General features: G+C 57.8%; 46 protein-coding genes and 1 pseudogene. 31 read left to right on the forward strand and 16 right to left on the reverse strand.

Annotated features, from left to right (window positions below; genetic code table 11):
- Positions 1–216, reverse strand: a pseudogene (locus tag BJL95_RS09430) (hypothetical protein); the annotation flags it as partial.
- A 155-nt stretch (positions 217–371) separates the two neighbouring features.
- On the opposite strand from BJL95_RS09430, the gene rpmH reads away from it, so the two are divergent.
- The 15 genes from rpmH to BJL95_RS09490 all read left to right on the forward strand — a co-directional run bounded on the left by rpmH (position 372) and on the right by BJL95_RS09490 (position 12689).
- The gene (rpmH, locus tag BJL95_RS09435) at positions 372–506 is read left to right on the forward strand and encodes a 50S ribosomal protein L34 (RefSeq protein ID WP_064024743.1); all 135 of its coding nucleotides are present in this window, start codon (positions 372–374) and stop codon (positions 504–506) included.
- Positions 507–875 (forward strand): ribonuclease P protein component, encoded by a 369-nt coding sequence (rnpA, locus tag BJL95_RS23815; RefSeq protein WP_082885317.1) that lies wholly within the window; start codon positions 507–509, stop codon positions 873–875.
- Positions 857–1078, forward strand: coding sequence for a membrane protein insertion efficiency factor YidD (yidD, locus tag BJL95_RS23820; RefSeq protein WP_082885318.1), 222 nt, complete (start codon positions 857–859; stop codon positions 1076–1078). The genes rnpA and yidD overlap by 19 nt, the downstream gene beginning before the upstream one ends.
- 5 nt (positions 1079–1083) lie before the next feature.
- Positions 1084–2787 carry a membrane protein insertase YidC gene (gene yidC, locus BJL95_RS09440; RefSeq protein ID WP_071157424.1) on the forward strand — a complete coding sequence of 568 codons (1704 nt, stop codon included), beginning with the start codon at positions 1084–1086 and terminating at the stop codon, positions 2785–2787.
- 5 nt (positions 2788–2792) lie between these two features.
- Positions 2793–4133 (forward strand): tRNA uridine-5-carboxymethylaminomethyl(34) synthesis GTPase MnmE, encoded by a 1341-nt coding sequence (gene mnmE / locus BJL95_RS09445; RefSeq protein WP_083385855.1) that lies wholly within the window; start codon positions 2793–2795, stop codon positions 4131–4133.
- A gap of 119 nt (positions 4134–4252) precedes the next feature.
- Positions 4253–5995, forward strand: coding sequence for a class I SAM-dependent DNA methyltransferase (locus BJL95_RS09450; protein WP_071157428.1), 1743 nt, complete (start codon positions 4253–4255; stop codon positions 5993–5995).
- Positions 5996–6044: 49 nt separating this feature from the next.
- Positions 6045–6272, forward strand: coding sequence for an addiction module protein (locus BJL95_RS09455; protein WP_071157430.1), 228 nt, complete (start codon positions 6045–6047; stop codon positions 6270–6272).
- Between the two features lie 19 nt (positions 6273–6291).
- Complete coding sequence (locus BJL95_RS23825; RefSeq protein ID WP_083385857.1) at positions 6292–6837, forward strand: endonuclease domain-containing protein; 546 nt, start codon at positions 6292–6294, stop codon at positions 6835–6837.
- Entirely contained in the window at positions 6834–8105 is a 1272-nt protein-coding gene (locus BJL95_RS09460) for a restriction endonuclease subunit S (RefSeq protein WP_071157432.1), read from the forward strand. The genes BJL95_RS23825 and BJL95_RS09460 overlap by 4 nt, the downstream gene beginning before the upstream one ends.
- A complete protein-coding gene (locus BJL95_RS09465) occupies positions 8102–8722 on the forward strand; it encodes a hypothetical protein (RefSeq protein ID WP_071157434.1) in 621 nt (206 codons plus the stop codon). The genes BJL95_RS09460 and BJL95_RS09465 overlap by 4 nt, the downstream gene beginning before the upstream one ends.
- Before the next feature lie 261 nt (positions 8723–8983).
- On the forward strand, positions 8984–9220 hold the full coding sequence (locus BJL95_RS09470) for an AbrB family transcriptional regulator (RefSeq protein WP_071157436.1): 237 nt from the start codon (positions 8984–8986) through the stop codon (positions 9218–9220).
- The gene (locus tag BJL95_RS09475) at positions 9208–9522 is read left to right on the forward strand and encodes a type II toxin-antitoxin system PemK/MazF family toxin (RefSeq protein ID WP_071157438.1); all 315 of its coding nucleotides are present in this window, start codon (positions 9208–9210) and stop codon (positions 9520–9522) included. The genes BJL95_RS09470 and BJL95_RS09475 overlap by 13 nt, the downstream gene beginning before the upstream one ends.
- Before the next feature lie 279 nt (positions 9523–9801).
- Positions 9802–10065, forward strand: a complete 264-nt coding sequence (locus BJL95_RS09480; RefSeq protein WP_071157440.1) for a prevent-host-death protein — start codon at positions 9802–9804, stop codon at positions 10063–10065.
- Positions 10053–10325, forward strand: coding sequence for a plasmid stabilization protein (locus BJL95_RS09485; RefSeq protein ID WP_071157442.1), 273 nt, complete (start codon positions 10053–10055; stop codon positions 10323–10325). The genes BJL95_RS09480 and BJL95_RS09485 overlap by 13 nt, the downstream gene beginning before the upstream one ends.
- Positions 10326–10343: 18 nt before the next feature.
- Positions 10344–12689, forward strand: coding sequence for a type I restriction endonuclease subunit R (locus tag BJL95_RS09490; protein ID WP_217631674.1), 2346 nt, complete (start codon positions 10344–10346; stop codon positions 12687–12689).
- Here BJL95_RS09490 and BJL95_RS09495 read toward each other — a convergent pair.
- Complete coding sequence (locus tag BJL95_RS09495; RefSeq protein WP_064027414.1) at positions 12686–13639, reverse strand: IS1595 family transposase; 954 nt, start codon at positions 13637–13639, stop codon at positions 12686–12688. The genes BJL95_RS09490 and BJL95_RS09495 overlap by 4 nt on opposite strands.
- 28 nt (positions 13640–13667) lie before the next feature.
- Between BJL95_RS09495 and BJL95_RS09500 the strand changes: the two genes are divergently transcribed.
- From BJL95_RS09500 to BJL95_RS09535, 7 genes are all read left to right on the forward strand, one after another.
- The gene (locus BJL95_RS09500) at positions 13668–14666 is read left to right on the forward strand and encodes a hypothetical protein (RefSeq protein ID WP_175463682.1); all 999 of its coding nucleotides are present in this window, start codon (positions 13668–13670) and stop codon (positions 14664–14666) included.
- A 733-nt stretch (positions 14667–15399) separates the two neighbouring features.
- On the forward strand, positions 15400–15672 hold the full coding sequence (locus tag BJL95_RS09510; RefSeq protein ID WP_071157449.1) for a hypothetical protein: 273 nt from the start codon (positions 15400–15402) through the stop codon (positions 15670–15672).
- A gap of 177 nt (positions 15673–15849) precedes the next feature.
- Positions 15850–17220, forward strand: coding sequence for an ATP-binding protein (locus BJL95_RS09515; protein WP_064027755.1), 1371 nt, complete (start codon positions 15850–15852; stop codon positions 17218–17220).
- Complete coding sequence (locus BJL95_RS09520) at positions 17201–17749, forward strand: response regulator transcription factor (RefSeq protein ID WP_064027753.1); 549 nt, start codon at positions 17201–17203, stop codon at positions 17747–17749. Before BJL95_RS09515 ends, BJL95_RS09520 begins: the two co-directional genes overlap by 20 nt.
- 391 nt (positions 17750–18140) lie before the next feature.
- The gene (locus tag BJL95_RS09525) at positions 18141–19265 is read left to right on the forward strand and encodes a fatty acid desaturase (protein WP_071157496.1); all 1125 of its coding nucleotides are present in this window, start codon (positions 18141–18143) and stop codon (positions 19263–19265) included.
- 336 nt (positions 19266–19601) lie between these two features.
- A complete protein-coding gene (locus BJL95_RS09530; protein WP_071157451.1) occupies positions 19602–20618 on the forward strand; it encodes a hypothetical protein in 1017 nt (338 codons plus the stop codon).
- Positions 20619–21622: 1004 nt separating this feature from the next.
- Positions 21623–22399: a bifunctional 2-polyprenyl-6-hydroxyphenol methylase/3-demethylubiquinol 3-O-methyltransferase UbiG gene (locus tag BJL95_RS09535; protein ID WP_071157453.1), complete on the forward strand. Its 777-nt coding sequence runs from the start codon at positions 21623–21625 to the stop codon at positions 22397–22399.
- A 200-nt stretch (positions 22400–22599) separates the two neighbouring features.
- Here the strand turns inward: BJL95_RS09535 and BJL95_RS09540 are convergent, their stop codons facing one another.
- The 9 genes from BJL95_RS09540 to BJL95_RS09580 form a co-directional block, all read right to left on the reverse strand.
- Positions 22600–23400: a hypothetical protein gene (locus BJL95_RS09540; protein WP_071157455.1), complete on the reverse strand. Its 801-nt coding sequence runs from the start codon at positions 23398–23400 to the stop codon at positions 22600–22602.
- An 11-nt stretch (positions 23401–23411) separates the two neighbouring features.
- Positions 23412–24911, reverse strand: coding sequence for an NAD(P)/FAD-dependent oxidoreductase (locus BJL95_RS09545; RefSeq protein WP_071157457.1), 1500 nt, complete (start codon positions 24909–24911; stop codon positions 23412–23414).
- A gap of 2 nt (positions 24912–24913) precedes the next feature.
- The gene (locus BJL95_RS09550; RefSeq protein ID WP_071157459.1) at positions 24914–26515 is read right to left on the reverse strand and encodes an aldehyde dehydrogenase family protein; all 1602 of its coding nucleotides are present in this window, start codon (positions 26513–26515) and stop codon (positions 24914–24916) included.
- A gap of 98 nt (positions 26516–26613) precedes the next feature.
- Positions 26614–28134: an NAD(P)/FAD-dependent oxidoreductase gene (locus tag BJL95_RS09555; RefSeq protein ID WP_071157461.1), complete on the reverse strand. Its 1521-nt coding sequence runs from the start codon at positions 28132–28134 to the stop codon at positions 26614–26616.
- 121 nt (positions 28135–28255) lie between these two features.
- Complete coding sequence (locus BJL95_RS09560) at positions 28256–32515, reverse strand: PAS domain S-box protein (RefSeq protein ID WP_071157463.1); 4260 nt, start codon at positions 32513–32515, stop codon at positions 28256–28258.
- Positions 32515–34509, reverse strand: a complete 1995-nt coding sequence (locus tag BJL95_RS09565; protein WP_071157465.1) for a PAS domain S-box protein — start codon at positions 34507–34509, stop codon at positions 32515–32517. Before BJL95_RS09565 ends, BJL95_RS09560 begins: the two co-directional genes overlap by 1 nt.
- Positions 34506–35396, reverse strand: coding sequence for a transporter substrate-binding domain-containing protein (locus tag BJL95_RS09570; protein ID WP_175463683.1), 891 nt, complete (start codon positions 35394–35396; stop codon positions 34506–34508). The genes BJL95_RS09565 and BJL95_RS09570 overlap by 4 nt, the downstream gene beginning before the upstream one ends.
- A 54-nt stretch (positions 35397–35450) precedes the next feature.
- Positions 35451–36542, reverse strand: a complete 1092-nt coding sequence (locus BJL95_RS09575; RefSeq protein ID WP_064027733.1) for a two-component system response regulator — start codon at positions 36540–36542, stop codon at positions 35451–35453.
- Positions 36543–36750: 208 nt separating this feature from the next.
- Positions 36751–38166 carry a PLP-dependent aminotransferase family protein gene (locus tag BJL95_RS09580; RefSeq protein WP_071157469.1) on the reverse strand — a complete coding sequence of 472 codons (1416 nt, stop codon included), beginning with the start codon at positions 38164–38166 and terminating at the stop codon, positions 36751–36753.
- 198 nt (positions 38167–38364) lie between these two features.
- Between BJL95_RS09580 and BJL95_RS09585 the strand changes: the two genes are divergently transcribed.
- The 6 genes from BJL95_RS09585 (at position 38365) to BJL95_RS25110 (ending at position 44334) form a co-directional block, all read left to right on the forward strand.
- Complete coding sequence (locus BJL95_RS09585) at positions 38365–39294, forward strand: DMT family transporter (RefSeq protein WP_071157471.1); 930 nt, start codon at positions 38365–38367, stop codon at positions 39292–39294.
- Complete coding sequence (locus tag BJL95_RS09590) at positions 39291–39830, forward strand: peroxiredoxin (RefSeq protein WP_083385861.1); 540 nt, start codon at positions 39291–39293, stop codon at positions 39828–39830. The genes BJL95_RS09585 and BJL95_RS09590 overlap by 4 nt, the downstream gene beginning before the upstream one ends.
- Before the next feature lie 104 nt (positions 39831–39934).
- On the forward strand, positions 39935–40657 hold the full coding sequence (locus tag BJL95_RS09595; RefSeq protein WP_064027761.1) for a response regulator transcription factor: 723 nt from the start codon (positions 39935–39937) through the stop codon (positions 40655–40657).
- Positions 40654–42411, forward strand: coding sequence for an ATP-binding protein (locus BJL95_RS09600; RefSeq protein WP_071157473.1), 1758 nt, complete (start codon positions 40654–40656; stop codon positions 42409–42411). Before BJL95_RS09595 ends, BJL95_RS09600 begins: the two co-directional genes overlap by 4 nt.
- Positions 42412–42496: 85 nt before the next feature.
- Positions 42497–43717, forward strand: a complete 1221-nt coding sequence (locus BJL95_RS09605) for a hypothetical protein (RefSeq protein ID WP_139306199.1) — start codon at positions 42497–42499, stop codon at positions 43715–43717.
- Positions 43687–44334 (forward strand): hypothetical protein, encoded by a 648-nt coding sequence (locus tag BJL95_RS25110; RefSeq protein ID WP_071157478.1) that lies wholly within the window; start codon positions 43687–43689, stop codon positions 44332–44334. Before BJL95_RS09605 ends, BJL95_RS25110 begins: the two co-directional genes overlap by 31 nt.
- A gap of 213 nt (positions 44335–44547) precedes the next feature.
- On the opposite strand, the gene BJL95_RS09615 is transcribed toward BJL95_RS25110, so the two are convergent.
- From BJL95_RS09615 to BJL95_RS09625, 3 genes are all read right to left on the reverse strand, one after another.
- On the reverse strand, positions 44548–45375 hold the full coding sequence (locus BJL95_RS09615) for a spondin domain-containing protein (RefSeq protein WP_071157480.1): 828 nt from the start codon (positions 45373–45375) through the stop codon (positions 44548–44550).
- Positions 45376–45559: 184 nt separating this feature from the next.
- Positions 45560–45988: a type II toxin-antitoxin system VapC family toxin gene (locus BJL95_RS09620; RefSeq protein WP_175463684.1), complete on the reverse strand. Its 429-nt coding sequence runs from the start codon at positions 45986–45988 to the stop codon at positions 45560–45562.
- Complete coding sequence (locus tag BJL95_RS09625) at positions 45985–46239, reverse strand: type II toxin-antitoxin system Phd/YefM family antitoxin (protein WP_071157484.1); 255 nt, start codon at positions 46237–46239, stop codon at positions 45985–45987. Before BJL95_RS09625 ends, BJL95_RS09620 begins: the two co-directional genes overlap by 4 nt.
- Before the next feature lie 188 nt (positions 46240–46427).
- Between BJL95_RS09625 and BJL95_RS09630 the strand changes: the two genes are divergently transcribed.
- Both BJL95_RS09630 and BJL95_RS09635 read left to right on the forward strand, forming a co-directional pair.
- Positions 46428–46658 carry a DUF4160 domain-containing protein gene (locus tag BJL95_RS09630; RefSeq protein WP_071157486.1) on the forward strand — a complete coding sequence of 77 codons (231 nt, stop codon included), beginning with the start codon at positions 46428–46430 and terminating at the stop codon, positions 46656–46658.
- Positions 46655–47152 carry a DUF2442 domain-containing protein gene (locus tag BJL95_RS09635; RefSeq protein WP_071157488.1) on the forward strand — a complete coding sequence of 166 codons (498 nt, stop codon included), beginning with the start codon at positions 46655–46657 and terminating at the stop codon, positions 47150–47152. The genes BJL95_RS09630 and BJL95_RS09635 overlap by 4 nt, the downstream gene beginning before the upstream one ends.
- A 301-nt stretch (positions 47153–47453) precedes the next feature.
- Here BJL95_RS09635 and BJL95_RS09640 read toward each other — a convergent pair whose 3' ends face one another.
- The gene (locus BJL95_RS09640) at positions 47454–49571 is read right to left on the reverse strand and encodes a DUF4238 domain-containing protein (protein WP_071157490.1); all 2118 of its coding nucleotides are present in this window, start codon (positions 49569–49571) and stop codon (positions 47454–47456) included.
- A gap of 818 nt (positions 49572–50389) precedes the next feature.
- Entirely contained in the window at positions 50390–51289 is a 900-nt protein-coding gene (locus tag BJL95_RS09645) for a LysR family transcriptional regulator (protein WP_071157492.1), read from the reverse strand.
- A gap of 195 nt (positions 51290–51484) precedes the next feature.
- On the opposite strand from BJL95_RS09645, the gene BJL95_RS09650 reads away from it, so the two are divergent.
- A complete protein-coding gene (locus BJL95_RS09650) occupies positions 51485–52102 on the forward strand; it encodes a glutathione S-transferase family protein (protein ID WP_071157494.1) in 618 nt (205 codons plus the stop codon).
- The last annotated feature ends 254 nt before the right edge of the window (positions 52103–52356 follow it).

Below are 52356 nucleotides of genomic sequence, written 5' to 3' on the forward strand. Positions count from 1 at the left end.
GCCGAGTAAACCGCCCACGGCGACTCCGGTTGCGGTATCCTTTACCGCCGGGGACGATTGCGAAGCCAGTTGCTGGCACTCCTGCATGTCCTGGTTGAGCCGCGCGGCGTTGGGGTCGTTATAAGTATCCACGGTCGGCGTCCAGCCGGTCGCGGTGGCGCAAGCCGTCAATACAAACGCGGAAGCCGCGATTGCGGCGAACGATAAGTTTTTCATGATTTGGACTCCCTGAGTCGCTGATGGTGACAGACCAAAAAGAGCGTAGCCGATTTTGGATGGTTTGGGAATCCGACACGGCAAATTGACAGTGGTTCGTTTCATCACGTATGATTCGCAGCCTTTTTTATCCGTTTTATCCCGAGGCAATAACTATGAAAAGAACTTACCAACCCAGCAAAATCAAACGCGTCAGAACTCACGGTTTCCGCGCCAGAATGGCTACCGTCGGCGGCCGCAAAGTCTTGAATGCGCGCAGAGCGAAAGGCCGCGCATCGCTGACGGTTTAATTGTCGGCCCAAGAACACGGTTTTCCCGCTCGGTATCGGTTAGGGACGCCCGCCGAGTATAAAAATGTATTTAGCAATCCCGTAAAGTCGACCGATAAATACTTTACGGTATTGGCGACTTTCAACGGCTTGGCGCATGCGCGCCTGGGCTTGGCGATCGCAAAAAAAACAATAAAAACAGCAGTCGCGCGGAACCGCATCAAAAGGGCTGTCAGGGAAAGCTTTAGATTGCAGCGTCAACATATCGTCAGCATAGATATCGTTGTTTTGGCTCGGGGGGATGCAGCAAATGCAACCTCGCCGGTATTGAGGAAGTCCTTGGAAAGGCATTGGCTTAAATTGGTAAATCGATGCGATTCCTGCTCATAACCCTGATCAAGGTTTACAAGTACTTCATAAGCCCGTTACTGGGGCCCAGATGCCGTTTTTATCCCACCTGTTCAAGTTATGGCTTGGAGGCGATCCAGCGTCACGGCGCCGCCAAAGGCTCATATCTCACGCTTAGACGATTATTGAAATGCCACCCGTTCCATCCGGGTGGCATCGATCCTGTCCCAGAAAAATTTGAGTAATAACAATGGATAACATTAGATTTGTACTTGTCATGGCGATGTTGATGATCTCCTACATGCTGTGGGAGGCGTGGCAGATCGATTATGGCCCCAAGCCGCGGGCGATCGTTTCCGACAAGCCCATTGTTGCCGGCGACGCCGGGCTGAGCAACGTTCAGCAATCTCCGGATGCGGCGCAAACGCCGGCCGGCCAGCCGACCGCTCAAGCCGTCGCGGCGGACCGGGTCGTCAAAGTCAAAACCGATGTGTACGAGTTGGAAATCGACGTCGAGGGCGGTACGCTACGGAATCTGGATTTGCTGAATTACCCGCATGAGAAAACCAATACCGTCGTCCAAAAAGCGTGGGCTTTGATCGGCTTGCCCGCGCCCGAGAAAAATCTGGCCCCGATACGTCTGTTCGACAGCAATCCCGAAAACCTGTTCCTGGCCCAAACCGGTCTGGTCGCCAACCAGAACTCTTCCAGCGCGCCCGATCACCATGCGGTATTCAGCGCCGAGCGCACCGACTATACCTTGGCCGACGGTCAGGACCAATTGACCGTGCCGCTGACCTGGACCAACGAGCAAGGCCTGCGCGTCGTTAAAACCTTTACCTTCAGCCGCGGCAGTTACGCGGTCGACGTCGAACAAAAAATCGTCAATCAGTCCGCGACCGCGTGGTCCGGACGCCAATACGAGCAATTGTTGCGCGTCGAGCATAGCGATAAAAGCAACAACAATTTTATTCGTACCTACTCGGGCGGCGTGATTTATACCGACAAGGAGAAGTTCAAGAAGGTCAAGTACGAAGAAATGACCGAAGACAATTTGGCCGTGGCGGCGACCGGCGGTTGGAGCGGATTCATTCAGCATTACTTCGCGGCGGCCTGGATTCCGGCGGCGGATCAGGAAAACCATTACTACACCAAGGCGCTGAACGACGCGCGCTACGTGATCGGCTCCTACTCGCCGGATGTGAACGTTCAACCCAATAGCGAAGGCTCGTTCAAGACCAAGTTGTTCGTCGGTCCCAAGATCCAACCGGTCATGGAAGCCTTGGCGCCCGGCCTGGAGCTGACCGTCGATTACAGCTGGCTGACCGTCATCGCCAAGCCGATTTATTGGCTGCTCAACGAAATCCACGGCTACATTGGCAACTGGGGCCTGGCGATCATGGGCGTGACCCTGTTCATCAAACTGCTGTTCTTCAAGCTGTCGAAAGCCAGCTATCAATCGATGGCGAAAATGCGCAAGATTCAGCCGCGCCTGAAGGATTTGCAAGAGCGTTACGCCGACGACAGACAGCGCTTCAACACCGAAATGATGGCGATGTATAAGAAGGAGAAAGTCAATCCGCTCGGTGGTTGCTTGCCGATCATGGTACAGATTCCGGTGTTCATTTCGCTGTACTGGGTGCTGATCGAGACCGTCGAATTGCGCCAGGCCGACTTCGCGCTGTGGATACAAGACCTGTCCGCGCAAGACCCGTTTTACCTGCTGCCCATCGTCTACGGCATCACGATGAAGATTCAGCAAAGTCTGAATCCGGCGCCGATCGATCCGCTGCAGGCACAGGTGATGAAAATGTTCCCTATCGTGTTCACCGTGTTCTTCCTGTTCTTCCCGTCCGGCTTGGTGCTTTACTGGATTTGCAACAACAGTTTGTCGATCCTGCAACAGTGGTACATCACCAAGCACGTGCTTGAAGAAGACGCGCACGCCCATTGAGTCCGATGCGGGACGGCGACACGATAGCCGCCATCGCCACGCCGCCCGGTAACGGCGGCGTCGGCGTCATCCGCATCTCGGGTCCGGCGGCCGGCTCGGTCGCTGCCGAGCTGACCCGCAAATCCCTACCTGCTCCCCGTTACGCCCGTTACGCGCATTTCATCGCCGCCGACGGCACCGTCATCGACAGCGGCTTGCTGCTGTATTTTCCAGGGCCAAAATCCTTCACCGGCGAAGACATCGTCGAACTGCATGGCCACGGCGGTAGCGTGGTCTTGGACATGCTGTTGCGCCGCGTCCTAGCGCTGGGCGCCCGCTTGGCCGAGGCCGGCGAATTCAGCCGGCGCGCCTTTCTGAATAACAAAATCGATCTGGCTCAGGCCGAAGCCATCGCCGATTTAATCAGCAGCGGCACCGAGCAAGCCGCCAGGGCCGCCCAGCAATCGATGCAGGGCGAGTTTTCCCGCCAAGTCAACGAATTGATCGACGAACTGATCGAGCTACGCGTGTACATCGAAGCCGCGATAGACTTCGTCGACGAAGAAATCGACTTCCTCGGCGATGGCGTGGTCGCCCAACGCATCGCCCGATTACAGGACAAACTGGCCGCGATTGCGCGGAGCGCCCGGCAAGGCCGCTTGTTGCACGACGGCATGACCGTGGTGCTGGCCGGCAAACCCAATGCCGGCAAGTCCAGCTTGTTGAACGCACTGGCCGGCCATGAGGCCGCCATCGTCACCGAGATCGCCGGCACCACCCGCGACGTACTGCGCGAGCGCATCCAGATCGACGGCATGCCGCTGCACGTCATCGATACCGCCGGTCTGCGCGACAGCGACAATCCGGTCGAGCAGGAAGGCATTCGCCGCGCCCGCGCCGAAATCGCCAAGGCCGACCGAGTGTTATTGTTGATCGACAGCACCGATCCCGACGCCGAGCCGGCGCTTAGCGAGCTGCCGGCCCGCGCCAACGTGACCCGGCTTTACAACAAACTAGACTTGCTCGGCGGCGAGCCTAGCCTGGTCGAGACCGCCGCCGGTTGCGAAATCCGCTTGTCGATCAAGACCGGCGCCGGGTTGGACTTGCTGAAGACGCATTTAAAACACAGCATGGGCTTCGTCGAAGGCGGCGACGGCGCCTTCGCCGCCCGCACCCGCCATCTACGGGCCTTGCAACTTGCCGAGCAAGCCGTCGCCAACGCCGCCGCGCAGCTCCAGGCCACCGCCCACGAGTTGGTCGCCGAGGAACTCCGGCAAGCCCAAGCCAGCCTGTCCGCCATTACCGGCGAATTCACGTCCGACGACCTGTTGGGCGAAATCTTTTCGAGTTTCTGTATCGGAAAATAATGGTGCTCCGCGTCAGTCGGGGAGGCGGCGTTAAAATCGCCGCCTTGGGCCTTTGAATGATTATGGTCAGCGACCCGGTCGGAAACCGCTTTCGGAAATATCAATAAGGACAAGACCCGATGAACCACTCATCCCTTTCCGCCTTGCTCTGGTCGGTTGCCGATCTGCTGCGCGGCGACTATAAGCAATCCGATTACGGTAAGGTCATTTTGCCGTTTACGGTGCTACGCCGGTTGGACTGCGTGTTGGAAGCCACCAAAGACGCGGTATTGACCGAGTACGCGGATAAGCGCCAAGCCGGCATCAATCCGGAACCTTTCCTGCTGCGCAAGGCCGGCCAGAGTTTCTACAACACCTCGCCGCTGGACATGAAAAAGCTGATGGGCGATCAGGACCATCTTAAGGAAAACCTGATTTCCTATATCCATGGCTTTTCGGTGGAGGTCAGGGACATTTTCGAGCGCTTCGACTTTTATACCCAAGTGGACCGCCTCGCCAAATCCGGGCTGCTGTATCTGGTCACGGAACGCTTCGCCCATGTGGATTTGCACCCTGAAACCGTCAGCAATAGCCAAATGGGATTGGTGTTCGAGGAACTGATCCGCAAATTCGCCGAGATTTCCAACGAAACCGCCGGCGAGCATTTCACCCCGCGCGAAGTCATCAAGCTGATGGTTAGCCTGCTGTTCATCGAGGACGACGACATGCTGGCCAAACCCGGCGTGGTGCGCACCATTTACGACCCGACGGCCGGTACCGGCGGCATGTTGTCGGTCGCCGGCGAATATCTGGAAGAGCATAATCCGCAAGCACGTTTGACCATGTTCGGCCAGGAGCTCAATCCGGAATCCTATGCCATTTGCAAAGCGGACATGCTGATCAAGGGCCAGGATGTCGCCAATATCGTGTTCGGCAATACCTTTTCCGACGACGGCCATCTCCTGAAGAAATTCGACTATATGCTGTCCAATCCGCCGTTTGGGGTGGAATGGAAAAAGGTCGAAAAAGACATCCGCAACGAACACGAGAAACAAGGCTACAACGGCCGCTTTGGACCCGGTTTGCCGCGCGTATCGGACGGCTCCTTGTTATTCCTGCTGCATCTGATCAGCAAGATGCGCCAGGCGAAAGACGGCGGCAGCCGTTTCGGCATCGTTCTCAACGGCTCGCCCCTGTTCACCGGCGGTGCCGGTTCCGGCGAAAGCGAAATCCGCCGCTATGTGCTGGAAAACGATTTGGTCGAAGCCATCATCGGTTTGCCGACCGATATGTTCTACAACACCGGCATAAGCACCTATGTCTGGATACTCTCCAACCGCAAACCGGAACACCGCAAAGGCAAGCTGCAACTGATCGATGCCAGCGGTTTCTGGCAAAAGATGCGCAAAAGTCTCGGCTCCAAGCGCAAGGAATTGTCTGACGAGCATATCGCCGAAATCACCCGTTTATTCGGGCACTTCATCGAGGCCAGTGATGGCAAGAAGCCGATTTCCCTTATCTTCAAGAACAGCGATTTCGGCTATCGCACCATCACCGTCGAACGGCCGTTGCGCGATGAAAACGGCGACATCGTTATCGGCGCCAAGGGCAAGCTAAAAGGCAAGCCGCAACCGGACTCCAGCCTGCGCGACACCGAAAACGTGCCGCTCAATGAAGACGTGGAAAGCTACTTCCAGCGCGAAGTGCTGCCGCATGCGCCGGATGCGTGGATAGACCACGATAAAACCAAGATCGGCTACGAGATCCCCTTCAACCGGCATTTCTATGTGTTCGAGCCGCCGCGCGACTTGGCCGCGATTGATGCGGACCTCAAACAATGCACCGATAGAATATTAAAGATGATTGCCGGCTTGAGCGCGTAACGTTAACCTAGCACACGTAGCCTGAATAACTTGTTAGCAGAGGTTTTTTATGAATATCGACCAACTGGCCAGTGAAGTGTTAAAACTTAACTCGCACGATAGAGCCATACTGGCCCAAACCATTTGGGAGAGTCTTGATCCCCCTTATCTGGCAGAGGAGTTGTCAGATGATGAAGCTATCACCTTGGCAAAAAACCGCGATAGCGAAATGGAGAGTGGCGCGGTAACGCCGTTGTCGCATACTCAGCTGATGAGCAAGTTACGAAATACGCATTGAATGCCCGTTTAGGAATGAAATGAACCTTGAATATGCCCGCGAGCTACGCAAAAACGCCACCGATTGCGAACGCCTGTTGTGGCTGCACTTGCGGGCAGGGCGATTGCATGGATTCAAATTTAAACGGCAGCAACCACTTGGCAATTACATTGTCGATTTCGTTTGCTTTCAAACCCGCTTGATCGTGGAAGCCGACGGAGGGCAACATAAAGAGCAGATCGAATATGACACACACCGGGATAATTGGCTAAGGAGCCAAGGTTTTAACGTATTGCGATTTTGGAATAATGACATTTTGACTAATACCGAAGGGGTGTTGGCTGTCATTCTGGATGCTTGTAGTCAATATGTGGACACACCCTCTCCCCAACCCCTCTCCCGTGAAGGGAGAGGGGCTAAGGGCGCTGGTTATATTCAAGATCAAGGCCCGAATTCTGCGTTTACCGATCTGACATCGATAAAAAATAGCGTCGAGTGCAACCAATGCCCCATTAATGCGGAACAGCCTAACTCCCCTCTCCCCTTGCGGGAGAGGGGGTGGGGGAGAGGGGACGACGGCTTATGAGTTTTCCGCGTTACGAAAGCTACAAGGATAGCGGCGTGGAATGGTTGGGCGAGGTGCCGGAGCATTGGGAGCTTAGGCGACTAAAGCATAACCTTCGATTACTGACGGAAAAGACAGACCGCCGTGAAAACCCCGGCGCGCTAGAAAACATAGAAAGCTGGTCAGGTCGATTTATCCCTACAGAAACGACGTTCGGAGGTGAGGGGGTTGCCTTTGAAGGCGGCGATATATTATTTGGGAAATTACGGCCTTATCTTGCCAAAGCATACCTAGCCGAAGGATCTGGAGAAGCTGTAGGCGATTTTCATGTTCTTCGCCCCACAACGACGACCCAAAGCAGGTTTTCACAGTATCAAATACTAAATCGCGAGTTTATTGCAATTGTTGATGGCTCAACTTTCGGAGCAAAAATGCCTCGTGTTAGCTGGGATTTTCTCGGCAACATGGTTTTAAGTGCTCCGCCCGTTCCAGAACAACAAACCATCGCCACCTTCCTCGACCGCGAAACCGCCAAGATTGACGCGCTGATTGCCGAGCAGCAACGGCTGATCGAACTGCTGAAGGAAAAGCGGCAGGCGGTCATTTCCCACGCCGTCACCAAAGGCCTTAACCCCGATGCGCCGATGAAGGATTCCGGCATAGCATGGCTGGGTGAGGTGCCGGAGCATTGGGAATTTGGCCCACTCAAACGCTTTGCAGAAGTCATTGATTGTAAACACCATACGGTCGAGTTTCTCGATGAAGGTTTGCCAATTGTGAGCATCCGTGAAGTTCGCGATGACAAAATTGATCTTACCAATGCCAAGCTTACAACGCAGAGTGAATGGGATTTCCTCCGAGAGGGACGAACCCCAATACTTGGTGATTTAATATTTTGTCGCAATGCGAGTGTTGGCGCAGTGGGCTATGTCGATTTTGAAACGCCTTTCTGTATGGGACAGGACGTTTGTCTCATTAGACCTGATACGAAATCCAGATTTATCCATTACCAATTAACTTCGCCTCTAATCCGTAATCAAATCGAAGCATTGCTAGTTGGTGCAACAATCCGTCGTGCCAACGTTGAAGAAATTCGTAGCCTAACAATAGTCAATCCGCCAGAAGCGGAACAAAATTGTATCGCCTTGTTTCTTGATGGCGAAATCACCAAACTCGACACCCTCACCACCGAAGCCCAACGCGCCATAACCTTGCTGAAAGAACGCCGCACCGCGCTGATTTCGGCCGCCGTCACAGGCAAGATTGATGTCAGAGGATTTTGTGCATGATTGAACAGATTGATCCGCTAAATATAAAAGCTGACCGCACGAATAATCCATTAACTTTGATTTGGGCGGGACCTCAAAGTCCTGCACAACTGTACTCTTTTTCCCATTTCTCTGAATGGCAAGCGTTTATTTATAACCTGGGGTTAAACTGCCCTGTACCTTTAAACACAGTGAGGCCAAAGTTTGAACGGGCCCAAAGTCTGTATTTGCTGGGCTGGATTTGCCAAGATGTTATCAAGGCTGGTGAATTAGCCGCTTTATCTGCACTGGAACTGGCACTCAAGGATGTATATATGAGCGCCTATAAGAAAATAAATCCGAAAAATCCAATAAATTCGTTTTTAAAACCTGGCCTTAAATATATGGTTGAACATGATGGGCTTGTGGATGAAAAGCTTCCAATTGTTCAGAAATTTGGCGGTGCTGTTGTTTCAAATCTGTATCGCGAAAAGCCCAATGGTCAAAAAGGCAAGGTTGACCAGGATGGAACGCTTGTGGGTATTAGGAACTCATTGGCTCATGGTGATCCCTTCGACGCTATGCCTTGGGGGAGTTTACTCGAAGTCGTGCGGGATTTGATCGGCTATATGTATCGCAATTTCCCTGAATATCAGTGAGCCATGTCTGTTGTACGGCTCGGACTTCCGCCGCCGTGACCGGCAAGATTGATGTACGCGGTTTTTCGTAGGTCGGGTTAGGCGCAGCCGTAACCCGACAGTTTGGCGCGGCTTGTCGGGTTACGCTTTCGCTTTTATGCCCTTTAGGGTAAACCCGACCTACTTTCCGCCGCCGTCACCGGCAAGATTGACGTGCGCGGGCTTGTTTCTTCAGATCATTGGTAATAACATTGTTATAACTTTTTATTAGGGGCTGTAGTCATGCGCACACAGTTAAGAAAAGTGGGTAATTCGCGCGGGGTGATTATCCCGGTCGCCTTACTGGAAGCTTGTGGTCTGGGCGAAGAAGTGGACTTGCGCTTGGAAGGCAAAACGCTGGTGATCGAAGCGTTAAAAGCGCCGCGCAGCGGCTGGTTTGACGGTTATCAGCCGGAAGGGGACAGCGATGTGCTGGCCGCGTTGCCGGTCGACGAGACAGACGGGGAATGGGAGTGGTAAAGCGAGGCGACGTGTATTGGGTCAATCTTGATCCGACGGTCGGTACGGAAATCCAGAAAACCCGACCGGCGTTGGTAGTCTCGCCGGACGATATGAATACAGCGTTGCCACGGGTGATCATTGCGCCGTTAACCAGTAAAGGGCAAGCGTTGGGCTGTCGGCCGGAAGTGATTTTTGACGGTCGTCCCGCACGCATCTTGCTGGATCAAATCCGTTGCGTGGATAAACGACGCTTGCTCGGCAAAATGGGCGAGATCGAGCCGGCAGCGTGGCATCCAGTGTTGATGGAAATGTTGGCCTAAGCCGATCTGCTTTCCACCGCCGACACCGGCGAAATTGATGTGGGTACTTACTTTTATCTTGTCAGATTCTCGGTAGTGCTCGTCATTTCGGCAGGGATTGCCGAAATCCAGGCCCCACGGACGGGTCGAAGCTTGCCATCCATGGCACTGGATGCCCGTATCCCGGCGGGCATGACGGCGTCGCTTAAATCTGACAAAGTAGAATTACCGATAACTTGTTTTATCGCGTGATGAAGCGCATTATTTAGCGCTGTTTTGCAGGCTGTTTCAGGAGGATTGATGTCGCACATCAGCGCCAATGATTTAAAAACCAAAGGCATTGCTGCCATCGAGGCGGCATTGAGTGAGTCTCCCGAGGCTATTGTTTCGGTGCGGGGCAAGGATAAATTCGTGGTGATGGAGATTGCTCATTATCACTATCTGCGCGAATGCGAATTAGATGCCGCGATTGCCGAGACCAAAGCGGATTTAGCGGCGGGCCGCTTTACTGCGGAATCGGTTGAAGAGCATTTGGCATGGCTTGACCACGCATGTTCCAGCTGATTTTTACCGATCAGTTCAAACGCAAGGAAGTCAGGTTTTTAAAGCAGCATCCCGAGCTTAGGCAACAATACGCCAAAACCTTGATGTTGCTTGCCGCCAACCCCCATCATCCTTCTTTACGCTTACACCCATTGCAAGGAAAACTGGCAGGCTTGCATTCGGTGTCTATCAATCTTTCTTATCGCATTACGTTGGAGTTGCTGATTCAGGATGGGCAAATCATCCCGGTGAATGTCGGCGATCACGATGCGGTTTACTAATACCTAGCGAGTCTGACTATGCCCGATCTACACAAGGAAGTGAATTTCGAAACCGAAATCTGCGAACACCTCGCCGCCTATGGCTGGCTATATGCGCTAGGCGACGCGGCAAGCTATGACCGGACGCGGGCGCTGTTTTCGGAGGATGTGCTGGCATGGGTCAAAGACACCCAGCCGCGGGCATGGCAAGCACTGGAAAAGAACCACGGCGCACAAGCCGGCGACGTGTTGCTCGGCCGGCTGCGGGATTCCATCAATCAACGCGGCACGCTGGATGTTTTACGCCACGGCATTGAACTGATCGGCTTGCGGCAACCCCTGACGCTAGCCCAATTCAAACCCGCTTTAGCCATCAATCCGGATATTCTGAGCCGCTACGCGGCCAATCGGCTGCGCGTGGTGCGGCAATTGCGCTACTCGCTGCATAACGAAAACGCTATCGATATTGGCCTGTTTCTGAACGGCATTCCGGTGGCGACGGCGGAACTGAAAACCGACTTCACCCAATCCGTGGAGGACGCGATCGACCAATATCGCTTCGATCGCGAGCCTCGGCCGAAAGGTCAAGGCACCCCGGAACCCTTGCTGTCCTTCCCCAATGGGGCTTTGGTGCATTTCGCGGTCAGCAATAGCGAAGTCTATATGACGACGCAACTGGCAGGCGCGGCCACCCGTTTTCTGCCGTTTAATCGGGGCAATCATGGCGGGGCCGGCAATCCAGCCTATTCACCCTCACCCCGGCCCTCTCCTGTCGAGGGAGAGGGTGCTACTCCCCGCGCCCCAAGCGGGGCCGGGGGAGAGGGGGAGCAATACGGCCATCGCACCGCCTATCTCTGGGAAGACATTTGGGCGCGGGACAGCTGGCTGGAGATTTTGGGGCGTTATCTGGTCGCGCAAAAAGACCGGAAAAACCAAATTAAGAACATCATCTTCCCGCGTTTCCATCAGTTGGACGGTACTCGCAAGCTGCTGGCCGCGGTGTTGCAGGAGGGGGCGGGCGGCAAATACCTGATCCAGCATTCGGCCGGCTCCGGCAAAACCAATTCCATCGCTTGGTCGGCGCATTTTCTGGCCGATTTGCACTCGGCAACTGCTCCATGCGTTGCCCTACCTTCCGCATCCATGCAGTCGAATGCCGCTCATGAAAAACTGTTCGATACCGTGCTGGTCGTCTCCGACCGCAACGTGTTGGATAGCCAGTTGCAGGAAGCGATTTTCGATTTCGAGCGCACGGCCGGCGTGGTTGCCACCATTAAAGGCGAATCCGCCAGTAAAAGCGGGGAACTGGCGGCGGCGTTGTCGGGCGGCAAGAAAATCGTGGTTTGCACCATCCAGACTTTCCCGTTTGCGTTGAAAGCGGTGCAGGAGCTTGCAGCGACGCAAGGCAAACGCTTTGCCGTGATTGCCGACGAAGCGCACTCGTCGCAAACCGGCGAGGCGGCCGCCAAGCTGAAAGCGGTGTTGTCGGCGGAAGAGTTGCAGGAATTAAGCGACGGCGGCGAAATCGGCACCGAAGACCTGCTGGCCGCGCAAATGGCCAACCGTTCGGCCGAGAGCGGCATCACCTATGTGGCCTTCACCGCCACGCCCAAGGCCAAGACCCTGGAGTTGTTCGGTCGTCGCCCGAATCCGGACTTGCCGGCCGGTGCTGACAATCTGCCTGCTCCGTTTCATGTCTATTCGATGCGTCAAGCCATCGAGGAAGGCTTCATCCTCGATGTGTTGAAGAACTACACACCTTATAAGCTCGCCTTCAAACTGGCGCATGACGGCAAAGAACTGGATGACAAGGAAGTCGAGCGCGGCGAAGCCCTGAAGGGCATCATGCGCTGGGTCAGGCTGCATCCCTACAATATCAGCCAAAAAGTGCAGGTCGTCGTCGAGCATTTCCGCGAGAACGTCGCCCCGTTGTTGAATGGCAAAGGCAAGGCCATGGTGGTGGTCGGCAGTCGCTTGGAAGCCGTGCGCTGGCGCTTGGCGATCGATAAATACATTCAAGAAAACGGCTACAAAATCGGCACGCTGGTGGCGTTTTCCGGCGAAGTGACCGACCCGCAATCCGGCGCGGACCCGTTCAGCGAAACCAGTCGCGCGATGAATCCCAGCCTGAAAGGGCGGGACATTCGCGAGGCGTTCAACACCGACGACTATCAAATCCTGTTGGTCGCCAATAAGTTTCAGACCGGTTTCGACCAGCCCTTGCTGTGCGGCATGTATGTGGACAAACGGCTGGCCGGCATTGCCGCCGTGCAGACGCTGTCCCGCCTCAATCGTGCTTATCAGGGCAAAGACACCACCTATGTCGTGGACTTCGTCAACGATCCGGAAGACATTCTCGCCGCCTTCAAAACTTATCCTGATTAGAAAGCTTCTTCAGCTTGACGAAGCCAAGTTGCCGGACGCGGGCTGATGTTGACCGCAGCAAGGAGTAGTCGCATGGGCAAAGTCTCCAGATTGAAACGTCGGTTAAAGCGGTAAACAAAGGCCGCCAAGTAGCGGATACCATACTTGGCAAAGTCGAAAGCGTGATAAGCACCGCCGAAACTGGTCTTGAGATTGCCCAAAACGGTGTTGATCCAATTGAACTCGGGCAACTCTTTGGGTTTACGGCCGCCCACGACGACAGGCTGGTGCAAACACCCTGCGGCCGTGACGCCCGCAAAGCAGGCTAAGCCATCGGACCTGACGACACATCCCGGGCTGAGGTCGCGTTGGGCCCAGTCGGTAATTGCTTTGAGCGTAAACCCCGGAACAGGTGCCATTTTGATGTACTGCGGGTGCCCCGCCTGATCCAGCGACACCGCCGCCACGAAGGGCACTTTATTCTCTGAGCCGCGACCGACCTTGCCGCCTGCCAGCTCGCCACCGAGGTAGGCGTCGTCAATCTGGACCTGTCCTTCCAGGGTATAAAGCGCGTCACGTTCCGCCATGGTTTGCATCAATTTCTGCTGCATCAACCAGGCAGTGGGGTAACTGACACCCAACAGGCGCTTCAAAGCTAAAGCGGACAGGTTGGTTTTGGCCTGGCTGATCAGGTAAATGCCCAGATACCAGGTCGTTAACGGCAGCTGGGTGCTCTGAAAGAGCGTACCGGCGATCAGGGATGTTTGTAATCGACAAGATCGACATTGGTACGCGGGATGACCGCCGCCGCTAAGCAAGTAATACGGCGCTTGCCCGCAACGCGGACAACGAAACCCGTCGGGCCAACGGGCTTTTTCCAGCGCGGCCTCGCAGTGAGCCTCCGTGCCAAACTGTTCTAGAAAATCAGGCAGTGACAAACCCTTTTGAAACTGGATGCGGTTCATGCTCATGACAATCTCCTGGAAATTTGAAACCAGTATGCGCTTTCTAATTGGGAATAACCTGGATTACGCTGGGTGGCTGAAGGAGCTTGCTAATCAGGAAACTTATTATGAAACCGCAGAACTCTCGAACGTCACCGACCCGCATCGGGTGTTCGATTTACGCACGAAACTGGATGCGGCCGGTTTTTATGACGAGTTTGAAGTTAACAGGGTGGTGGAGGTCGAGTTTAATCTCCATGCTAAACAAAGCGAATTGGCCGGCGCACTGGAGCCGGTCGTGTCGCGGCTGTTGCTGCGTTACAAAGCGGCACAGGACAAGCTGAAGAGTGCCAAGGCCAACGAAGACGGCAAAGCGGCGGCGGACGCGCAAAACGAACTGGACGCGCTGATACTGTTCAAGCATGACATGACCGCCTTCCAGCGGATGTATGCTTTCCTGTCGCAAATCTTCGATTACGGCAATACCGCCATCGAAAAGCGCTTTATCTTCTACCGGCGCTTACTGCCGCTGCTGGCGTTTGGTCGGGAGCGCGAAGGGATCGATTTATCCAAACTTGTGTTGACGCATCACCATCTAAAGCGCGCCGGCCGGCGCGATTTGGCGCTGGCCGGCGGCGCCTATCCGAAGTTGGTTCCGATCAGCGGCAGTGGCGGCGGATCGATTCAGGAAAAGGAAAAAGCCTATCTGGTCGAGATTATCGCCAAGGTCAACGAATTGTTCGAAGGCGATTTGACCGACGAAGACCGGCTGGTTTACGTCAATAGCGTCATTAAGGGCAAATTGCTGGAATCGACCATTCTGGTGACGCAAGCGGCCAACAACACCAAGGAGCAGTTTGCCAATTCGCCGGATTTCTCCAGCGAGTTGCTGAACCCCATTATCGATGCCTTCGCGGCGCACAATACCATGAGCAAGCAGGCCTTGGATTCGGCGCGGGTGCGCGGCGGTTTACGCGAGATTCTGCTGGGGCCGGCTCAGCTTTACGAGGCTTTGCGCGAACGAGCCGGCGCCGGTGTTGCCGGGCGGGATTAGTCGGCCCGAAACGGTCGGATGGGTTTGGCGGACCGGTGCCGGTAATCGTCGGCGTCAGGCGGGTTTGGGAGCACGTCTCGCCGATATTGCGTGCATTCCGCCGCATGGCGAAGCCCGGAACCCACCCCGGTCTCCCGTTAAAATGTCGCGCTTCAGGTGATGGGTAGGGCTCGAAGGTCTTTCTCTATTGAACGCAACGCAAAAAGCGATACTCGCAAGGCTCCGAGAGTCGCGCGTGATGCTAATAGCCTTGCGCGTGATGCTAAAAGCCTTGCGCGCAACGCAAAAAGCGATACTCGCAAGGCTCCGAGGGTTGCGCGTAATACTAAAAGCCTTGCGCGCAATGCAAAAAGCGATACTCGCAAGGCTTCGAGAGTTGCGTGTGATGCTAAAAGCCTTGCGGGCTAGGCAAAAAGCAATAGTCGCAAGGCTCCGAGAGTTGCACGTAATGCTAAAAGCCTTGCGGCTTAGGCTGTTCGCTTCGGACGAGGGAAACTTGGGTGGAGCGGCTGGGTGAATCGCGATCGGCGTTGCGAACCAATGCCGGAACGAGGGCTTGGCTAGTGCTTGGCTGCCCGGATTTGCCGCGGCGAAATCGCTTCGAATCGCTTCGGCCGCGGTCCGCAAAAACGGCGGCGGATCGAGGACAGGAAAAGCTTTTCTTTCGGTCGATTTACTGGTAGTTTGTTGCGCCGCCATACCAGCAACTCATAGAATAATTCAAGGAAAAGCCATGCAACAACCGCGAAAAACCCCGATTTGGGTCTTTTTGGCCCTGTCCAGCATCCAAACCCGCAAGGGCGCGCTGATTTTAATCTGGAGCAGTCTGCTGTTCAGTCTTTACTGCATCCCCTGGGTGAATTATTTCGCCGATGCCTGGATCGCCAGCGTGTTTTTGATCGACGACTGGAGCTGGTTTGCGATGATGTTGCCGATGACCGCTTGGTATTGGCTGAGCATGAAATGGATGGACAGCAACGGCGGTTGGCGATTTGAAAATGCCTGATGTGATACCGGTATAGGGGGCGAGCGGCCGCCTCCGACAGCGGCGCTACCGTTTTCGGCAGCCGGCTCGCCGGCCCAAGCTTCGCTCCATTCCATCCCCGTTATCCGCGCCGTTGGTTCGTTAGATGAGCCGGAGGCGGTTAGCGGCCCGCCCGATCGTCTCAGTCCAACGTTCACCATGCTGTCACATATACTCCCGAAAGCCGAGATTTCGATACGCGAGAATCTCCGCTGGCTTTACATACTCAGAAATTTGATGCTGTTCGCGGTGACCGTGGCGGTGTTTATCGCCGTGAACGGCTTGGGCATCAGTTTGCCGCAAAACCAGCTGTGGCTGGCAATTTTCGCGATTTCCATCCTGAATCTCTATACCTGGCTGCGCTTGCGGACCGCCGAGGAAGTCACCGAGTACGAGATTTTTTCGCAAATCTGCATGGACGTGCTGGCGCTGGCCTATTTGTTGTATCTGACCGGCGGCGCGTCCAATCCGATCATCTGGGTGTTTTTGTTGCCGCTGATCATCACCGCGATCATGCTGCCGCAGGCCTATGCCTGGAACATGGTCATCATCACCTCCTGCGTATATACGGTGTTGATCGCCTATAACGTGCCTTTGCCGGCGATAGAGCCGCATCTCAATCACCAAGCGATGCAGGAAATGACGCCGGAAATGAGCTTGCAGATGCATTTGATGAACGACCGCCGCTATTTCAACCTGCACGTGTTCGGGATGTGGTTCGGTTTCGTGTTCAGCGCCGGATTGGTGGCGTTTTTCGTCGTCGAACTGTCGAAAACCCTGAAGGAACGCGAACGCAATCTGGCCGACGCGCGCGAGAGTGCGCTACGCGACGAGCGAGTGGTGTCACTGGGCACGCTGGCGGCCAGCGCCGCGCACGACATGGGCACGCCGCTGGGTACCATCGCGATCTTGACGCACGAGATGCTGGAGGAAACCCCGGAGCATCGAAACCCGGATCTGTACCAAAAACTGATGATCGTCCAGCAGCAGATCGACCGCTGCAAGCAAGCCTTGTCGGTGATGTCGGCGTCCGCCGGCGAGATGCGCGCCGAGTCCGGCAAGGTCATGCTGGTCAGCGAGTACATCGACGAAGTGCTTAACCAATGGCGCGCCCACAAGCCGGCCACCAAACTGAAATTGTTCGTATCGACTACCGTCGATATGGACGCCCGGATCATCGCCGAACGCACGGTGACGCATTCGGTCATCAATATTCTGAACAACGCCGCCGAGGCCTCTCCGGCCGACGCCGGCATCGAATTTCACGTAGAATGGGACGATCGGTCGCTGAGCTTGAAAATTCGCGACTTTGGACCAGGATTACCGCGCGAGTTATTGCAATTCGCCGGCCGGAAACCGGTAAAAAGCAACAAGCAGGGCATGGGCGTCGGCTTGTTTTTAACCTACACGACGATCAAGCGCCTGGGCGGCACCATCGTGTTCGACAATCCGGAAGCCGGCGGCGCCTGCGTCGAAATCAGCTTGCCATTACTAACTAAGGAGAGTACGGATGACAGATCTTACGGCTGACATACCCAATTTGCTACTGGTGGACGATGACGTCACTTTTTGTTCGGTGCTCAAGCCGGCACTGGAAAAACGCAATTTTCAGGTGACGGTGGCCAACGACGTCCAGACCGCGATGACGCTGGCCGAACAAACCGAACCGGAATACGCCGTCATCGATTTGCGGATCGGCCACGACTCCGGCTTGGAAATGGTCAAGAAGCTGATTTCGCTGGACGACAATACCCAGATCGTCATGTTGACCGGTTTTGCCAGTATTGCTACCGCCGTCGAGGCCATCAAGCTTGGCGCCATTCATTACTTGACCAAGCCGGCCAATGCCGACGAGATCGTCAATGCCCTGTACAAGGACAAAGGCGACGCCTCGGTGGCGATCAGCGACAATCCGCTGTCGATCAAGCGTCTGGAATGGGAGCACTTGCAAAAGGTGTTGATGCAGCACGACGGCAATATTTCCGCCGCCGCCAGAGCCTTGAACATGCACCGCCGTACCTTGCAACGCAAGCTGGAGAAAAAGCCGGTCAAGGAGTAGCCGGAAACGCCGGGGTTTCTTGGCTTTTGGCGGCGAAGACTGTAGACTAGTCAGAGTCCTTGAACGGTGAAACGTCTAAAGTGACGGTCAAACGGGTGCCGCGACGGCGGCGCTCCGAAAGTGACGGTCGCTTGGTCGGCGGTTCGAGCCCGTCCAGGGAAACAATGAATCAGGGCTTTGCAGCGATGCAAAGCCTTTTTTTTGGCTGGTGTTCGGTCGGCACGCGATCGGACATCATTGCAGTTCCGCCGGTTTTTCTGCTTTAGTGTTTTACCCGACTCTGAAAGACGCCGCCGCCGCGTTCGGCCGGTCCGCCGGCCATGGGATGGTAACCAACGAATCAGGAGCGCTAGGTTCGTCGCTTACCATTGCATTTTCAAGAGGTTGTGTTTTGAGTTTATCCAGTTACCAGTCCGTCGATCGCGAGCAGTTAGCGAAAGATATATCCGAGCTCCATCGACAAGCCCTGGCCGACATCGGCCCGGAAGATTACCGGCATATGAAGCGCATGGAGCGCTGGGGCCAACTGAGTTCGTTGGCCGGTTACGCCACGGCCTGGCTGGCGCCGAATCCGGTATCGGCCTTGTTGATCAGCCAGGGCAGTTTCACGCGTTGGACCCAAGTGGCTCATCCGATTCAGCATCGCGGCTACGATAAAGTGGATGCCGCCCCCAAGCACTATAAGAGCCGGCATTTCGCCCAGGGCTGGCGGCGGTTTGTGGATTGGCCGGATTGGATGACGCCGGCGGGCTGGCACCACGAACACGACGTGTTGCACCACTATCGGCTGGGCGAAACCGCCGATCCCAACAACGCCGAGCACAATATGCAATGGCTCAGGCAGTCCAAGCTGCCGATGTGGCTGCGATACGCGATCGTCGCGGTATTTTCCGGCATCTGGAAGCTGAGTTATTACACGCCGCGTACCCATAAGGAATTGCGCTTGCTGGCCGCCCGCCAGCAAGATCGGCCGGCCCCGCCGATGACCCGCCTCGGCGCCTGGAGCTGGTTTACGCCGCAAGGCCGGGCGCTGTGGTCGGAAAGCATTCTGCCCTACGTCGCTTACCGTTTCGTGCTGTTGCCGGCCTTGTTCCTGCCGCTGGGCGGTTTTGCCGCGACCAGCGTGTTGTTGAATTCCTTGCTGGCCGAAATCTTCACCAATATGCACACCTTTCTGGTGATGATCCCCAACCACGCCGGCGACGACGTGATGGGCTTCGACGATAAGGCCAAGGGCAAGGGCGAATTTTATTTGCGGCAGATTCTGGGCTCGGTCAATTATCCGACCGGCTCCAACTTCAACGACTTTTTCTACGGTTGGTTGAATTACCAGATCGAGCATCATCTATGGCCGGACCTGCCGCTCAGTCAGTACCAAAAACTCCAGCCCAAGGTCAAGGCGGTTTGCGACAAGCACGGCATTCCGTATTGTCAGGACTCGGTGTTCAAGCGCTTGTTGAAGGCGGTGGACATCATGGTCGGTAAAACCTCGATGCTGAAACCGGCGGCGGCGTGAGACCGACCGGTCGGTCCTGAGTCATGCGCTTGACACGAAGCCGTGCTGTAATCCTACCCGAAGGCGTTTTCGGGTATTCTTGGGATAGAAGGTTGAACCCCGACCGTTCGTTAGGGTTTCAGCGGATGGTTAGGATTCCGCCGACAATCACGCCCTTGTCAGATTTCCGGTAGCGCTCGTCATTTCGGCGGGGATTGCCGAAATCCAGACTTCACGGACGGATCGAAGCTTGCCATCCATGGCACTGGATGCCCGCATCCCGGCGGGCATGATGGCGTCGCTTAAATCTGACAACGTAGAATGAGCCGTTTGCAATTCACTAAAAGGAGATCGTCCGTGCATCACTCAAAAATCATGGTCTTGCTGGGCCTGTTGTTCACGCTCGATTCCGTCGATGCCTCGACGTTCGCGACGGCGACCGCCGGCGCCAGTTCGTCCGGCAACCAAGCCTGCAGCTTGGGCGAGGAATGCAGCGAGGCGCACGCGGTGGGCGGGCCGTATGCCTCGGCCGATGCGTTGGCGTGGTCCGGGCCCGGCAGCGCGAGAGCGGTCGCGACCGCGACTTCGATCAATTTGGGCATGCAGACCGCGACAGCATCGGCCAATACCGTCGTCGACGGCGGCGCCGTCTTGGTCAGGGGCGGAGGCGGCATCGGCGACGTCGTGACGCTACGCGGCCGCTTGGTTATCGAGTCGGATTTGGACTACGGACTTTCCGGTATCGCCGGCACCGGCGGCAGCTGTTGTTCGATCAGTTCGATCTTGGCGCTGAATGTCACGGTCGAGCGCAAGGACCCCGTGCATGGTTACGTCGGCGAGTCCGATTTCGAATTCGACATTACCGATCAATTCGAGTCGGTGGCGCCGCCGATCGACCGGCCGTTTTCCAATACTCAATCGATTGCAATACTGGAAAACGGGAGCGGCGTGCTCAGCCCGCTCGCCGAGAGTGCGTATTTAAACGGCGATCCGATCAGTTTTGCCTTCCAGATGGGCTACGCGGACGAGTTTCGGGTGCGCTTGAATTTGGAGGTCAGCGTCAAGGCCGACGCCAGCACCAATCCGGGTTGCGTGATGTTCAATCCCGACGGCGGCTGCGTCGTGGATTCGACGCTCGACGACAATATTGCATGGATTTCGCTGGATGCCGGTCACTCGCTGTATTGGGCCGGCTTGGAAGCCAGCGACGCAGTGGGAAATCCGGTGCAAATATTGTCGACTAGCGGTTTCGATCTTTCACAAAATTACTTCCCGCTGGTCAGCGTCCCGGTGCCGGCTTCGGTGTTTCTGTTCCCGAGCGGCCTAGCAGGGCTTTTAGCCCTGATCCGGCGCGATAGGCTCGCGCGGCTGTAGCTTGGAGCGAGGCACGAACCTCAACGTTTACCGGTTTGACCGTTGCCTATGAATAACTGTTTTGTGGTCCCGTTGTTCCGCTGGGTTGGTGTCTGAACGCTGGTCTTGTTCGGCTTCGTGCCTCATCAACCTATGGCTTTGTCGGCATATTGGGGAGACGCCGGGCATTTTTTTCACAGGTTTCCCGATTAGCCTGATTTGCGCGGAGCGAAACCCTGGGGCGGTCGCTAAATTCCGTGGGCTACATAGCGCCTCATCGAAACTAAACTCTGGGTAGGGAATTCCGCTAGTCGTTAGCTCTATAGCGTTTGCGCTATTCGGTCTCAAGTCCTCCAATGTGCCAAGATCCCAACAACTTAGGTGTGTTCGACAGTCAGCTATAGGGCGGAATTTCCGGGATCAAGCTTGACAACCCTAGTATCTATGATAGTCTTCAGCCCGGTTTGGGTGCATCTGCTGCAAAATACGAATAAATTGCTTTAAATCGTGAATAACTCTTCAATGATTAACTCTCGCTGCAATATTGTTTCAACATTGCGCCATGCTCGTTTTGTGTCGATGCGATAGCGGTAAATCGAAGAACAACTGTGCCGAAGCTTGGTTCAGATAACACCCGGCGGAACTGGCAAAGAACTGATGTTTTCCGTTCGAATAGTACAATACATAATCTTAAGGTTGAGATAATGGTATATCAAGAAGATGGAACGGTAGTGCCTTCATTAAATCATGCTTATTTGAATTTTCAGAACTCTAGTACGGTGGTTGGAGCGGGTGCTAGTGTTTATCTAAAAATAGATACTACCGGTTGGCGTTATGGTTATGTGCCTTAGAGTGGAAAACCTCCGCATGGATCAATATGCCGTGGAATTGGTTGGCGTTAGGTAAAGACAGTAAGCCTCTTTTTGGCAATACTATATACCCATCAATAAAGGCACGAGACTCTAAAGAGTCCCGGCTGCATCGGCATTGAAAAATATTAACCTCAAAAGTAAGAATATCTACTTATGACACCGCGCGAAATCAAAGAACATGTTGACCGCTTAGCCCGCGACGCAAGTTGGCCGGATTGCCCGAACGGAGGATGGCAATATCCCTTTGATTTCGGCTTTGGCATCGAAGCGCCAACGTACACGCCAACCCAGCGCGAACTTCATCCTTGGCGCCGGGCGGTTACGCTTTCGGCATTGGATCGATATTTCGAAGGCCGCTACGATCGAATTTCGGTTCTCGATCTTGGCGCCGGGGAGTGTGCGTTTGCCGCCGGGCTCTGGGAGAAAGGCGTACGCGATATTACCTGCGTCGAAGCACGCGATATTAATATCGAAAAGGCTTTATTCGTGCAAAATGTATTAGGCTGCGAATTTAAGATAGTCAAGGAAGATGTCAATAAGTTCTTGGAAAATGACGAGCGTACTTACGATCTCGTGCTGTTCATGGGCTTGTTATATCACCTGCAAGATCCTTTTAACGTGACGAAGAAAATAGCCGAAAAGACCAAGGAAATTAGCGTTATAGAGACCGTCTTGGCTTGTCCGTCCGAGGTTGTTTTTTCAAATAACTCGGATTATCGCCCGAAATCCGCTGCCTATTATATACGGATAGAAAATAAAGACGGTCCGACGGCCGGTTTGTCCGATATTGAGTTATGGCCTACTCAATCGGCGCTGGACTATACCTTATATAATGCCGGTTTCAAACGGCTTGAAGATATTGTTCCCGAAGACGCGAACATCAATTTTTATTCGACCAAACAACGGACCTTATTATTAGCCCACAAATAATGCCGGATGAATTCGCCACATTCCAAAACGGTTAAATTCGCGAATGACGATGCCGTAGCCGGATTAGCTGATTTGTTAGCCGGCGTCCGGCCTAAACCCACAGAAATGGAATCCGGGATGAGGCCGAAAAAACCGCATTTCGCTCTGCCTCATCCAGGTTTCACCGCCTCATTGAACTCAAGCTGCGGCTAATCTTCCGGCTAAAACTCCCAAACCTCGACGTTCAGACTATCCGAGCCGCCGCCGGCCGGTTCGCCGGGCGGGGAGATGAACCATTCCCACTGGGCCGCCAAGCTTGCCGTGGCCGGTAACCGAGCCAGCAAGGGCCGGTAGTCGTTGCCGGATAGGCGTTGGCCGGCGGCGTCGTAGGTCGTGTCGCAGACTTCGGTGATCAGACAACACGGTACTTGCCAGGCAGTCAGCCAGTCCAAATGCGCTTCGACCAAGCGCTGGCCGAAGGCTTCCAGGTGCTGTTCCGCAGCGCCGCTAGCGGCCAGCCAGGCGATCGGCATCAGCGGCAATTGCATCAGGCAATTGACCGAAGCTACCCACGCCGGTTTGGCGGATAGCTCGGGGTGGGAGGGACGGGAAACCAGCACGTCGGGCGGAATACGGCGCCGTTCGGCCAACCATTCCACCGTGCCGGTCACATCCCAATAGCAACAACCGACGCGACCCGGCCAGCGCCGAGCCAAACGGCGAGTGGCTCGGCTGAACACAATGTCTAGCAACACCACCTGTTGAAACCGGGTCAGCAAATCCGCCAGCGGCAAGTCGCGGGCGATGCCGCCGCCGACGATCAACGCGGTTCCGCCCGCCGTTTCCAGGCGACCAGCGGAGGTCAGCAACGCGGCGCGGGTGGCCTGAATATGCGGCTGCCAGGCGTCACGGCAGCGCCGATGCCGGGTTTCCAGCGCGGCGGCTTCGCGGACGTATCCCAGGCGACGGGCGGCCGGACTGGCGGCGCGCGTTCCCAGATAGTGCCAGGCTTCCTCCAGCATGGCCGGCGGGTTTACTGGCCGGACAGGTCGGCAAGTATCTTGTCTCTGACCAATTGCCCCGACAACGTCACCATCGGCATGCCGCCGCCGGGATTGACGCTGCCGCCGACGAAATACAGATTACGCAATTCGCCGCTACGTTGCGGGGCCTTGAAGCCCAGGTTCAGATTGCGGTCGGCCACCACGCCGTAGATGGAACCCCGGTTGGAATAGTAGCGGGCTTCGATGTCGGGCGGCGTCCAGTATTCCTCGCAGACGATGTGGCGGCGCAGATCGGTCAAACCCATCCGTTCCAATTTGCTCAACACCCGCTCGCGCAAGGCCCAATAATCGTCGGCGCTCAGCGGTTTTTCCGGATCGATGTGCGGGATATGCGGCAGAATCTTGATGATTTCGCAGTCGGCCGGTGCCTGGGCCGGATCGGTCTTGCACGGCGCCACCAGATAAATGGTCGGGTCTTCGGACAAGCGGTGACTTTTAAACACCGCATCGAAATGCTCGCGCGGGTGATCGGAATAAAAAAAGTTGTGATGCGCCAGTTGCGGATAAAGCCGGTCCACGCCCAGGTGCAGCACCAGGCCGGAGCAACTCGGTTGGAAGCGCTGGACTTTTTTCAGCGCCGGGGCCGGGCTGTTCAGCAGTTTTTCCAGGCACGGAATCACTTCCATGTTGGATACCACCAGATCGGCGGCCAGCCGTTCGCCGCTTTGCAGGCGGATGCCGGTGGCGCGGCCGGCTTGGTGCTCGATGGCGGCGACTTCGGCATTCAGCCGAATCGTCACGCCCAATTCCAGCGCCAGTTTTTCCAGGGCCTGAGCCATTCCGTACATGCCGCCCTTGACGTACCACAGACCGTATTGGTATTGGATGTAGGGCAGCAGATTCATCAAGGCCGGTGCGTCATAGGGCGAGGAACCGACGTATTTGATGAAGTAATTCAGAATGTCCACCAGTTTCGGATCGGAGACGAAGCGGCGCACGCCTTGATCCATCGTGCGAAATACGTCGAATTTCAAACTGCGCAGCGGACCGTAGAATTTCAACAAATCCCAAAAGCCGTCCAGGCCCTTGGCAAAGTAACCGGTTTCGGTTTCCCGGCCCAATTCGCCGGCATAGGCCTTGAAGCGTTGGAATTCGTCGTACACCTGGGGACCGAGCTTTTCCAACTCGCGACGCTGGTTTTCCGGGTCGGCGCATAAATCGACGACGGTGCCGTCCTCGAAAAAATTCCGCCAATGGGTTTCGACCGCCTCGATCGCCACGTAATCGGCCATGCGTTTGCCGACCCTGGTAAACAAGGCTTCGAAGATGTGCGGCATGGTCAGGATGGAGGGGCCCAGATCGAAGGTGAAACCGTCTTTTTCCAGAATGTTCAGCTTGCCGCCGACCTTGTCGTTTTTTTCGACCAATTCGACTTGGAAGCCTTCGGAGGCCAGCGAAATCGCCGCCGATAGGCCGCCCAAGCCGGCGCCGATCACGACGACATTGCGGTGCTTAGTGTATTGCTGCATGGTTAGCCTCGTTTGCCTGTCAACAGTAATTTAAGATTGTGCCAGCGCTGGGTCAGGTCGAAAGCCGAATACTCCCGAAACGCCTGCAAAGCCGGCCAGTTGCGTTGGATGCGTTGTTTCAGCGTGCCGGCGCCGTGCACGAAGTCGATATAACCTTTTAAGTTTTGATAGTGCTGTTCGGAATAGGGAAACCAGTTCGGTTCCTTGGGCAAGCGGCTGCGGCTGGTCAGTCCGGCTACCGGATAGCTAAAGCTCAGCAAGCCCTCGGCGCCGTGATAGCGGCCGAAGCCGCTGCGCTTGACGCCGCCGAACGGCAGGCCGGGATGGCCGATGTTTTTGATGACGTCGTTGACCGCCCAGTTGCCGACCTGCAATTGCCCGGCCACCTGTTCTGCCTTGGCGATGTCGCTACTCCAGATACTCGCGTTCAAGCCGAATTCGCCGGCGTTGGCCGCCGCGACCGCGTCGGTTTCGCCGTCGAAAGCCTGGATAGGCAATAACGGGCCGAAGGTTTCCTCGCGCATCACCCGCATATCGGGTGTGACGTTCCACAACAGCGCCGGCGACAGGAAGCGGCCGTCGCGTTGCAACGCGCCCGAGGCTTGGGCGCCTTGGGCCAACGCGTCGTCGTAATGGGCTTGGACGATGTCGATTTGCCGGTCCGAGGTCATGGCCCCCAAATCGGCGTCCGCGCCGGTGCCGACTCCCAGCTTGGCGACGCCGTCCAGCAACAAGGCCAGGAATCGGTCGTGGCACTCGCGTTGCACGTATAAGCGTTCGATCGACACGCACACCTGGCCGCTGTTGCTGAACGCGCCGTACAACGCGGCGTTGGCGGCGCGCGGCAAATCGGCATCGGCGAACACGATCATCGCGTCCTTGCCGCCCAGTTCCAGCAGCACCGGGATCGGATGTTGGGCGGCGCGGCGCATCGCGGCGCGGCCGGACTGCAAGCCGCCGGTGAAGAACAGCAGGTCGGGGCCGGCGTCGATCAAGGCTTCGCCGACCGCGCCGCCGCCGATCGCCCATTGCAGCAGGCCTTCCGGCAAATCCAAGCCGGCGAATAGTTCGATGATCAGTTGGCCGACCGGCAGACTCAACTCGGACGGCTTGATGATCGCGGCATTACCGGCGATCAAAGCGGTCAGTAGCGGTGCCACGGTCAGTTGCAGCGGATAATTCCACGGCGAAATAATCGCGGCGACGCCGTAAGGGCGGCGTTGGATTTGGGCGGTGGCGCCCGGAAACGCGAACGGCGAGGTCGGCACCCCGCGGCCGGCCAGAATCCCGGCGGCGTGTTTGCGGTAATAGCCCAGCAAATCCAACAACGGATAGATTTCGCCGAGCAGGGCTTCGGTGCGCACCTTGCCGGTGGTCAGGCGCAGGCAATCGACGATGGCGTCGCTGTCCGCCAGCAGCCGTTCGGTCAGCGGCGCCAGTTTCGCCAGCCGTTGTTCGACGGACAGGCTGGCCCAGGCCGCGCCGGCGGTGCGGGCGGCGGCCATTTGTTCGGCCAGCGCGGCGGCGGTCGTGGGCCGGTATTCGCCCAACAGGCGGCCGTCCAGCGGTGAAACGGCGCGAATCGGCGAGGGTTCTATAGACATGGGTTGGCTGGACTCAGGGTCGGCAAGCAGTTAGGGCGAAGGCTGTCGGCCGAAACCGCGCTGGCGCGGCAAGTGGCCTTGGCTGTCACCGGTTCGGGCTAGTTTTTTAACCAGCGGCTTTGATCGATGTCCCGAAACGCCACGCCGTGTTTTCGCGAAATCAGCCGCGCCGAAATCCGCGCCGATTCGTAAATCGTCGGCAGGCCGCTGCCGGGATGGGTGCCGCCGCCGACCAGATAGCAGTTGTCCAGCTCCTCGAAGCGGTTGTGCGGCCGCCAGTACAGCATCTGGCCGAAGTGGTGGGCCAGGCTGAAGGTCGCGCCCTTGTAGACGTATTCGTCGCTTTCCCAACTGCCCGGCGTGATGATTTTTTCGCATTCGATATGCTCGCGCAGATCGGTCAAGCCCATGCGTTCGGCCAAGGTATCCAAGACTTGCTCGCGCACGGTTTGGCAATGTGCCTGCCAATCCACGCCGCTGTCGTTGTTCGGCATCGGCACCAGCACGTACAGCGCCGATTTGCCGGCCGGCGCCAGCGTGGCGTCGCTGGCGGACGCGTTTTGCACGTAGAACGAAAAATCCCGGCTCAGGGTTTTGTCGGCGAAGATATTGCGGATGTTGGTGCGATAGTCCTTGGCAAAGGCGATGGTGTGGTGGGGCAGGTCGTAGACCTTGTCCAAACCCAGATACAGCATGTAGGTCGAGCACGAGTAATCGAGTTTTTTCAGTTTTTCCGGCGCGTACTTTTTCAGTTGGCCGGGTTGCAGCAAATGGCTCATCGCGTGGGCGAAATCGGCGTTGACGATCACTTCGTCGCCGCGCACTTCCTCGCCGTTGTCCAGCTTGACGCCGTTGACCGCGCCGTTTTCGACGATGAGCGATGCAACCCCGCTATTCAGGCGAATCTCGCCGCCGCATTCGCCGACGACCTTAGCCATCGCCTCGGCGATTTGATTCAAACCGCCCTTGACGTGGTAGATGCCGTATTCGTGTTCCAGATAGGGCAGCATCGTGAACAAGGCCGGACATTCCCACGGCGACATGCCCAGATATTTGGATTGAAAGCAAAACGCCAACCGCATTTTTTCCTGATTGAAGTAGCGGCCGAGATTGGCGAATACGCTTTTCGGATAGGCTAGCCAGGGCAGGGCCTTGATCAAATCCCAGGACAAGAACGAGGCCAGGTCGGAATAGTCGCGGGTGATGCAGGGATATAGGGCTTTAAAGCGTTTGCGTTCGTTGACGATGAAGTCGTCGTAGCCGGCGGTGCCTTCGTCGAACACCCGGTTCAGTTCGGCCCGCATGTTCTCGCGGTCGGAATACACCGAAATGTCGCAGTCGGCGTATTGCAGCCGGTACATCGGCGCCAGCGGCAGGAATTCCAGGTAGTCCGCGCTTTTCCGGCCGCACAATTCGAACATTTCGTCCAACACGCCCTTCATCAGCAAAAACGTCGGTCCGGTGTCGAAGGTAAAGCCGTTCATCCGAATCGCCCGGTTGCGGCCCCCGACTTCCGGGTGTTTGTCGAATATCGTAACCTTGAAACCGCGCTGGCCGAGCAGCATGCCGGCGCACAGGCCGCCCGGGCCGGCGCCGACGATGATGATGTGTTTGGGCATGAGTGACTGAGGGGGAGCGTTGAAAAAAGCCGGTAATGTAACAGTATTTTTCGGCTTTGACCCAAGCGATGATGTCGGCCGCCGCCGCCGCTGTTCGGCCGGCGATGCGCCGGCTGGTCCGCTAGGCGCCGCCGGAGGCGGGTTCGATGCCGATTCGGCTCAGTAAGGCTAGGGCTGCGTCGTAATCGTAACCGGCTACCGCTCGTTGAAAATCGGCGTGCGATTCGCCGAGCGCGGCTTGTAAAGCCGCGTCCAGCTCGCGCGCCGAGCGATTGGCCAAGGCGTTGTTTTCGGCGAGCAAATCCGCCAATTCGCTCAGGCGCCGCCGCGCTTCGGTTGGGTCGATGGCGGCGGCGACCGAAGCGACGAACGGCATGTCGCCGATGTCTTGCAACAAGGGTTGCAATTCGGCCGCGCAGGCCTCGATCAGCGGCAGGCAGAGGTCGGCGCTCAGCCGGTCTCGAAGCGCGCGATCCAGCGGGGCTATCCGCTCGGCCAGCGCGACCGCGCCCAAGGTTGCCGCGACGCCTTTCAGGGTATGGCTCAGCGCCCTGGCCGATTTGTAGTCGCCGCGCGTCAGCAGTTGGGCAATGTCGGTCGGATCGTCGCGGTTATGCTCGGCGAATTGGCGCAGCAGCTGCAGATATTTGACCGGATCGCCGCGCAGCATCGCCAAGCCCCGCTCCGCGTCGAGGCCGCGAATTCCGCGTAGGCGCTCCAGGAGCTGACTCGTGTCGTCGCCAGCACCGGCGGACTCGGCAATCGGCTGCGGCGATGCCGGTTCCGGCGTCGGTGTCAACCAGTGCAGCAATGTCGCATACAGTGCCGTCGGGTTGACCGGTTTGGCGACAAAGTCGTTCATGCCGGCTTGCAGGCAGGCGGCGCGGTCTTCGTCGAAGGCGTTGGCGGTCATCGCCAGGATAGGCAACGCCGCGAACTCCGGCAGTTCCCGAATCGCTCGAACGGCTTCCAGGCCGTCCATTTCCGGCATCTGCATGTCCATCAGGACCAAATCGTAATGACGGCTCAGAATTTTCTCGACTGCCAGCTTGCCGTTTTCGGCGGTATCGACGATCAGGCCGACACCGTGCAACAGTTCCAACGCGACTTCGCGATTGATCGGGTTATCCTCGGCCAGCAGCAATCGGGCACCGGCATGGTTGCGGCGTAGCCGATTTTCGTGGTCGGTCGTCGGCGGCGGTAACGGACCCGCCGCCACGCCGTGACCGCGTTGCAAGCGGGCGGTAAACCAGAACCGGCTGCCGGCGCCGAGTCGGCTTTCGACGCCGGCATCGCCGCCCATCATTTGCGCCAGCTTTTTGGTGATGGCCAAGCCCAGACCGGTGCCGCCGTATTTACGGGTGGTGGAGGCATCGGCCTGGGCAAAGTATTCGAACAAGGTCGGCAATTGCTCGGCGGCGATGCCGATGCCGGTGTCGCTGACCTCGAAGCGGACCAGCAATCCGTCGTGTCGGTCTTCCAATAAACGCGCCACCAGTCGCACCGTGCCGGTTTCGGTAAATTTGATGGCGTTACCGGTGTAGTTGAGCATGGCTTGGCGCAGGCGGGTGGGGTCGCCGCGCAACCAGGTCGGTACGCCGGCGTTTTCGACCTCCACCCGCAAGCCTTTATGCTTGGCTTGGTCGGCGGTGAGCGAGCGAATGTGGTCCAGAACCGCTTCCAGCGCGAAATCGGTTTGTTCCAGTTCCAGCCGGCCGGCTTCGATTTTGGACAGGTCCAGAATATCGTTAATGATGGCCAGCAAGTGTTGGGCGGCGGCGTCGATCTTGTCCAGCCTTTCGCGTTGTTCCGGCGTGGGCAGACTTTGCCGCAAGATATAGGTCAGGCCGATGATGGCGTTCATCGGCGTGCGGATCTCGTGGCTCATATTGGCCAGAAAAGCGCTTTTGGCCTGGTTGGCGGCGTCGGCTTGCGCGCGCGCCGCAGCCAATTCGGCGGTGCGACTGGCCACCAGTTCCTCGAGGTGGTGGCGATAGCGGTCCAGTTCGGCGCCGATGCGTTTTTTCTCGGTGATGTCCTCCTGGACCGATACGTAGTGGCTGACGCCGCCGTCGCTACCGCGCACCGGAATCACGATGGCGAACTCGACGTATTCGCCGCCGTCCTTGCGCCGATTGACGAATTCGCCCTTCCAGGTTTCGCCGCGCGCCAAGGCCGCGTTAAGCGCTTGGTAGGTGGTCGCCGGAGTTTTGCCGGATTTTAGCAGTCCGGGCGTACGGCCAATGACCTCGTTCCGGCCGTAACCGCTACGTTCGACGAAGGCTTGATTGACGTATTCGATGTTGCGGTCAAGGTCCGTGATCAAAATCGCGTCGGGGCTTTGTTCGACGGTTTGCGCCAGTTTGTGCAGTTGTTCGTCGGCGCGTTTGCGTTCGGTAATGTCCAGATTGATGCCGGCCAAGCGGGCCGGCTGGCCGGCGGCGTCCAATCGGGCCTGGCCCTTGCTCGCCAGCCAGCGGATTTCGCCGTTATCGAGCCTTAGGCGGAATTCGACATCGAACGGTTCTCCGATTAAAACTCGGGACTCCCATTGCCGGTCGATTTCCGCCAAATCGTTCGGATGAATCAGATTGCGCCATTCCCGGTAGCTGACTTCGGTTCGGCCCGGCATCCCGTAAAGCCGGGCGCATTCCGGAGACCAGTAGCAGCGACCGCTGGTAATGTCCAATTCCCAGATACCGACGTGAGCGCCTTCCTGGGCCATCAGCAGACGCTGTTCGCTGGCCAGCAAGGCCGCCGCCGCGGCCTCGGCGCGCTGTTGGGCGGCCAGCGCGTCCTCCATCAGATTCAGCGCGGCCTGACGGGCTTGTTGCTGCTCGAGTAATGCTTGCTCTTGGTTTTCCAACAGGCGCGCTTCCGCCTGTTTTCTTTCGGTGACGTCGAAAAACGCCATCAATAAGTCGCCGCCCATCACAATGCCGGATACCACCGCGATGCGTTGACTGCCATCCTTGCAGCCGATGCGGTATTCCAACGCTTCGATGTCGCCGCCGCCGACGGTGGCTCCCAACACGGCGTCGCTCCAAGTGTTCATGGCCCAGGTGCGGTAGTGTGGGTCGGGAAAGGCCAGCATCCACCACAGATCGATGTGAAGGATGTCGGCGCGGGCATAGCCGAACGTGGTTTCGAAGCGGAGATTGGCGTCTAACAGCGTGCCGTCGCCGCCGACCAGACACAGCGGTAGCGGCGCATTGCGGAACAGGCTGCGGAAACGTTGTTCGCTGGTGCTGACCGCCGCCTGGGCGAGTTTGTGTTCGCTAATGTCCTCGACGCTGCCGCTCAAGCCCAGCAAGCCGCCGTCGGCGTCCAACTTCGGCACGCCTCTGGAGACGATCCAGCGGCGTTCGCCGTCGGGACGGACGATTTCGGCTTCGCATTGGTAAGGTTGATGCGAGGCCAACGCTTGCGCGATCGCCGCTTCCAGCCGGCGCCAACTGGCGGGTTCGAAGCGGCCGGCGATTTCGGCGAATTTCAGCGGCGCTAGGTCTGGCGGGTGGCCGAAGATGCGATACATTTCGGCCGACCAGACCGCTTGGTCGGTATGCGGGTCCCATTGCCAGCTGCCGACTTTCGCCAGGTGTTGGGCTTCTTGCAACGAGGTTTCGCTGTCCCTTAACGCAGCCTCGATGCGTTTGCGTTCCGTGATGTCTTCCACGACGCTCACGAAACAGCCCGCGCGATGTTCGGCGGCGGCGATCGAGCCGACCGTCAGGTTGACCCAGACCGGGGTGCCGTCCTTGCGCAAATAGCGTTTTTCCAGATTGTAGCGCTCGATGTCGCCGGCCAGCATGCGTTCGATTTGCGCCATGTCGTCGCGTAAATCGTCGGGGTGGGTGATGTCTTGAAACGACATGCGCGTCAGTTCGTCCGCCGAATAGCCGACGATTTCGCACAAGCGGCGATTCACGTACAACCATTGGCCGTTCGGCGCGACCAGGGCCATGCCCGAGGCGGCGTGTTCCAACACCAGGTGCCAGTGCGACTCGGCGGCGTTCAATTGACGGGCGCGTTCGGTTTCTCCGGCGCGGGAGCGCTGCAGTTTTTCGCTCAGGCCGCTGACCAGAACGCCGTTGACGATCAACAAGGTCCATTGCATGGCTTGGTGAGGGGTGCCGAATGCAAAGGTGCCGAGCGGCGGTATCAGGTAATACGCAGTGAACAGGCCGGCCGAAGCAGTGGCCAGCACGCCGGGGCCGAAACCGCCGAGCAAGGCGCTGAGCGCGATCGGCAGCATGAATAGAATCAAGGTCGGAGCGTCGCCGAACTCCGCGGCCAGCGATAAACGCACCGCGATCGCCAAACCGGTCAGCCATGCCGCAATCCCGTAGGCGCGTAAACGGCGGTAGCGATTCTCGGGCATTAAGCGTCTCCGCTCGCGCCGCCAACCGCACCGCCGCGGTGGATAAAGTCGGTGCGGTAGGGCGGCGCTTCGCCCAGTCGCGCGCTTAACTCGTTGACTTCTTGCTTCAGTCGGATCATTTCCAGTTCCCGGCCGACCATGGCCCGATTAAAGCGTTCCAGTTCGGCGTTGCGTCGCGCCAATTCGCCGGTTTGGCGGAGCAGCAGTGCTTCGGCATCCTTTTGGGTACTGACGTCGGACATGACGCCCACCATCCGCAGGGGCTTGCCGTCGATCGTACGTTCGACGACTCGGCCCTTGACTCGCAGCCATTGCGTCGGGCCGGCCGAGTTCGCCAAGCGATAGTCGATATCCACATCCTGAGTTTCGCCGGCGAAGTGGGCGTTGAACGCGGCTTGAACTCGTTCCCGATCTTCGGCCAACACGCCTTGCAGGAAAAAATCGAAATAGGGCATTGTCGAATCGGACCGGTAACCGGTCATTTCTCGATAGCGATGGGTCACGTAGGCGCCGCCTTCGACGATGTCCCAGTCCCAAAGCCCGTCTTCGCTGGCCAACAGAGCCAATTGCAAGCGTTCCTGGTTGACCAGTAAATGCCGCTCGGCCTGCCTTTTTTCGGTAATGTCGCGGGTCAGGCCGCGATAACCCAGTACAGAGCCGTCGTCCCCGCGAATCGGAACGCCATTGGCCAGGACTTGCCGGTGTTGGTCTTGGCGGTTGCGGATGGTGTATTCCAGGTCTCGAAACGGCAGACCGTGTTCGGCGATTTCGGCGAGCGTTTCGCGCGGGCCGGCGGCGTCGCCGGCCAACAGATCGAAGAAACTGGCGCCCAGCATCTCGTCGGCGCGATAGTCCAGCTGGTCTTGGATACTGTCGGACACGTAGCGGAAACGCCAGTCCGCGTCCACTTCCCAGATCCAGTCGGCGGAAGCCTTGGCAATGTCTTGAAAGCGCGCTTCGCTAAGCCGCAAGGCGCGCTCCGCCGCCTTGCGCTCGCTGATGTTCAGCGCGTAAGTCACGCGCCGGAGCGGTTTGCCGTCGGCGTCCTTGGTGACGGTGATGTCGATCATGACCGGGAAACGCCGGCCGTCTCGGTCGATGTGCTCGGTCTCGAACATGCCGTGACCGTTGCGATCCAGTTGCGGAAGCAAACGCTGGATTTGCGGCCAGACTTCGGGCGAATAGACCTTGGCGATGGGCTGGCCGATCAAATCCTCCGGTGCGTAACCGCGTTCGGCCGCGAATTTCGGGTTGACGGCCAGGAAGCTATCGTCGGTGGCATCGGCGATCGCCAGCCCGAAATCGGCTTGGTCGAAGGCACGCGCCCACAGGCGCAGACCGGCTTCGACGCGGTCCCGGCCGCGTTTGGCGCGATAGGCGACCCAGCCGATGCCGAGCAGGGCGCAAGCCATCGTGCCCAATAGCCAACCGTAGTAACGGCCGAATGTCCGCATCCTCTCACCGAGGTTGGCGGCGATCAGATTGTCCAGCGCTTGGGCTTGACGCTCCAGCTCGAAAAAACGGATGCGTAACTCGGTTTGCAAGCGGGGATTGCCGGCGATACCGTCGCCGACACCGGCCAGCGTCTCTCGAAATTGGCGCATGGTTTCGGTGTAGGCAGTCAACTTTTGGGCGGCCGGATCGGCCTCGGCGGGCTTGCCGGCCGGCGATGCCGGCGCTTCCGCCAACGCGGCGGCCAGCGCCCGACTGGCTTGGTCCAATAGCGCCAAACCTTCGCGGCGGTCGAACGGCGATTCCGGCGTCGCCGACAAAAACACATGTAGATAGCCCTTGGCCAAGTCGACTCTGGCATTGCGTAGCCAGGCTTGCTGACTGCCTACACGATCCAGCAGGGTTTGTTGTTCGGTCTGTATCCAGCCGAAGGCCATCGAGAACAAGGCCAACGCGAACAGCACCGGACCGGGCCAGGCCAACCGGTCGGCGCGCCGGTCCGCGAGGGCCGGCCAGTCGCGCTGGATCTCGGTCGGTTTCATCGCGCCATCCGGCCAAGTATTTCGGCGGTGGTGGTCGAACCGGGTAGGGCGTCGGCGCCGAAACCGAATGCTATCAGCAGTTCGCGGTGGGTCGCGCCGCCGACGAAGCCGGCTAGTTGCCGATTCCAACGCGCCAGCAGTTCGCGGTCGCCCGGCCGAAATGCCATGGCGCCAAAACCGATGTAACCCAGGCCGTTGTGGCGCGGCGCTTGAAACGGCGCGGCAATTTCCAATTTGCCCAGACGTTGATCGGCGACCATCCGGTTGACACTGGGTTGCGACAAGGCCAGCGCGGCGGTCAGACCGGTTTCGACCGCGACTCGGCCGGTCAACGCGTCCGGGACCACGATGATTTGCCGGTCTGCGACGCCGCAGGCACGCAGCAGTTCTGCTTCGACGGCACCGTGCAGGACCGCGACCTTCAGCTCGGCTTGAGCGGCGAGGTCGGCATAGCTGTTCAAACGATGAGGATTGCCGATGCCAACCAGTAAGGTTGGACCGACGTGGAAAGTGGGTTCGGAAAATGCCAATAGCGCGGCCCGTTGGGGCGTCACGAACAAGCCCGCGGCGATCATGTCGAAGCGGCCGGCCAGCAGATCGGGGATTAGCGAATCGAAGGCGGTTTGTTGCCAGTCGATTCGGGTAATGCCTAGTTCCGCAGCGATGTGTTCGACGGTTTCCACTTCCAGGCCGGTCAGACGGCCGGCGTCGTCGAGATAGACGTAGGGTGCCTCCAAGGCCGTACCGACCCGCAGCGTGACGTCGCGGCTGATGCGCGCCCAGCTGGTGTCGTCGGAGTTGGCGGTTGAGGCGAGCCACCAAGGCGCCACGAGTGCCGGGATCAGCACTAACAGCGCTATCAATCGGATGGCGTGGGGCTTATGCACGCCGGGCTCCCGGATTGATGCCGCCAAGCGAGAAGCGCGGCGGCGGAGAGTGGTTTAAGGGTTGGCATCGTCGCGGTAGGTGTCGGCGATCGCGCGGAACGCGTCGAAATCGCCGAAAAACGCCTCGACCAGATCGGGGTCGAAATGCCGGCCCTTGCCTTCTTCGATAATGCGCCGGACCTCGGTAAGGGCTAGCGCTTCCTTGTAAACCCGCCGGGAAATCAGCGCGTCGAATACGTCGGCCAAGGCCATGATCCGCGCCGACAACGGAATGGCGTCGCCGCTCAAGCCGTCAGGATAGCCGCTGCCGTCCCATTTTTCGTGGTGCCAATGCGCGATTTCCTTGGCCAGATTCAAAAAGGCCACCGGACCGGCGCCTTCGCGTTCGGCCAATTCGATCGCGTCGCTGCCCAGTTTGGCGTGGGTTTTCATGATGCGCCATTCCTGAGCGTCCAACGGACCGGGCTTGCGTAAGATCGCGTCGGGAATGCCGACCTTACCGATATCGTGCAACGGCGCGGACTGGGCCAATAGTTTGATGTAGTCGTCGGTCAACAGCGCGGAGAAGCGGGGATTGGCCGTCAGCTTTTCGGCCAGTGTCCGCACATAGCATTGAGTGCGCAGGATGTGGTTGCCGGTCTCGGTGTCGCGGATTTCGGCCAATCGGGCCAGTGCCCGGATGCTGACGTCTTGAATGGCTTCGTTTTCGCTCATGCGTCTGGCGATTTCCGACTCCAGCCGATTGTTGCGGATGCGCAGCCAATCGCGGGACTGTTTCAGTTCGAGTTGGTTGCGTACTCTGGCCAGCAAGATAGGCGCGGTGATCGGTTTGGTGATGTAATCGACCGCGCCCGCGTCCAGGCCTTGCAATTCGGCTTCGGCACTATCCATCGCGGTGACGAAAATGACCGGAATGTCGGCGGTTTGCGGTTGTCCGCGTAGTTGTTCGAAGACTTGGTAACCGTCCATGTCCGGCATCATCACATCCAGCAGCACCAAATCGGGACGAGGCCGGGTGCCGGCGATGGAAAGAGCCTTTCGGCCGGAATTGGCGACGAGTACCCGGTACAACGGCGCCAGCAATTCGCTAAGGACCGTTAGGTTTTCGGGCGCGTCGTCGACGATCAATACTGTTTTTCTGAGCATCGGTTGCGGATACTCCTTAATTTTTAATGTTTGCAATCGACAATGCGTTGCGCCGTCGGTGAATCACGCTGGGAACTCTATCACGATTTTTCCGAGCCGGTCCCGGCAAAACTGTGAGCGCAATCAAACTCCTGGGCTAGGTCGCCGAATACTGGAAACCGCTTAGGTCGGCCGGGCTCGACCGCTTCGATCGCGGGATTGGATAGGCTCAGGCGGCGGCGACCAAGCGCCCCAATTTCTCGACCGCGCGTTCGATGTTCCGATCCCAGTCGCAGGCACAGTTAATTCGGATGAAGTTGCGGTACTTACCGGTCGCCGAAAACACCGGACCGGGAGCGATACTGATGCCCTCGGTCAAGGCCCGCCGCGCCAACAGTAATGCGTCGACCGCGTCGGGCAATTCCAGCCACAGGACGAAGCCGCCGGCCGGTTGAGTCAGTTTGGTGGCGGCCGGAAAATATCGGACGATGGCGGCGGTCATTCTCGCGACCGCCTCGGCATAGCGGCGCCGGGATTGGCGCAGGCCGCGTTCGAAACCGCCGTCGGCCAGCAATTCGGCGACCGCCAATTGCGTCAACGACGGCGTTGCCAGATTGGCGGTGTATTTCAGGTATTCGACTGACTTTAAATAGCGTCCCGGCGCGATCCAACCAATCCTCAGGCCGGGCGACAAGGATTTGGAAAACGACGAACAATGCAGCACCCGGCCGTCGTCGTCCCAGGCCTTGATGACCGGCGGCCGCTTCGCGCCATGACCTAAATCGCCGTAGACATCGTCTTCTATCAGCGCGAACCGATGCCGCTCGGCCAGACCCAACAGTTCGCGCTTACGCGATTCGCTCATTAAAAAGCCGAGCGGGTTGCTGTAGTTGGGTACCACCAAACAGGCCTTCACCGGCCATTGCTCGCAGGCCAGTTGCAGCGCTTCCAGGGATATGCCGTCGCGCGGGTGGGTGGGAATTTCGATAGCTTTCAAACCCAGGGCTTCGATGACTTGAAATTGACCGTAAAAGGTTGGCGACTCGATCGCGACAATGTCGCCGGTTTGGGTGACGGCTCGCAAGGCCAGCGCGATGGCTTCTTGGCAGCCGTTGGTCACGACGATGTCGTCCGCCGCCAGCGCGCAGCCGGCTTCCAGCATGCGCCGGGCAATCTGTCTGCGGAGTTCCGGATTGCCTTGCGCCAGTTCGTAGCCGGCGATCCGGTTGCGATGGCGGCGGGCGCAACCGGCCAGGGCGCGTTCGATTCTAAGGACCGGCAGAAAAGACGGCGCCGGGACCGCGGCGCCGAAGGGTACGGTGCGGCGCTCGGCGGCGGCTTTGGCTAAACGCAGCACCAATTCCTGGCCGCTGACCGGCGACGGTTGCAGCACCGGTCCGGACTCCGCCGGTTCCGACAATTTGGTCGCCGGCGCGGCCGGACGCACATAATAACCGGATCTCGGTCTGGCTTCGATCCGGCCGAGGTCTTCCAAGTAACGCAAGGCCTGCACCGCCGTCGCGGCGCTAACCTGTTGAGTTTCGGCCAATTGCCGCACGCTGGGCAAGCGTTCGCCGGGTCGGTAAACCCCCAAGGCAATGGCGCTGGCGAGACGTTCGGCGATTTCCTGGTATAGCAATGACATTGGGCGACCGTTACAGTTGTGGGTGGCGGTGACGAATACAGACAAGCGTTTGCGGATTCTGTACGGGTTAAATTTAACACTTTTGGGTCTGTATCGGTTTTGATTGAGTCGGCTAGCATAAGCGCGTCAATTGTCGGTAGGGCTTGCGGGTCCGATTCGCCGACGATTCGACGTTTCGCCAACCTATGAGAAACCATCATGAATCTACCGAATCAACCGCGCGGTGCCGACGGGCGTGCCGCGTGCTTCGGGATGCTCGGCATCCTGGGTTTCAGTTTAACCTTGCCGGCCACCCGGCTGGCTGTCGCGGACCTGGACCCGGTCTTCGTCGGCCTGGGCCGAGCCGTGGTCGCCGCCGGGCTGGCGGCCGTCGTGCTTTGGTGGGCGAAAGCGCCCCGGCCTTCCCTACGCCAATGCGGACGATTGGCCCTGGTCGCGGCGGGCGTGGTTGTCGGTTTTCCGCTGCTCTCGACGTTGGCCTTGCATACCGCCGCCGCCGCGCATGCCGCGGTCATCGTCGGTCTGGCACCGTTGGCGACCGCGCTCTGCGCGGCTTGGCTGGCCGGCGAGCGTCCCGGCATCCTGTATTGGACGGCCACCCTGATTGGCGGCGCGACGATCGTCGGTTTTTGCTGGTGGATAGGCGGGGGCGGGCTTAGCCGGGCCGATTGGCTGCTGCTCGGGGCGGTGGCCTTGGTTGGTTTCGGCTACGCCGAGGGGGCGCGGATGTCGCGCGAGCTGGGCGCTTGGCAGACCATCAGTTGGGCTTTGCTGTTGGCGGCGCCGTGTTTGTTACCGGCGGTCTGGCTGGCCGCGCCGGCGCATTGGGCGGCGGTCGGATGGACAAGTCTGGGCGGTTTCGCTTACGTCAGTCTCGTCAGCATGTATCTGGCCTTTTTCGCGTGGTATAAAGGTTTGGCGATGGGCGGCATTGCCCGGATCGGTCAACTGCAATTGTTGCAGCCGTTCCTGACGCTGGCCGGCGCGGCGCTGATCCTGGGCGAAGCGGTGGGCCGCTCGCAAATGATCGCCGCTTCCATCGTGTTGGTTTGCGTGATCTTGGGCCGGCGCGAGCCGCGCCGCTTGCGCGTTCCGGCCCTTTCACACTCTGACGCGAGGTCGCCATGAATAAATATTCGCCGATGTTAAAACGCTTGGCTTTGTTTTTGACTTGGCTGCCGTTCGCGTCGCCGAGTTGGGCCGATCCGCCCACTCTCGGCGGTCCGGCGCCACTGTTTCGCTTGCCTACCCACGACGGCGGCGCATTCGATTTGTCGGAGCGGCGCGGTAAGGGCTGGACCGTATTGTATTTCTACCCCAAGGCCGGCACGCCTGGCTGCACCACCCAGGCCTGTGCGTTCCGAGATGCCATTGACGTCATTCGCCGCCAAAATGCCGAGGTATTTGGGATCAGTACCGATAGCGTTGCCGCTTTGCAGGCGTTTCACCGCGAGCATCGCTTGAATTTCACGCTGCTTGCCGACGTCGATGCGCTGACCACCGACGCCTACGGCGTAAAAATGCCGGTGCTGACGATGGCCAAGCGCCGCACATTCATACTCGATCCGGAACTGATCGTCCGGCGCATCGACGACGATGTCGATCCGGCCTTGGACGCGCAACGGGTGGCCGATGTATTGCAAAAATTGCAAGCCGGACCTTAAACAACCAAATCTCACGGAGTTATCACGGAGCGGTGAGTGTTTCGTGAATGGCGTCGCGGCCTGGATTGGCCGATAATCGGCGTTTTTTAAACATCCTGCCGTCGATGCTTAAAACCAAACACCTGCTGCTGGTCGAAGACGATCCCGACATTGCCGGCCTGCTGGCCGACAATCTGCGCGACGAAGGTTATCGGGTGGATGCCGTCGGCGACGGCGATGCCGCGCTGGCGGCGATCGCCGGCAATCGCTACGACTTGCTGTTGCTGGACGTGATGCTGCCCGGCGTCGACGGCTTGGAAATTTGCCGGCGGGTGCGAGCCGGGCCGGTGTATACGCCGATCATCATCGTCAGTTCCAAATCCAGCGACATCCAACGCGTGGTCGGTCTGGAAATGGGTGCCGACGATTACATCGCCAAGCCGTTCGCGCTGGCCGAAGTAGTCGCCAGAGTCCGCGCGCTGTTGCGGCGGGTGGCGGCGTTGAGCCAACCGGCCGCCGAACCGGCCGATGCTGTTCTGATCGCCGGCGGTTTGCGGATCGATGCGCAAAGCCGCGCGGTGGCGTTGGACGGTCAACCGGTAGCCCTGACCGCGCGCGAATTCGACTTGCTGCACTTCTTCGCCCGCCATCCCGGCCGCATGTTCACCCGGCTGGAACTGCTGAATCAGGTTTGGGGCTACAACCACGACGGCTACGAACACACCGTCAACTCCCACATCAACCGCTTGCGGGCCAAAATCGAAGCCGATCCGGCCAAACCGGCGCGCATCCTGACGGTATGGGGCGTCGGCTACAAGTTCGCCGGAGCGGACGATCCCGGCGCATGACGCTGAGCTTCCAAAGCCGTATCGCGCTGTTGTTCGCCGCGCTGTTCGTCGCGGTGCAGGCGCTGACGGTGGTGTGCATCTATGTGGCGGTGCGCGACAATCTGCTGCGCCAACTCGACCAGGACTTACGCTACGCCGAGCAAGCCTTTCGACAACTGCTGGTCGAACGCGCCGAACGGGTCGCCGGCGAGACCGGCTTGCTGGTCGCCGATTTTGGGTTTCGCAGTACCGTGACCGGCGGCGACCCGGCCACCATCGCCTCGGCGCTGGAAAATCTGCTGTTGCGGGTCCGCGCCCAGCGCGGCATGTTTATCGACCCGCAATTCAACGTCGTCGCCGATAGCGCCGGACTATGGCAAGGCCGAACGTTTCCGTATGCGCAAACCTTGGCGGAGGCGGACGCCGACCGCCCGCTGGTCTGGTTCGGCCTGCTGAACGATCGCCTGCAGGAATGGGCGCTGGTGCCGGTCCTGGCGCCGTTGCCGATGGGCTGGGTGGCGGTGGCGCAGGCCGTCGACGAACAGCGCATCGCCCGGTTTCGGCAAAACTCGCTGTTGCCGCTGCATATCGGTCTGGCCGAACTCAGTGCCAACGGCAACCGCCTGCTGGCCGGTTCGGCCCCGGAGGCGGCCCTGGCTTTGCTGAACAACCCGGCCGACCGGGCGCTGACCGCCACGGTCGATACCGGTCAAGGCCGTTATCTCGGCCGGGTACTGGCTTTGCCGGCGGCCGGCCGCGCGGAAGGCATCGTCGCGTTGCTGCAAATCAAATTCACCGACGCCTTCGCCGGCTACCGCCATATGCTGTTACTGGCGGCCGGGGTGTTGTTGCTCGGCCTGTTGGCGACGCTGTTCGGCAGCGTGGTCATCGCCCGCAATCTGTCGCGGCCGCTGCGCGCGCTAGCCGGCGCCGGCGAACGGGCGGTCAACGGCGATTTTGCCGCCTCGCCGCTGGCCGGACGCAGCGACGAATTAGGCCGACTGGCCGATACCTTCGTCCGCGCCGCGCAACTGGCCGGCCAACTGGGCGAACTGCGTCAGAAAGACCAGGAACGCCGCGAGCTGGTGGCCTCGGTATCGCACGATTTGCGCACGCCGTTGGCCGCGTTGCGCGGCTTTCTGGAGACCATGCAGCGCAAGGCCGATACCCTGCCGTCCGACGAGCAGCAACATTTTCTGGATACCGCGTTGCGTCAGACCGAAAAAGTCAGCCGCTTGGCGCAAGAGTTGTTCGAGCTGGCCAAACTGGAATGCGACGACGCCAGTCTGAATCCCGAGCCCTTCAACTTGGCCGAATTGCTGCAGGACGTCGCCCAAAAATACCGCTTGCAAGCCGAGCAGCGCGGCGTGGCCTTGCAAGCCGAACTTCGCCCGGATTTGCCTATCGTCGCCGCCGACATCGGCCTGATCGAGCGCCTGCTGACCAATCTGATCGACAACGCCTTGCGCCACACGCCGAAAGGCGGCCGAGTCCGGCTGGACGCTTGGCCGGCGCGCGGCCGAGTGGCGGTGGCGGTCGGCGATACCGGCATCGGTATCTCTCCGGAATATCTGCCGACTTTGTGCGATTGGGACTCGCCGCTGGCCCGCCGCGCCCGCGCCGACGGCGGCGGTTTCGGGCTGATCGTGGTCGGCAAGATCGCCCAGCTGCACGGCGGCCGCTTGCAAGTGGAAAGTACCCTCGGCGTCGGCAGCGAATTTCGTTTCGACTTGCCGCTGGCCGATTCGGCGCGCGCGGCCGGCGGCAGCCGGTAACCGAACCATGCTCAGCAGACCGCCAACGTCGTTCCCGTTGAGGCCGGAGTCCGCGATTTGGGTTTGCCGCGGATTTTCGGTAGCGTTGCTGACTATATCCGGCTTGCTGTCACCAGCCAGCGCAGCCGCCGACGGCCAATTTCCGGAAGTGACTTGGCACGGCCTGCTGGACCTGCGCTACCAACACAGCGATGCCGCGCCGGGCGAGCTGGAACACGGCCTGGGCAAGCTGCGCGCCGGCGGCGAGCGCGACCGCTGGCGGGTCAACGAAGCCGCCGCCACCTTGCAGGTGCGGTTGGACTGGGATTGGATGCTCAACGCCACCGTCAAATACGCCGACCGTCAATCGACACCGCTGGATTTGACCGAAGCCTATCTGGCCTACCGGCCGGTCGGCGCCGCCGGTTGGCGTTTGGCCGGCCGGCTGGGCATGTTCTTTCCGCCGATTTCTTTAGAAAACACCGGCACCGCCTGGAGCAGCCCGTACACCTTGAGCTCGTCGACGATCAACGCCTGGGTTGGCGAGGAATTGCGCGCGTTCGGCGGCGAGCTGCGGGTGGATTACCAAACCGAAGCCGGCGATAAATTCGGCGTGTTCGGCGCCGGCCTGGCCAACAACGATACCGCCGGCCTGATGCTGGCCTGGCGCGGCTGGAGTTTGCACGACTTCGAATCGACCTTGACCGGCCGCCTGCGTCTGCCGGACGGCATCGCCATACCGGCCTTGTTTCCGAAGCAGGCCAATGCCAGCCAGACCTTCGTCGAAGTGGACGGCCGCCCCGGCTTTTACGCCGGGATCGCCGCCGAACGGCCGCAACGCTACACGCTACGCGCGCTGTATTACGACAACAACGCCGATCCGGCCGCGCTGTCCGCCGGCCAATACGGCTGGCACACCCGCTTCTGGAGTTTGGGCGCCAAAGCCGAATTGCCCTGGGAAACCACGCTGATTTCGCAAGCAATGACCGGGCGAACCAGCATGGGCGAATTGCTCGGCGACTTGCGCGCGGTCGACGTCGGCTTTTGGTCGGCAAGCTGGCTGTTGAGCCGGCCGCTGGGCGACGGCCGTTTCAGCGTGCGCTACGAACGTTTCGGCAGCGACGAACGCGATTACCTGCCGCAAGACCGCAACGGCGAACACGGTCAAGCCTGGACCGTGAATTACAACCTGACCTTTGCCCAGCACCATCAATTGAATGTCGAATTCAGCCGCATTTTCAGCGCCCGCCCGGCGCGGCAGGAACGCGGCGAAGCCGCTTATCAGGAGGACACACTGTGGCAAGTCGCTTACCGGCTGTTTTTTTAACGGCCTGGGCCGCGGTCGCGCCGGCCGCGGAATTGGCGGGGAAAGCCTTGGCCGGCGGCAGGCCGTTGGCCGATATGGTGGTCGCGGCCCAAGCCTTGGACGCCGCCGGCCGGGTCAACGATCCGCCGGCACCGGCGGCGATGGCGCTGGATCAGAAAAGCCGCGAATTCGTCCCGCACGTGTTGGCGGTGCGCAGCGGCACGCCGGTGTATTTTCCGAACAGCGACGCGATCAAGCACCACGTCTATTCGTTTTCCGCGGCCAAGCGTTTCGAGATCAAGCTCTATAGCGGCGTGCCGCGCGAACCGGTACTGTTCGACCGCCCCGGTATCGTCGCGCTGGGTTGCAATATTCACGACTGGATGTTGGGGTATGTCTACGTCAGCGACGCGGATTATCTGACGGTTACCGACGCCGAGGGCCGCTGGACGCTGGATTTGCCGGACGGCCGCTACCGCTTGAGCTTCTGGCACCCTGACGCGTTGGAACAAGCGGCTGAGCAAATCGTCAGCGTACCGGCCGCCGAACTGACGCTGACGGTGGAATTAAAAACCCGCTTCCCCACCGGCAAGCCGCCGGCCAGTTTGCAAAATCAAGGTTACGGCGACGGGTTTTGACGCGGTGCGAAACCGGAGTACAAATCCAGATTTGCACTCCAAACCGGACGTGGGCAGCGGCGAAATGGGTCAGGGGGAATGCGCCATTTCGCCACCGAGTCCGAAAAATTAAAGCCAGTCGCTAGACATCAGCGATAGAACGACTCGGCTAGAGCCGGGCGCCGATCGGAGTACAAATCTAGATTTGTACTCCACCGAGTTAAGCCGACCGCCTCAAGCCGGCAAAGCCGACGCAGGCGCCCGCCGCCGCAACCAGCCGAACAACGGCAACACGCTGCCGAACAACCAAGCCGCCGCCGGTACCGGCACTTGCGACACCGCGCTGATTTGCAGCAGCGGCGTATTGGCGCCGGGCAGGTCGGTAAAGTTGTAACCGGCCGCGGTCGCCAGACCGGCGTAGACCGCAAAGTCGTGGTTGGCCTGAATCGTGCCGTTTTGTGCCGGACTGTCCAAGGCATTGGAACCGGCCAGGAAAGCCGCGCCGGTGGTGCCGTCCAGTTCGGTGCCGGCGTCCCAAATGCTGCTGCCGTTCTCGACGAAGGTGCCGCCGGTGAAATGGCCTTGGGCGTCGAACAATTCGATTTCGGTCGGCGAGTCGTTGCCGACGAAACGGTCGTTGGACGGCACCACCATCGCGAAATAACTCAGGTAGCGGTTTTTAACCGGGTCTAGGTCCAGGGTGACGCTGCCTTTGGCGCCGGGCAGGAAAATGCCTGGGCCGAAGGCGTTGACCGACGCGGTCACCGTCGCGCTGGTACCGCCGGCCGCCGCCGCGCCGCTGGCCGCGAACGCCGACGACAAGCCGGCGCCGCTGCCTAACTCGGCAATCGCTTCGATGGCCGACGACGCCGTGGTGCCGACATCGAACGCGTCGAAGGTACCGTCGTGCAAGGCGATGAAAAACGGACTCAAGGCCGGCCCGTTGGCGGCGGACAGATTGCTGAAACTCAGCGTGACTTGAGCCGCCTCGGCCGAACTCAACGGAGCGGCGCCGGCCGCCAACAACAGCGCCGACAGCGCAAAAGCGTGGTTTTTCTGCATCGTGATTCTCCTTAATGTGAATGCCAAATGGCGCGGCCATTGTGCAATCGGAAACATCACGAAATCTTCACGGGGAGGTCAAATGGGCGTGAGATGTGGGGCTGTCAGTCAGCCAGTCGTAGGGTGGGCAAATTGCCCACCGTTTCAATTCGCGTGAACACAAACACCGTGCCCACCGGGGCAGTCACTGCATGACCTCCCACGGATTGAGGATGGTCACGCCCGTAGCCTGGAAGTCGGCCACGTTGCGGGTGACCAGCGCCATACCATGCACCAGCGCCGTCGCCGCGATCAGCGCATCCCGCTCGCTGCGTTTGTCGGGCACATGGAGCTTGGCGCAACGCAGTGCAACCGCTGTATTGATCGGCAGAGTCCGTTCGGAGAACTCCGGCAAGACCTGCTGTTCCAGCCATGCCCGCAACACCGCGCCTTGGCCGGCGTCCTTGCGCTCGATCGACAAAACGCCAAACTCCAATTCCATCACGGTGATAACCGACAAGAACAAGTCGGCGGCATCGACGCTGTCGGCCCATGCCGCCACATTCGCATCCGCCTTGCCAATCCGGACTTTCCGCAATTCGGAAACCACGTTGGTGTCGAGAACATACATCATCCGAAATCAGCCGGCCGGGCCCCCACCGTCAAAGGCTGCGGTTCGAACTCGATGTCCGTGTTGTCCGGCATAGCCAGCGAATCGGCAATGTTGCGGCGCTGCCTTGTCAGCCGCTGGTATTCCTCGATGCTCAACAACACGTGAGCCGGCTTGCCTCGATCCGTGATGAATACCGGGCCATTCTTGGCCGCCTTCTTCGCGCGGGTAACATCCTGATTCAGCTCTCGGCTGGAGATGGTCGTAATAGCCATGGCGACACCCTCTATTTGCAATGTATGAACATTACTACAAGCGAGCAAAGGGCACCAGCTTTTTGCCGCCGCGCGCTGGACAATTGGGTCGGCTTAGCGGGGTGTGGGGATTCAAATTGAATTGGAAAATGGTACGCAAGGTATACGCGGCTTGAAAGCATGCAACGATTGCATCACAATCCCTAGCCATGCCAGTCGTTCAACGTTTTAGTTTTTGCCGGGTTCGGGTCAACGCCAAAGACCATCCGCCGCCGCATTTCCACGTCTTGATGAACGACGGGCGCGAGGCTTGGGTCAAAATCGACACTCTGGAAATCATCCACGGCAAAATTGCGCTGCGGGAATTGTCCGAAGTATTGGTGTGGGCAAGAGCCAATCGCGACAAGCTGACCAAGCTATTTGAGGAATTGCAACGATGAGTAAAGACCATTTTCAACTGACCAAGGTCGAGCCGTTAACCGAATACAAGCTACGCTTGCGTTACGCCGACGGCCAAAGCTTCGAGGTCGATTTGAACGCTTGGATCACCGAAACCGAAGCGCTAAGTCCGCTGAAAGATCGGGACTTATTTGCGCAAGCCAAAATAGGTTTCGCGGGACGGACGGTTGATTGGATCGAAGACGAACTCGATCTGGCCGCCGATAATCTGCGCAATCTGGCGGTCGAGCAGTCCGGCGGCATCGGCCACGAACGCATCCGGCATTGGCTACACGACACCGGACTCACGCTGGAGCAAGCCGCCGAGGCTTTGGGTATTTCCCGCCGCATGCTGATTTATTACCGCGACGGCGAGAAACCGATTCCCCGCGCGATCTGGCTGGCCTGCCTGGGCTGGGAAGCCGTACGCCCAACCGGGTCAACTTTGCCGCAACATATTCCTTCGGTTAAGGAATACGCGGCGTTGCATGCTTGATCCTAAAAAGAGCAGTTTGGCGATGAAAAATTCCGTTCGTCCTGAGCTTGTCGAAGGGCGCGCGGGATTTTTCATTCACCCGTTTGGTGAGTGTATTGCGAGCCGTCCATGCTTCGACGTTGCTCAGCACGAACGGCCCGCAATACACGCCAACTGCCGTTTTTAGGTTGATTGTTTAGCAAGAAACGGGCAGGTTGGTCGAATAATTTCGAATAGGCTCCAGTGTTGCCCGCCTTTTTATGCCACGTGGGCACAAACACCGTGCCCATCCAGGTTTGCATGAATTGCGTTAACTGGGTACCTATGCGGTTTTTTGCAAATCTTCCATGTCAACGGCAAGTGGTATTTCAACTTTAATTTGCCCTGTATCCATTAGCCAAGGAAAAACCGAAAACTGCCAAAGCAATCTTTCAACATGGATATTAAGAGCGGTTAATTCCGAAATGTCAGTCCATTTGCCTTGCTTGGAAAATATCTTTTCCAAATCCCGCTGATATACATAAATCCATTTTTTCAATCCCAATTCATCAAGGATTTTGGTTACTTGTTCTTCGTCGCCAAAAAATGATTTCCCAAGACCGTCACAATGACCAATTAACGATGCCGCGCAGCTTAAAGCATCTCCAATATTTTTAATAGCAAACTCTAAAAACGAATCCAGATCACCATCATGTCTGTAGGATAAACGCGCATTTGGAATAACTTCCTTGGCGTGTCTGAATGCAATAATCACTTGATCTCTATACCAATCTTCCTTATTTGGCTTACATCCTGCGGAAGTGCGGGCACAAAAATAGGAGCTGCATGCATTATAAATATGTTTAAAAAGAATCCCGCTCCAACGATCTTCCAGTGGCTTTATAAGAGAATCTGGCAGAGTAGTGTCTACTAATTCAATGAATGAAATGCCAGCTAATAACGTTACAAGCACATGCAACGCTGTTTGGAATAAATCTTCATTTTCTGGATTAAGTAATGCTTGTCCCAGCCAAGAAGAGGAAATTATAGATGACATAACTTTTTCATCAATTATCATTACATGAGCGGTAGCCAATCCAACGCTATGCTCTTCTTCAATTGGCTCTAGTAGCTGAGATATTAAAAATCGTTTATCGATTGTTTGAATTATTTCTGGGCAGTTAGCTGTAAAAACAACTGATTCAATTCGGTTTAGTGGCATAATTTTGGCCAACTCACAGACAATAGCTTCTATAACTGACGCTATTTTCTCTGCGCTTTCACGATCAACGGAATCAGGAAAAGAAACTGGGAAGCTAATGCCAGTTTTATCTTGAATATTGGCGCTGGTGACTTTTATTTCACCAGGAATTTCTATCGTTGACTCAAGACATGAGGTTTTACCCAGTTGCTCAACTGAATTACGGGCAATGGACAGGATATTTTGCTTAGATTCTTTACCTATATCGGCTACGTAAGACGCAATTGCCGCTGTATTAATAGGGCTTACGAAAAACTCTGCACTGCAAGCAGCAGCAAACCGATTGAATTTTTCAAATTCCACCCTCCTGTTAAGATCTCGACGGCCAACTAGAAGTTGATTGGTACTTATCGGAAGAAGTACTTGTTCAATATTTTCGACTTCGCTTCCAAGGACATGAGGAATCCACCGATTTTCCGAAACGCCAACAGATATCGCTACGCAATCGGGCAATATTAAATTGGCATCAGGTACTTTAATGACAGTCCAATTTAATTGCGTCAATGTCTCAATTCTTGGTTGTGGGGCGAGACTCTTTTCAAGAGCTTGTATATGGCTACCGCGAGCCAAAGTCGGTATTTTTGAACCAAAAACATTTAAAGCGTCAGGCAACCAGGAAAGACGTTGAGCATATATTGTTTCAAATTCTTCTCTTGAGTAAAAAAGCGCAATTCGTTGAAGTAGTGTCTCCGGAATTTCGCAAGATAGATTTTGACGTAAAATTCTTAAATTCTCACTAAGTTCTTTAAAAAATTCTGAGTTCGATTGATTGTCGTCCAGGCCAATCATAGACCTTAACGACTCCGGTTCCGAGACCAATGTACTTGTTGTAGTAATAATCTCCTGAAACCCTAATCCGAAGACATTTCTTAAAAAGTCTCCACGAATTGTCAGGTGAGTAACAAATTCTGCAGCAAGAACGCAATCTACTGATTCATTTGTTGCCAAATCACGAAACTGCTGTAACACTTTTGCCAAAGACTTTTCGTAATTGGTTATCAAATCATCAAGAGTTATTTCCTGGTCACCAGATGGTAATTCTGAATAGAAGTGTCTTTCGGCAGCAACATTAACTGTATTAGTCAAATAGGGGGCTTGGCCTGCTTTGAAAACCCATACCTGAACTTTGTTACCACGTCGCTCTGCTGAAAAGCCTTTCAGCAAACATTGGGGTATATAATGTTGTTTTCGGCCGGACATAATTTCTTTAAATAAATATAATCAAAAGTGTGCGGCCAAATCACGACCGTTTTGAAAACAGCGAATAGCACGTACGATGCGGTGAACAAAGCGAATCACATCGATCGCGTCATTCTCTCCCCACTATCTTCGACAAATCACGTGGCTCTTGGAGATTGAAAACGGTGCCGTTGCTATTTTGTTCTTTTCTCGATCGATGCGGTTTGCTCCTCACCGCATCTACGGGCACGCAAATGGGTTCAGGTCTTTCAATCAAGCAACACATTAACTTGGCAGAACAACCTTAATTTATAACTTCACCACTAGCGTTAGTTATGCTGGCGTTCATAGTGGGTCCAGCTGTCATGCTTACCTTAGCTGACCGTTTCAAAGACCGTATCGACTTTGCCTGATGTTTGTTGGCTTTCTTCAAGCATGCGTGTCTTGTATCTTTAATATTGCTTGTCTTGACAAACAATATCAAAGGGTTACGAAAGCATGGCTAAAAAATTATCTTGAATAAGCCGGAAGATTATCTTGAAAAACGCCATTGAACAACTTCACGCCGAACCTTTGCCGGGTGCCGTGACGAGGGCCGTAGGGTGGATAAGCGAAGCGCCATCCACCTATTTGCGTTCCTATGGCGGATGGCGCTTCGCTTATCCACCCTACAACTTTTATTATTTGAATGGCTGATTTAAATTTTAAACCGACATCCAAGATAAATACACGAACTTCCGCAGTGGGTCGAAGCCGGCCATATCTAAAAGTAGATAATTCTTTCTGAAATTACAGGTATTTTGCCTGTCGCTCAATTAACAATTCCAGCCCGTAAAACCTCACAACCACCTCGCCTCCCGTTTCAAGCGCTCCGAAATCAAATCCACGAAACTTCTGACCTTGGCCGAGGCGTAGCGGCCTTCGCGATGCAGGACGTGGATCGGGACCGGTGGCGGTTCGTGGCGGTTTAGCACGGTTTGCAGTTGGCCGCTGGCGAGGTAGGGGGCGATTTGGTAGGACAGCAGGCGAGTCAAGCCCAGGCCCAGCACGGCGGCTTCGATGGCGGCGTCTATCGTGGTCGTGACCAGCCGGGGTTGGACCCGCACGCTGAGCGCATCCGCGCCGCTGCCGAAGCGCCAGTCCGGGCCGGCGCTGAGGCCGCCGGCGGCGATTAGGGCGTGGCCGGCCAGTTCGCTCGGGTGGTTGGGGGCTGCGTGGCGCTTTAAATATTCCGGCGCCGCGCACACGACCGGCCGCACTTGGCCGACGCGTAACGCCCGCAAACTGGAGTCCGGCAATTCGCCGATGCGAATGCCGACATCCATGCCTTCTTCCAACAGATTGACCACCCGGTCGACGAACATCGCCGTCACGCTCATCGCCGGGTAGCGTTGCAGATAATCGACGATGCCGGGCATCACGTATAACTTGCCGAACTGCGCCGGCGCAGTCACGGCTAGGTGGCCGGCAGGCTCGGCGTTGATGCCGGCGGCGGCTTCGTCGGCTTCGTCGACGTCGGCCAAGATCCGCTTGGCGTCTTCCAGATAACGCTGGCCGGCATCGGTGACCCGCACCAGCCGGGTGGTGCGCTGCAGCAGCTTGACCTGCAAACGTTCTTCCAAGGCGGTTATCGCCCGCGTCACCGCCGGCGGCGACATCGCCAAACGCCGGGCGGCGCCGGCAAAGCTTTGCGCCTCGGCAACCGCGACGAATACCGTCATCGCTTGCAGTTTGTCCATCTTCTACCTCCTTGAATCGGTCCGAACCGGGGTCGGTAAGCGGCGCTTGAACGCCTATTTTATTCCGATAAACGGAATAGTGAATTGTAATTTGTCCGTATTCTGTTTATTCGAAGTAGCCAATACACTGTCCCCACGGTTGGCAAAGGCCGGCCGCAACCCGATTCCATCATTCCCTACATTACTGAGGTTTTTATGAAAATTTACGAATTCCGCGCCTTCCCCAATCCGCTCCGCGCCCGGATGGCCGCCGCCGAAAAAGGCTTGACCGACCGTATCGAGTTTATTCAGGTCGACGTGCCGAACGGCGAACATAAACGTCCCGAGTTTTTGCAGCTGAATCCGGTCGGCAAGGTGCCGGTGTTGGTGCTGGACGACGGCACGGCGATCGCCGAGTGCACCGCGATTACCGAGTATCTGGACCATAGCGCCGGCACGTCGGTTTTGACCGGCGAAACCGCCCAACAGCGCGCGCAAATCCATATGCTGCAACGCCGCGCCGAGGCCTTGGTGCTGGACGCCGCCAGCGATTATTTCCATCACGCCACGGCCGGTTTGGGCAAGCTGGAGCCGATCCAAATTAAGGAATGGGGCGAATACCAGCGCCAGGTGGCGATCAGGGGCATGCATTATTTCGACAGCGTGCTGCGCGGTAGGCGTTATGTGATGGGCGAACAGTTGACGATGCCGGACATCACGTTGTTTGCCGGTCTGGCCTTGATCGAGCTGCTGCAGATTGGCATTCCGGAAACTTGCACGAACTTGCGCGACTGGCGGGATCGAGTCGGGCAACGGCCGAGCGCGTCGGCTTGATCGGGTTTGATCATGCCGTTTGAGTGGGCCGGAGTCTATTGCTTGGCCGCTTGAGGTTTTAAGTTCCCTTCGGCTCCGCTCAGGGAACGGACTCTTCGGCTCCGCTCAGGGAACGGACTCTTCGGCTCCGCTCAGGGAACGGACTCTTCGGCTCCGCTCAGGGAACGGACTCTTCGGCTCCGCTCAGGGAACGGACTCTTCGGCTCCGCTCAGGGAACGGACTCTTCGGCTCCGCTCAGGGAACGGACTCTTCG

This window comes from Methylomonas sp. LWB, from assembly GCF_001856095.1.
GTDB lineage: Bacteria > Pseudomonadota > Gammaproteobacteria > Methylococcales > Methylomonadaceae > Methylomonas > Methylomonas koyamae_A.

Bases quoted from the DNA above. Each gene is read 5' to 3' on its own strand.
- rpmH (WP_064024743.1), top strand. From the start codon at position 372: ATGAAAAGAACTTACCAACCCAGCAAAATCAAACGCGTCAGAACTCAC.
- yidD (WP_082885318.1), top strand. From the start codon at position 857: ATGCGATTCCTGCTCATAACCCTGATCAAGGTTTACAAGTACTTCATA.
- yidC (WP_071157424.1), top strand. From the start codon at position 1,084: ATGGATAACATTAGATTTGTACTTGTCATGGCGATGTTGATGATCTCC.
- mnmE (WP_083385855.1), top strand. From the start codon at position 2,793: ATGCGGGACGGCGACACGATAGCCGCCATCGCCACGCCGCCCGGTAAC.
- BJL95_RS09450 (WP_071157428.1), top strand. From the start codon at position 4,253: ATGAACCACTCATCCCTTTCCGCCTTGCTCTGGTCGGTTGCCGATCTG.
- BJL95_RS09455 (WP_071157430.1), top strand. From the start codon at position 6,045: ATGAATATCGACCAACTGGCCAGTGAAGTGTTAAAACTTAACTCGCAC.
- BJL95_RS23825 (WP_083385857.1), top strand. From the start codon at position 6,292: ATGAACCTTGAATATGCCCGCGAGCTACGCAAAAACGCCACCGATTGC.
- BJL95_RS09460 (WP_071157432.1), top strand. From the start codon at position 6,834: ATGAGTTTTCCGCGTTACGAAAGCTACAAGGATAGCGGCGTGGAATGG.
- BJL95_RS09465 (WP_071157434.1), top strand. From the start codon at position 8,102: ATGATTGAACAGATTGATCCGCTAAATATAAAAGCTGACCGCACGAAT.
- BJL95_RS09470 (WP_071157436.1), top strand. From the start codon at position 8,984: ATGCGCACACAGTTAAGAAAAGTGGGTAATTCGCGCGGGGTGATTATC.
- BJL95_RS09475 (WP_071157438.1), top strand. From the start codon at position 9,208: ATGGGAGTGGTAAAGCGAGGCGACGTGTATTGGGTCAATCTTGATCCG.
- BJL95_RS09480 (WP_071157440.1), top strand. From the start codon at position 9,802: ATGTCGCACATCAGCGCCAATGATTTAAAAACCAAAGGCATTGCTGCC.
- BJL95_RS09485 (WP_071157442.1), top strand. From the start codon at position 10,053: ATGTTCCAGCTGATTTTTACCGATCAGTTCAAACGCAAGGAAGTCAGG.
- BJL95_RS09490 (WP_217631674.1), top strand. From the start codon at position 10,344: ATGCCCGATCTACACAAGGAAGTGAATTTCGAAACCGAAATCTGCGAA.
- BJL95_RS09495 (WP_064027414.1), bottom strand. From the start codon at position 13,639: ATGAGCATGAACCGCATCCAGTTTCAAAAGGGTTTGTCACTGCCTGAT.
- BJL95_RS09500 (WP_175463682.1), top strand. From the start codon at position 13,668: ATGCGCTTTCTAATTGGGAATAACCTGGATTACGCTGGGTGGCTGAAG.
- BJL95_RS09510 (WP_071157449.1), top strand. From the start codon at position 15,400: ATGCAACAACCGCGAAAAACCCCGATTTGGGTCTTTTTGGCCCTGTCC.
- BJL95_RS09515 (WP_064027755.1), top strand. From the start codon at position 15,850: ATGCTGTCACATATACTCCCGAAAGCCGAGATTTCGATACGCGAGAAT.
- BJL95_RS09520 (WP_064027753.1), top strand. From the start codon at position 17,201: ATGACAGATCTTACGGCTGACATACCCAATTTGCTACTGGTGGACGAT.
- BJL95_RS09535 (WP_071157453.1), top strand. From the start codon at position 21,623: ATGACACCGCGCGAAATCAAAGAACATGTTGACCGCTTAGCCCGCGAC.
- BJL95_RS09540 (WP_071157455.1), bottom strand. From the start codon at position 23,400: ATGCTGGAGGAAGCCTGGCACTATCTGGGAACGCGCGCCGCCAGTCCG.
- BJL95_RS09545 (WP_071157457.1), bottom strand. From the start codon at position 24,911: ATGCAGCAATACACTAAGCACCGCAATGTCGTCGTGATCGGCGCCGGC.
- BJL95_RS09550 (WP_071157459.1), bottom strand. From the start codon at position 26,515: ATGTCTATAGAACCCTCGCCGATTCGCGCCGTTTCACCGCTGGACGGC.
- BJL95_RS09555 (WP_071157461.1), bottom strand. From the start codon at position 28,134: ATGCCCAAACACATCATCATCGTCGGCGCCGGCCCGGGCGGCCTGTGC.
- BJL95_RS09560 (WP_071157463.1), bottom strand. From the start codon at position 32,515: ATGCCCGAGAATCGCTACCGCCGTTTACGCGCCTACGGGATTGCGGCA.
- BJL95_RS09565 (WP_071157465.1), bottom strand. From the start codon at position 34,509: ATGAAACCGACCGAGATCCAGCGCGACTGGCCGGCCCTCGCGGACCGG.
- BJL95_RS09575 (WP_064027733.1), bottom strand. From the start codon at position 36,542: ATGCTCAGAAAAACAGTATTGATCGTCGACGACGCGCCCGAAAACCTA.
- BJL95_RS09580 (WP_071157469.1), bottom strand. From the start codon at position 38,166: ATGTCATTGCTATACCAGGAAATCGCCGAACGTCTCGCCAGCGCCATT.
- BJL95_RS09585 (WP_071157471.1), top strand. From the start codon at position 38,365: ATGAATCTACCGAATCAACCGCGCGGTGCCGACGGGCGTGCCGCGTGC.
- BJL95_RS09590 (WP_083385861.1), top strand. From the start codon at position 39,291: ATGAATAAATATTCGCCGATGTTAAAACGCTTGGCTTTGTTTTTGACT.
- BJL95_RS09595 (WP_064027761.1), top strand. From the start codon at position 39,935: ATGCTTAAAACCAAACACCTGCTGCTGGTCGAAGACGATCCCGACATT.
- BJL95_RS09600 (WP_071157473.1), top strand. From the start codon at position 40,654: ATGACGCTGAGCTTCCAAAGCCGTATCGCGCTGTTGTTCGCCGCGCTG.
- BJL95_RS09615 (WP_071157480.1), bottom strand. From the start codon at position 45,375: ATGCAGAAAAACCACGCTTTTGCGCTGTCGGCGCTGTTGTTGGCGGCC.
- BJL95_RS09620 (WP_175463684.1), bottom strand. From the start codon at position 45,988: ATGATGTATGTTCTCGACACCAACGTGGTTTCCGAATTGCGGAAAGTC.
- BJL95_RS09625 (WP_071157484.1), bottom strand. From the start codon at position 46,239: ATGGCTATTACGACCATCTCCAGCCGAGAGCTGAATCAGGATGTTACC.
- BJL95_RS09630 (WP_071157486.1), top strand. From the start codon at position 46,428: ATGCCAGTCGTTCAACGTTTTAGTTTTTGCCGGGTTCGGGTCAACGCC.
- BJL95_RS09635 (WP_071157488.1), top strand. From the start codon at position 46,655: ATGAGTAAAGACCATTTTCAACTGACCAAGGTCGAGCCGTTAACCGAA.
- BJL95_RS09640 (WP_071157490.1), bottom strand. From the start codon at position 49,571: ATGTCCGGCCGAAAACAACATTATATACCCCAATGTTTGCTGAAAGGC.
- BJL95_RS09645 (WP_071157492.1), bottom strand. From the start codon at position 51,289: ATGGACAAACTGCAAGCGATGACGGTATTCGTCGCGGTTGCCGAGGCG.
- BJL95_RS09650 (WP_071157494.1), top strand. From the start codon at position 51,485: ATGAAAATTTACGAATTCCGCGCCTTCCCCAATCCGCTCCGCGCCCGG.